Source organism: Mycobacterium sp. ST-F2, assembly GCF_001905655.1.
Classification (GTDB): Bacteria; Actinomycetota; Actinomycetes; order Mycobacteriales; family Mycobacteriaceae; genus Mycobacterium.
Window position 1 is genome coordinate 1 of the sequence record NZ_JMHT01000017.1, and the last position, 54,396, is coordinate 54,396.

Below are 54,396 nucleotides of genomic sequence, written 5' to 3' on the forward strand. Positions count from 1 at the left end.
CAGAGGCGCAGTGCCCAGGTGTGGCTCGACGCGCTGGCCCGGGCCCGCGAGGCCGACCCGCCGGCGTCCGAGCCGAACAACGGACTGCCGCCGCCGGCGCGGTGGTCGCGCCGCAAGCCCGAGGCCTTTGAGCGGCTGGAGGCCTGCCGTAGTGGGTTGTCCCTCCTGTCCGAGCGGGTTTCGGTACCCACCGAGAATCTGTTGACGCCGGAGACCGTTCGGCGACTGTGCTGGGACTGGCAGCCGGCTACTGACGTCGCCGCCGCGGTCGACGAGTTCCTGGCCGCGGCCGGGGCCCGGCCGTGGCAGCGCGAGCTGTGCGATCCGGTACTGGCTGCCGCTTTGGGTTGACCCTGAAGCCAGGGCCCAAAAGTGCGAGTGGATTGCGCCGCCAGCTCAGGATCAACGCGGGTCCAGCTCAGCTCAGCGTTGATCCTGTATCCACGGCCACTCAGGCTCAACTGATCACGGCGCCCCGATCGCCGGCACCGTGTCGTGCGGCACCGCATCCTGATAACCCCGACACGTCGTCTGGATTTTGAACGTATGCCACCCCGATTCACCCTGATTCGGTGGCATGCGCCCGCTGACCGTGTAGGTGTCGTCGACTTTGATCCCCGTCACCTCGCGCGGATCGGCGACGAACCCCGTCGCGTCGTCGTACCGCAGCCCCACTTTCTGAACGACGATCTGGCCCACCTGGGTGAGCTGAATTCGGGCCAACTGACCTGACTTGCCCTGCGCCAGGATGACCAGACCGCCGCCATTGGGTTGCCTCGTGCAGACCACTTTGCCAGTGTCGATGGTGTGCGATTCTCCGTCGAAGACGATCGAGGTGACGGTCGGCGTCCCGGATTCGCAGCCGGCGATGAGCATGGTGCCGAGCACCGCCGCCAACCCGGTGCGCCGCATGGTCAGCGGGCGCCGAACGGCCGCCAGAGCAGCGGCGTGACGAACTCCAGGAAGTGCTCGAGCACCGCGTCGGGCGCCTCGATCTGCGGCCAGTGCGCGATGTCGTCGGCGAGCATCACCACGTCCGGGTTCGAGATGACCTCGCGGTACCGGGCGGCCATGTGGGCGCCCGAGTTCGGATCGGACGGTCCGTCGATCAGCCGCATCGGGATCGTCGTCTCCCGCATGGCACGCACCCAGCGGTTGCGATGGGTGTATCGGTCGTTGATGAAGCGGCCGACCTGGTGCATGACCTTCTTGCCGTCGTTGTAATCCAGGATTTCGTGGAACTTGTCCATCAGTTCCTTCGAGGGTTTGGTGTTGACGCCGAACATCTCGTTGATGGTCGGGTCGGCCAGCCGCCGCGACAACGGGGTGCCCTGCAGCGGGCTGATGATGTCGCCCAACGGAGTTCGCGACAACGCCTTCTGCAGCAGCCGCGGGGTGTACGACTCGACGAACAGCCCACCGTTGAGCCAGGTGATCGATTCGATGTTCAGCTTTCCATACGACTGATCGCCGAAGTGGTTGCGCGCCAGCAGTTCCTGGCACACCGAGTCGCCGATGTCATGGGCCAGGATGTGGACGGTCTGCACGCCCAGGTGCGCCAGCAGCGCCTCGTGCATGTCGGCGTGATCGGGCACCGAGTACTGGTACGCCGACGGTTTGGCGGAGAACCCCATGCCCATCATGTCCGGCGCGACGAGGGTGAACTTCTCGGCGAGCGTCGGCCAGATCAGCGACCAGTCCCAGGAATTGAACGGGTAGCCGTGGATGAGCAACAGCACCGGGCCGGTGCCGAGCTCCAGGCCGTCCTGGCGGTAGAAGATGTCGAATCCGAGATAGTCGAAATACTGGCCGGCGGACTTCCAGGCTTCGAGTTCGTCGTGCATGGGCGCGGCTATTGCTTGACGAACTTGCCGTCGGAGTACAGCACCCAGGAATCGGCGACAGCGACGGGCATGGATTGCCAGCCCCGGCTGATGGTCGACCCGTTCGTCGCGTCCACCACGAGCTTCTCGTCGGTGGTCTCGACGAACAGCTGCTTGTTGAACAGGCTGCGAACCCTGAAGTTCAGCGCAGCGGCCTTGTCCCGGGGCATGGCGTAAACCAAGTCACCGGTCAGTGAGTCCCGCACCTCGAAGGCATTGGCACTGTCACGGGACTCCGGCACCACCCCCACCAGCGGGGACCGCTCGTCGGCGAACTCGGTCGACGGCCCGATGACCAGGTTGCGCCGGTGCACGAAGTCATACGCCGCGGCCGGGTGGTAATACTCGGCACCCGCCTTGTTCTCCGGGTTGTAGATCAGCGCGACCAGCCCGACAGCCGAAAACACCGTCTGGCGCAGCGACCCGCAGTACTTGTCGTTGGTCTTCATGGCGAACGTATCGGCGTCGAAAATGTCGGCACCGGTGGCCAGATCGATGATCGCCTGGTGCGGGCAGCCGACGCCGCCCGCCCGCGTCGTCGACGGGATGTCCAGCACCGCGCCGCCGGTACCGAACGTCGCGTTGTCCAGGCGGCCCGGTCGGCTCCAGGCCTGCTTCGAGGCCGCGAAGTCGTAGCCGGTGGCCGTGTCGCCCGTGCCCCAGGCCACGACGTCACCCGTGGTACCGGCCAGCAACCCGATCGAAGGGGCCTGCTGCCCGTCGCCGTACCGGCCCACCTCAGCTTTCTTGCTGATCTTCTTGGTCTTCGGGTCGATCTGCGCCAGATAGACGACGGTGGCCTCAGGCTCCAGGTCGTGCGAGGGCACGCGGACCTCGAAGATGCCGGCGATGTACGGATTGTCGACCGGACCAGAGCTGGCATAGCGCTGGTAGGTGACGTCATCGCCGGGCAGCAGGTTCTTGGCGTCCAGGTCAATCTCACCGTAGGCGGGGTGGAACAGCGTCACTGTTCCCTCGTGTCCCCGGCCGTCGTAGTCGTTCTGGCCGAACCTCGACTCGATGAGGAAGTGTCCGTAGGACAGCCAACTGTCGGCCTTGAGCTGTAGTGATGTGGGCGCGGCAGGCGGCGCTGACGCGGTCGTCGTGGCCTTCTGAGCGGAGGACTTGACGGAGGTCACCTTCGGTGTCTGCGCGGGCTGCCCGCAGCCCGCCAGCAACAGCGCCACCGCAGCGCCGCCCGCCGCTGACCGTGCCAGCCGATTCAGATGATGTGAAGTCAGCACGTGCAGTTCCTCCCGCTCACAAGCCATCGATTCGGCGACAGTACTGCCGACCGTCGGAGGGTCGGCAATCGGCCTTGTGATCAGACATGGTGTGGCCGGCCCCCGAAACACTCCCAACGCTCAGCCCAAGCCCAAGCGCGCTGTGCAAGCCCCCGAGCAGTCATGTACGTCCTTCGGCCGCCAACTCGTCGGGATACACGATGTCGATCTCCGCGATTGACCGCGGAAAGTCCTTGCGGTTGTTGGTCAGAAAGCGATCAGCCCCCGCTGCGACTGCGGTTGCCAGGTGTGCCGCGTCCGCGGCGCGCAGACCATAGGACACCGCGAGCGCCAGGGACAGGCGGGCCGTGGGCGCGTCAAATGGCTGTAGCTCGAGTCGACTCAGCAGGCTCATGAGTGCTGCGCATTCATCAGATTCGGGGTCGTCGCGCATCGGCTTCGCGAGGACCTCAGTGAGCAGCAGAACGGAGCCGATACCTACCGCTTCGTCGGCATCGGCGTCCGCAAACAGGGCCGCAATCCGCTTACCAAGTGGATGATCCTTGGCTGCCGCGTAGATCAAGACATCGGCGTCGAAGGCGGTCTTTGGGCTCATCGACCGCTACGACCGCGGCGGACCTCTTTGACGAGTTCGTCCGCACGATCAGGATCCAGTACCGGCGTGCGGAGCGGCTCCGATCGGGCTGTCTGAAGCCGCTCGTCGATGCGATCGGCATCATTCCAGACCCCCGAAGCGCGGCGCGATCTGAGTACATCGGGACTCACCAGCACGGCGACGACGCGTCCGTGCCGGGTGATCGCGACCTCTTCTCCCCGCTCGACGCGATCGAGCTGGGCGGGAAGAGTCTCGCGCGCGGTGCTCGCACTGATCGTGGGCATGACAAATTGTACGTTCACGTACAACACCGGACAATGAGCTAGCGCTTGAGCCAATCGAACACAGGCCACGGCGCACCGTTTTGAGTCACTCGTTCGGTGCCGCGGCCGTACCACCGACCCAGTCGCCTGTATGCGTCCACTCAACTCCCCCGCTGTGCATCGCTCGGCCAGGCATGTCGGCCAGCTCAACTAGCATCCACAGCAACTAACCAGAAAAGGACGTCGGAATGCTTCGTCTCGTCGTAGTGATTGCGGTCGTGATCCTCGTCCTAGCGATTCTTGCCTTCATCGCAGGCGCCTCAGCACTGACTGCCACCGCTTCCGCGCTGGATCGAAAGAAACGCGGGCAAAGCTTCGACGTCAAGCAAAGTTTGAGTCATTTGCAGATCATGGCTGGCGCATGGATTCTCGCCTTCATCGCAGTGATCGGGGTTGGGATCGCCACGGACGGCGCTGGACTGCTGCCCACCCTTGGGGTATCGGCAATCGGACTCGCGATCACACACGGTGTGACGAGCCGTCGAGCCATGCCTAGCGGTCAAAGCCCCAAGGCCGCAGTGGCGACTAGGCAATCCCGCCAGGCACTTGAACGCGCCGAACTGACCAAGAAACTCGGCGCCAGCGGTGTCGCCTTGCTCGACGGAGCCGAGGCGGCCATCGATCGGATCAAGCATTCCGAAGCCGCTTCGGAGGGCTGGCTCGGCGACCCGGAGGATCTCGACTTCACGGAAGACCTGGCCATGATCCGCGAAAACTCCAGAACCACAATGGAACTCAATCGTTTGATCGAGGAATCCAGTAATCTCCCCGATCCCACGCCGTCCGATATCGCCATGATCGACGATGCGCGGACCAAGGTCAAACAATTGCAATCTCGCTCGCGGTCGCGAGTCAAAGCCCTTCGAGAATGCGCCGACAAGGCCGAGCAGATTGACCAGTCACTGCAGGACGAGCGCGAACAAGCACGTATCGCCGAGCAACGCGACGATGTCCGGAGTCGACTGGCGGCCCAGTTGTACGGCGTGGAAGCGGCACAAGTGCAGGAGCCATCGCCATCACTGGACAAGACCAGCGCACTCGCTGCCGCGTACATAGAGATCAGAGGATCACTCGGCCAAGAGCCCGCCGAGCCGCTCCACGAAGCAGACTCTCCGTCGAAAGCTTTGGACTCCACGGCCAAACGTAAGTCCAAGTCAGACGACGACTTTCTCGACCGCGCGTGGAAGTGGCTGACCGAGTAGCTGGCTACTCCGTCAGGTCCGAGGACGCTTCGTCGGGCGAGTCCGAGGCCCCGCCTTCGGAACCACTCAACTCCCCGCGAGCCGAAGGCATCCACTTGGTCGGCTTGATACCGCGAAGTTTCCGCGACGCCACGTACGCTCCGAACCCTGCCGCTGCAGCAACGACCGCGGGCGCAGCCGCTACAGCGACCGTGCCCGCGACCATCCCGCCGCCGACCAGTCCCCCAATCGCCGCCAGGCCGCTGGAAATACCCACTGCACTTGTGCCGACTACGCCTGCAGCTGACACGGCAGCCAGTCCGCCTGCGCCGGCCGCCACAGCACCCGCCACCGACGCGATGCGTCCGTCGCGCCGCGCATCGTTCTCTTCCGCCGGCAGGCTCTCGTCCTTGCGCAGCCCGACCTGCACGGCACCAATCGAAACCGCTGCCGGGCCCAACGCCAAGGCGAGCGGACCCATCGCCGCCCCGCCGCCGATAAGGCCACCGGCGGATGCAAGGCCAGACATGATCCCGGCACCGCTGACACCAGCGACCGAGCCAACAGCCCCGACTACACCTGCCGTGGCACCCAGCGACGTCGCAGCAGCTGCGCCTGTCGTCGTCAATGAGGACACCACGCGAACCTGTTGACTCGCAGTGCGACCAGTGCAGCACCAGGTGGAAAAGTGCTCGCAGTTGTTGGTGACCACGTTGTAGTCCCGGCTGCCGAGCTTCGACTCTGCGCGCTCGATCACCACGTCAGGCGTACCGCTGTCGCTGTACTCACGAAGGTGAACAATCGAATCGAGGGCGAACTCATCCATCGTCGTCCGCGACACCGAGGCGTCGGATTTTTTGCCGGGCTCTCCCGTGAAATGAATGACCGTCCCGTCACCGCAATCGATGCCGTGATGTGTGTAGCCCAAAGGCCTTGTCACCCAAATGTGGTCGCCTCGAGCCATTCGATCCTCACTGATGTCAACGGACGTAGTGCCGGGATCATCGCACAGGCAACAGACATCCCCGGCAGTCTCGCGCCACGTGCCCACGCTCCGCGGTTGTCGGTGGCCTCGTATATACAGTCCTGTTCAGGTTTGTACGGGGAGTTGAGGAGTGCCGTGATCACCGGTGAATTGAAGAGCAAGGTCGACCGCGTGTGGGATGCGTTCTGGTCGGGAGGCATCTCCAACCCGATCGAGGTGATCGAACAGATCACCTACCTGCTGTTCATCCGCCGCCTCGACGACCTGGAAACCCTGGCCGAGAATCGCGCGAGGCGAACTGGATCGTCCGAGGGGCTGCGGTTCGGGCCGGATCATCAGGATCTGCGCTGGTCGCGGTTCAAGAACGACGAGCCCGGCGTCATGTACGGGCTGATCGCCGACGGCGTGTTCCCCATGCTGCGCGGACTCGGCGGCGACGGATCCACGTATTCCGAGCACATGCGCGACGCCCGCTTCACCATCCCGACCCCGGCGCTGCTGTCGAAGGTTGTCGACATGCTCGATGACATCCCGATGGCTGACCGGGACACCAACGGCGACCTGTACGAGTATCTGCTGTCCAAGATCGCGTCAGCCGGGGTAAACGGGCAGTTCCGCACGCCGCGCCACATCATCGAGTTGATGGTGAAGATGACCGCGCCCGGGCCGACTGACGAGATCTGCGACCCTGCGTGCGGTACCGCCGGCTTCCTCGTGTCTGCGTCGGAGTTTGTGCGTGACACGCACGAGTCGGTACTGACCGACGCCGCGCAACGGAAGCACTTCCACAACAGCATGTTTCACGGCTACGACTTCGACTCGACAATGCTTCGCATCGGGTCGATGAACATGCTGATGCACGGCATCGAAGCCCCCGACATCCGCTACCGAGATTCGCTGTCAGAAGGAGCATCCGAGGATGCCGAGAAATACACACTGATCCTTGCCAATCCCCCGTTCGCTGGTTCGCTCGACTACGAGGCGACATCTAAGGATCTGCAGCGGGTGGTCAAGACCAAGAAGACCGAATTGCTGTTCTTCGCACTATTTTTGAAACTGCTGAAGCCCGGTGGCCGAGCTGCGGTGATCGTGCCCGACGGGGTGCTGTTCGGATCGTCCAAGGCGCATAAGGAACTTCGCCGAATGCTAGTCGAGGATCAGAAGCTCGACGGCATTGTGAAGCTGCCATCCGGCGTGTTCAAGCCGTACGCCGGCGTGTCGACAGCGATCCTGCTGTTCACCAAAACCAACTCCGGTGGCACCGACCATGTGTGGTTCTACGACGTGACGACTGACGGGTTTTCGTTGGATGACAAGCGAAATCCGGTGGAGTCTAATGACCTTCCCGATGCACTATCGCGGTGGGCGTTGCGCGACACCTCAGAGATGGACCGTGGCCGGACTGAGCAGTCGTTCTGCGTTCCGGTGGCCGATATCGTTGCGCAGGGCTATGACCTGTCGCTGAACCGGTACAAGGAGATCCTGCACGACGAGGTCGAGCACCGGCCGCCGCTGGAGATCATCCTGGAGATCGAGAAGTTGGACGGCGAGATCGCAAGTGGGCTGGCCGAGTTGAAGGCGATGCTGTCGTGAAGATGGTGCCGTTGCGTGAACTCATCAGCCCAGCCGGGTTCAAGGCCGGAAGCGACACCGCGTACCCCGTGTACTCGGTGACGAAGCATGCCGGATTTGTTCCCAGCACGGAGTACTTCAAGAAGCAGATTTTCAGCAGGGACCTCGACGGATACAAGCGGGTCCGGCCGGGCGACTTCGCGTACGCCACCATTCACTTGGACGAGGGATCCATCGGGATCGCCCCAACGAATGGCCTCATCAGTCCGATGTACACCGTATTTCGACCAGCTACAGATCTGGTTGATCCGCTGTACCTACTGCGCTTCATGAAGAGCCCCGCGGCGCTTGCACAGTACCCTCGATTCGGCAAAGGATCGGTACATCGCCGAAAGTCGATTTCGCTCGAAGCTCTTTGTGAGCTCAAGATTCCACTGCCCCCACTCAACGAGCAGCACCGCATCGCGGAGATACTTGATCGAGCGGACAATCTTCGCAACAGGCGGCGGCAACAGCTAGCTCAGCTGAGCGAATTGACCGACTCCATATTCGTTGCCAGTCTGGAAGACTCACGTCAGGTAACGTTACGGCCACTGGCTCAAGTCCTAGAAACTATCATCGACTACCGTGGAAAATCGCCCCAGAAAGCGGGCGCGGGAGTCCCCCTCGTAACAGCCGGAGTAGTCAAGGACCAACGAATACTTCCTCCACGCGAGTTCGTACTAGAAGGAGACTACGACGCTTGGATGCGGCGTGGGTTGCCGAAAATTGGAGATGTGCTCTTCACAAGTGAGGCCCCCCTCGGTGAGGTAGCACAAGTCGTAGATAGTCGGATTGCACTTGCGCAACGGGTAATCCTGTTAAGAGGGAAGTCCGACATCGTCGATAATCTGTTCCTCATGCATGCGCTCTCAAGTCGAGGCGTTCGCACACAGCTCCTGCAGAGATCCACCGGATCGACAGTGAGAGGCATCCGACAATCTGAGCTACTTCGGGTTGAAATCCCCTTGCTACCAATGGAATTACAGCGCGCATATGTGGCCAAGGCCGCGGCGCTCCGCTCTGTACGTTCGCGCGTTGAGCACGAGCTGATTCAGCACAACCAGCTATTCGCCTCCCTCCAATCCCGCGCCTTCCGAGGTGAACTATGACAGCGCCATCACAGATCGGCCGCTGGCCAGCATTTGTCCGACCGATGCTGGATGTCCTGAAAGATGGCCAAACCTGACGCACAGCAGAACTTTTCGATGCCGTCGCCGACCGAATGCAGCTCACCGCCGACCAGCGCGCTGAGACGCTCAGCTCGGGACAACTACGCGCTCGAAACCGAATGGGCTGGGCACTGTCGGCACTTACTCGGGCACAAGCTGTCACCAAGGCCCGAAGCGGTTATTCGACGATCACTGAAGCAGGCCAACAATTGCTCACAGATCACCCCGTCAACATCACCGAGGAAACGTTGGAGGCCATCCCCGCCTACCGGGACTACCAACCGAAGCCACGCCGCAGCACCGCCACTACTGAGGTCGTGGACGAAGTCCCGCCACATTGGTTCGTCGGTGCCTTCTACACCGACGGCGATGATGCGGGCGATCAGTCGGAGTCCTTCATTGCACAGGGCATTTGGCGCAACGGCTACGCGAACAAATATGTCGATGAGGTCAACGCGATGCAGCCTGGCGAGCGCATCGCGATCAAAGCTGCCTACGTCCGCAGTCGCGCGGACGACCTCCCGTTCGACAACCACGGCAATCCCGTCTCGGTACTCGGCATCAAGGCCACGGGCACGATCACCCGCAATCACGGCGACGGGCAGACAGTCGACGTCAGTTGGGATCCACCGCAGGCCATCCGTGAGTGGTATTTCTACACCAGCCGCGCCACAGTCTGGAGGGTCGTAGCTGGAGACTGGCGTGCCGATGATCTCATCGCCTTCACCTTCGACGGCGAGGATCAAGACATCGATCAGTTCCGCAATGCCCCGTTCTGGCGCGAACGTTTCGGCGACGAGATTCCCGAAACACCTGATTCCCTCATCGACGAAGAGTCGGACGATGAAGAGCCGGCAACCGATGTCGAGACCTACACCGTCCAGGACATCATCGCCGATGGCTGCTTCATCCCCGCCGACACCTTGACCGGGTACTTGGCTGCACTGAAGTCCAAGAAGAATCTGATTTTGCAAGGCCCACCCGGCACCGGCAAGACCTGGCTGGCCAAGCGCCTCGGCTACGCGCTCATCGGCGAGAAGAGCCGAGAATACCTGCACGCCATCCAATTTCACCCATCCACATCGTACGAGGACTTTGTTCGCGGCTGGCGACCCAGCGCGGACGGCAAGCTGGTGCTGGCCGACGGGGCCTTCCTGCAGATTGTCGAGCAAGCCCTCGCCGACCCCGGACACAACTACGTTGTGGTCATCGAGGAGATCAACCGCGGCAACCTCGCTCAGATTTTCGGCGAACTGCTCACGCTGCTCGAGGGCGAAAAGCGCGTGCCGTCCGAAGCCATCAACCTGACCTATCGGAAGGACGGCGAGGAACCGCTCTACCTGCCGCCGAACCTGTTCATCATCGGCACCATGAACCTGACCGATCGGTCGCTCGCAATCGTCGACTTCGCGCTGCGCCGCCGATTCGCTTTTGCCGACCTACAGCCGATGTTCAATACCGCATGGCGGCAATGGGTTTGCAGCCACAACGGAATACCCGAGGCGGAACTCACGACCGTCGCGGTGCGCATCGACGAGGTCAACCAAGTCATCGCCGCCGACCGATCCCTGGGTGAGCAGTATCAAATCGGCCACAGCTTCTTCACTCCGCCGACATCGCGCAACGTCCCTGACACACAGGACTGGCTCCGTCAGGTTGTGCAGCGCGAGATCCGCCCGCTCCTGGCCGAATACTGGTTCGACGAGCCTGACCGGGTCGATCGGGAGACCGACCGCCTGCTTGGTAATTGACCATGACTGGCGTCATCGTCAGCGGCAAGACCGAGATACCAGTCCGCAACCTGTGGCTGCTGATGCTGTATGCGTCCGAGCTGTACGCCGACAACCTCGACATTCGCGGCGCCGGCGCCGAGGCCCGACCAGACGAACTCCCCGACATGGTTGCCGAGATCCTCGCTCGTGCCATCGAACGCCGTCTGCAACGCAGCCTCAGCCGGGCCTACGTGACACGCAGCCGGCCGCTCACCCGGGTACGCGGCAGGATCGACGTCATCAAAACCGAAACAGCGCAGCTGCTTTCGCGGGGCCAGGTGGCGTGCCGCTATGACGAACTCGTCGTCGACAACCCCACCAACCGGCTGATCTGCGCCGGCCTGATTGTCGCCGGGACCATCGCACAGGACGGCGACCGCGCTCATCGTTGCCGTCAACTCGCCGGCATGCTCAGGCTGCAAGGAGTCACTCCAACGCTGGTCAGCCGCGCGAATGCCGACGCAATCACTTTGGGTCGTAATCAGATTGCCGACCTCGATGCGGTGAACGCGGCCCGACTTCTACTCCGGATGAACATCCCGAACGAGGAAGCCGGTACCGCGCACCGGATGTCACCCCGACGAGACGTTGCTGACATCCGCCGCCTGTACGAGGCCGCCGTGCGCGGCTTCTATCGGGCGACGCTGCGACCGCCCTGGCGGGTTCATGCTGGCGAAACCAAGCACAACTGGCCGCTGCAGGAACAGTCCCCCGGCGCGCTGGCGATCCTGCCCGTGATGCGCACCGACACCATCCTGGAACGGCCGGGCCGACGCATCATCGTCGAAACCAAATTCGCCGACGCCCTCAAGCCGAATCAGTTTGGTACACCCAAGCTTTCCCGCAATCACCTGTTCCAGCTCTACGCGTACGTGCAGTCCCAGCATGATCGGGACGAGTTGAGTGCGACGACCGAAGGCGTTCTGTTGTATCCCGTCGTCGGCGGAGAGCTCGACGAGTTCGTGGTGATCAACGGGCACCGGTACCGATTCCTCACGGTGGACCTTACTGCGGCGGCTACGGAGATCCGGCAGAGACTCATGGCCGTTGTTGTCGGTTAGCAGCGGTACGTTCGCCGTGTGCCCACGGATGCGCTACTACGTTGGAGGTCCGAACGCTGTGCAGCGTTGGACAGCCTCGAAGCAGTGCATGCGCGCGTCACCGAGAAAAAGCCTGGTCGCCAGTACGCAACTGAGCACCTCAACCTCGCGCTGTTCCTGCGTCTTGCCGCTGAGTTCCAGGGGTTCTGCCGGGACCTGCACACCGACGTGGCGCTCGCTATCGTCGCCGACCTCGACGACTTCTCAGGTGCTGAGGTCCACCGCAAACTTCTCCTATCGTCGCTACGGCGCGGCCGAAAACTTGACGTCGGCAACGCAAGCCCAGGCAATATCGGCAACGACTTCATGTATCTCGGCATGACATTGTGGGCGGATATCAAGAACCGGTACCCGACCAAAGGGCCAAGGTGGAACGCAGTCTTGGAGGATCTGAACAACGTTCGCAACGCCGTCGCCCACAGTGATGAGACGAAGCTGGCCATCGTTCGCACGCAACAGCCATTGACTCTGCGGACATTCCGAACGTGGCGCCGCGCGCTGAACGATGCGGCGACTGGCTTCGACACCGTGGTGCGCTCATACTTGGAAGACGTAACCGGAAAGTGACTGCAGGAGGTGGGAACCATGGCGGGGCGTAAGAAGGGCGAGTTCGCCATCGGCGACTCCGTCCACGTCGAGTTCGGGGGTCGGGACCTCATCGGCACTGTTACCGAAGTCAGCGGCTACCGTGTCTACGTCTCCGTGGAAATCGAAGGCTCCAACGAACCCTTCACCACCGTGTATCCAGCAGAGGAACTCGTACCTGCATAGTTCCCGTGTCGATGGTCAGCTCGCGCGCACCGCTCCGACAACCTCCCTCGCCATCGACAACGGATGGGCCGGAAACTGGCCATCGAAATCGGGCAGCTCGCTCATGTTCATCACGAAGCCCGTCTTCAGACCGGTGTAGGGGTCGCGGGCCCAGCCGCCCATCGGGTCATCTGCGGTGGGCTCATGAAGCCAATCATTTTGCCGCGCAATCTCATATACCGCGGCGTCGCGCATGCCGGTGGTACGACCTTCGATGAAGAAACCCTGAACCTGTTGTACATGCTCTGCGTGTAGGTGCAACGTCAGGTTGTACTGCACACCGCCAGATTCCTGCTTGATCTTCATGAGGCTGTATACGAACGGCACCCCACTTGACGTCCGCTCGACGTCGACCTCGATCAGCCCGGCCTGTCCGGCAACGACGGCGTCAGCTTCGAGAAGGCCGTCGATCATCTGCTCTTTGTCCAGCGGCATCGCGTACTCGGCCGGGTAGGGCCGCGTCGTCACGGTTCCCGTTGCGTCGTCACTGAACAGGTAGCCGAACGCCTGAGTTCCGGGCGGATCGTCGGGCAGCAGCCCGCTCTGTTGCCAGTACTCCGCAAGTGCCAGCGTCGGTCCGCCACCCCACAGGTTGACGCGCATCATCGACTCCTCCCCAATTCGTCGCTCAAGTCATACACGCCGACTCCGACATTCAGACGGTCGACGCGTCATCGAGCCCGACTTGTCGGTGGCGCGTGCGAAGCTATGCGGCTTTCGACCGAACCGACGCAGGAGAATCCACAATGTCCGCACCGCAGCAACAGAACTTCCGAGTGGATCTCGGCGGCGTCATCTCGCTGCTCAGCAAGAACCTCTATTCCAGCCCGGGCGTGTACGTCCGGGAATTGATTCAGAACGCCTTCGACGCCACCCTCGCCCGCGACGCGCTCAGCGACACACCGACCCCGCGGACCATCACCATCTCGCCATTCGGCGTCACCTCTCCGGACTCCCCGGCCAACGAATTCGCGATCACCGACGCCGGCATCGGCGTCACCGCAGATCAAGTCGAGCAGTTCCTGGCCACCGTCGGCGCGAGTTCCAAGCGTGACGAGTTGGCCCGCAGCAGGCGCACCTACATCGGGCAGTTCGGCATCGGCCTGCTGAGCTGTTTTCTGATCGCCGACGAGATCACCGTGATCTCGCGCAGCGCCGACGGCTCCGCGCCGATTGAGTGGGTCGGCAACAGCGATGGGACCTACACCGTCCGGACCATCGCCGACGACGTCGCCGTCGGCACCACCGTCCGGCTTCGGCCCCGTCCAGACATGATCGGATGGGCCCGTGCGGAGCAGGTGACTCCCCTGGTCCAGCGCTACGCCGAGTTTCTGCCGATCGACATCACTGTGCTGAGAAGTCAAGGAAACAGGGAAGTTTCACGCCGGTACCCCTGGGCTGACGACTTCGGATCCCACCGCTCCAGCGTGCAGCAGGGTGTTCCACCCGTGTACGGCGGGGTCGGAGTGGGGCGCCAGTTCGACGTCGTTGCGATCAACGACGCCGGCCTCGGTTTGGATGCCGTCGCCTACATCGGTACGGCGGTGGGCAAATCGAAGTCCAGCGCCCGAAACCGGGTGTACGTCAACGACATGCTGATTGACGACGTGGACGCGACGCTGCTTCCGTCATGGGCGTTCTTTGCCTGGGCGGTAGCCAACTCGACCGCACTGGAGCCGACAGCCAGCCGTGAGGCCATCGTCGACAACGCGGCGCTGGTCGCGACCCGACGCAAGCTCGGGCAGGCAGCGCTGAAGTGGTTGCGCACCTTGGCAGATACCGACCCGCAGCGGTTCTCCGAGTTCGTCGCCGACAACGAACTGGAGCTGCGCTCGGCAGCCACACGTGACGCAGACGGCGAGAATCTGGAGCTTGCCGAAGTCGTCCTACCGATGCTGACGGTCCAAACGACAGCAGGGCAGATGCGCCTGGTCGACGTGGTCGCCCACAGCCCGAACGTTCTCTATGCCGTGTCCGTCAAGGAATTTCACACCATCGCCAGCTTCAACCCGGATGGACGACTCGTCGTCAACGCCGGCCACACACTGGACCAGGAGGTGCTGCTGATGCTGCCGCAGGTCCTTTCCGGAGTGACGGTCACCCGCGCCTACCCCGCTTCCGAAGTGGCCGCACTCGCCGTACCGCCCACGGATTCGATCGGCGACTTTCTGACTTTCGAACGGCGGGCGACCCAGGCGCTCAAAGCATCTGGTGCTCGCGTTGTGGTGCGCCAGTTTCCCTCCGCCGACCTGCCCGCGGTGTTCATCGGACACGGACAGATCGACGTGGCATCGCCCGGGTACGGCAACCTCGTGCATCTGGTGGTGAATTGGGGCAATCGGGTCATCCGTGCACTGACCCGCACGAACGATGATCTGGTATTCGACCGCCTCATCCAGTTGCTCTACGTGCAGGCGCGGATGGCCGCCCAATGCGACGGCCCCGAGGACCGAGCGCTGCTATCGGAGGCCCTCGACGACGTCGTTCTGCTCGCCGCAGGCGTGGACGGAACGGAGGTCGGGAGATGAGCGTGCAACCGACCGCTGAGGAATGCGAATTCCTCGGCGATGAGGCGGCCGGGGCAGGACAGTTGGAGAAGGCTCTGGATCACTACAGTCAGGCGCGCCGATTGCGTTGCGATGCACTGACGATGGCGTTGGCGGGCAACGATCTCGACTCGCAGTCGATGTCTACTTACGGCACCGATAGCACCCGGTTGAATCAGAAGATCCGCACGATCGTGGACGAGTTGAATCCACCAAAGACGCTGAGCGAGCGGATCGCGGACCTGCGGGTCGAGATGGACGAGCATCTGATATCGGGTCGGCTCAATCTCGCCTCCCACCTCAGCACCCAACTCGGCGCGGCGTATGAGGAGCTCGGCGACCTGGACGAAGCTGAGTCCGCCTATCGATCCGCCGTGGTGCTCGCCCGGCAGGTCGACGCCCACGATCCCGAGCTGTTGCTGCACACCTTTTGGGCGTTGATCGACTTCCTGCCGCCGTCCGAGGAATCGGTGGCGCTGGCCAAGGAAATGGCGTCCAATCTGATCGAACGCCGTGAGATGTACCACCCGATGCGGGCAGCTGATGCGGCGTACCGGCTCGCGCTGGCAGAGCTGGACTTCGCCGAAATCGCACCGCAACATTTGGATTCCGCGATCGACGGCAGCACGCGGGAGGCAATCGAGATGCTCGACGGTGTCTGCTTCCACGACAAGAGCCAGGAGCTCCAGCGGTGGGCGGCCGCAGTGCTGCGGGCCGTCGGCCGCGACACCGACGCCGACCATTGGCGGGCCGCGGCCGACCGATACGAAGACTGGGAATGGTTCACGGACCAGCAGATTCCCGGGCACGTGCACCTGTGGGACATTCGGTACTGACCCTACGGCCTCGCTAGACTGGCCCTGAAGTCAGCGAAGGGGGTCGCATGGCGGACTTGGGGGGCGCACGGCTGCGCATCGAGACCGAGCCGGTCAAAGCAGCTGCGAACGAGTTTCGGACCATCGCCGATGAGTTGCGTGAAGAACTGCGCCAGCTCGTCGCGTCGGTCGATGACGTAGTCGAAGGTTCGTGGCGCGGTGAGGCCGCTCGGATGTTCGGCCGCGATTGGGATGAGTTTCGCGCCGCCGCGACGAAGATCGTCGACGACGCCGACGAAATCGCGATCCGGGTCGTCCAAAGCGTGGAGGCCTACGCAGCACAGGATGAGCGCGGTGGATCGATCGTTCGCAGCGGGTGGGATGAGCGGTAGGTCGCAATGACTGGGTACACCGTCGACGTCGACGCGCTCAATGAACTGCGGTCGAGAATGCAGGCCTACCTGGCGCACTGCGAGAGTTCGCTGAGCCGGGTGGAAGCGCTCATCGGTCAGGTGTCGCAGTCATGGGACGGCGCAGCCGCCGAGGCATATGAGGCTCGCCACCGGGACTGGGTGCAGTCAGCGCACGACATGCGCACCGAGCTCGAGGACTTCACCGCTTGGTCCGCCCAGGCCGAAGACGCCTACCGGACAGTCATGGCGATGAATCTGCGCATGGCCGGCCAGTAGCGAGCATCCATGGGTACTTGGGTTGTCGATTCAGACTGGTATTTCCTGACCGCGGCGATACTCGGCCGTGCGGGATCGAAGGTGGCTGGTGCTGCCGGCGTGGTCTCAGGCGCGTCGCATGGCTCCGGCCACATGGCCGGCAACGACCCGGTCGGGACGAAATGGGGATCACGGTATGACAGCGCCGCGCGCGACGCTCTCGGTGGCGCCGATTCGCTGGCACAAGCCTGGTCCTCGCTGGCTGGACGCGTCTACCAAGCCGGAGTCAACCATGCGTGGGCTGAGTTCCACGCCGGCCGTCGCAAGATTCCCGTCCCGGCGAATCTGCCACCCCGACCGGCGATCTCTGAACCGTCGTCGACGATCTCCAGTTCCGTGGGCGCCAATGGCGTCGGCCTGACCGACATCATCCCCGGCTTGGTCGAGGCGGTCGGCAAGGAGACTCCGAACGCAGACACGAAGGGCCTCGACGCCGCTTCGGACATGTGGCAACGGTTCGCAACGACGGTCGCTGAAGCTGTCAGTGACGTGGTGAATCAGGTCAGACGACCGGACCACGACATGCCCGACGCCACCGCGTTCTACGAGACAATCGCCAATCTGAGCGCTCCCGCGGATGCCGTCGCCGCCGACGGCCGCACACTGAGTGCCCTAACGCACAGCTTCTCTGCAGCCACCAGCGCGATGCGCGCGAACATCGCCAGTGAGGTCAACAGCACCGCGATGTGGATGGGCGGGGCCGCGTCAGTCGTGGTGCTGTCGTCGGAAGTCACTGGCGGCGCGACATTCCGGGCCGTGCCCGCGGCCATGCGCTGGAGGCTCAACCAGGCCGGCACCAACATCCGGAGCTACATCGCCGAGGTAGAAACCGCTGCGACAGCCATTGACTCACTCACAGTTGCACTCGACCCGGCCAAAAAAGGTCTGCTTGACAACCAAAAGTTCGTTGACGTCGAGATCTACGATCCCGACGGCACCAAGACCCATCACCATCGCATTCCCCTGTCCAAGTGGCTGGCCTGGCAGAACTATCTGCACCGCGGCGGCCAGGAGTGGGACTGGAATCGCTGGAGCTCCAACTACGACCAGCTTCAAGAAAACTCTGCAAACGGCTGGTGGTTCGACAAGTACGCGGCCGAAGTGATGGGCTACAGCAAGGACGACGGATGGCATTCGCAATACTCAGACCAGACGATCGTCCCCGGTCGTCGCTGGGACTGGGTGAGTCCCGATCTCAACGAGTTCATCGAGAACAAGAGTGGACGCCTCGACATGGACCAGCTGGCCAAAGACGAACGCGTTCTAGCCCTCGGTCATCAGCTCACCTACAACCTCAACGCAAACTATCCGTACAGCCCAGCGGAGATCGCTGCGCTCCAGAGTCTGCAAGACAGATATCCAGACCAGTTCACGGTGAATCGACTGTGACCAACAGGGAGAATCAGGATGGGTAAGTCGTTCGACTACGTCCCCGTGCAACTCACCAAGGCGTTCCGCGAAGCGCAAACCAACGAACAGTTCTTGGGTTGGCTGAAGATGCAGGAAGCCTCGATGGAAATCGAATTTCCCTATGAAGACCTACCGGACGTGCGCGACATCATGTTCACCAAAGACAGTCTTGCGGTAGTCGAACAGAAGCTGATGGAGCTGTACCCCGACGATCCCAGCGCCTATGCAAATGAGGAAGCTGTTCACCGAACGATGCGCTACGCGTACTACGTTGGCGAAACAGTCCGACGTGCCATTGAAGCAACCTGGGTAGCACTGCCGCCGCCCAGCCAGAAAGGCCAACCGGGAGCGTTGCTCCCGGCCATCGACGTGCTCTTCGACGAGATGTTGGTTCAACCCTTGCTGTTGATCCGATTCGCACTCACCCGCCGAACAGGCCTGGAGATCACGCGCGTGTACAACAACATTCTGCGTCTCTATGACGAATGGGCTGAAAAGGGTCGTCCACCACGGGAGTTTGGCGGCACCTTGCGCGAGGAATGAGTGGCTGACGTTGAAGAATGGTCATGGGTGAGTCCTTCGACTACGTCCCGACACAACTCACTCGAGCGTTCCGCGATGCACAGTCCAACGAACAGTTCCTGGGCTGGCTGAAGATGCAGGAAGCGGTCATGGAGATCGAATTCCCGTACTACGACCTCCCCGAGATACGCGAGCAGATGTACACCGAAGCGAGCTTGGCGATAGTCGAACAGAAGCTCCTCGACCTGTACGACAACCATCGAAGCGCCTTCTCGCTCGAGAACGTCCACACGACCATGAGGTACGTCTACTACGTTGGCGAAACATTTCGCCGTGCCTGTGAAGGGACATGGGTGGCCCTCCCCGTGGCCGACGCATACCTACCTGCGATTGACTTTCCGATGCGCGAAACCATGACCAAGCCAACAGACCTCGTAGAGGGAGCAGTCAACCGACGCGACGGGAAACACCTGACGAAGGTCTTCGGACACGCCGTGCGCAGCTATCGCGAGTGGACTGAAGCAGGCAAGCCCGAACGGACCTTCCGCGGCACCCTGCGCGAAGCCGACGAATAGGCGGGCCGTCCTAGTTTTTGAACCGAGCAACCAATCAGTCACAACTTGTCGGCTCGACATGCAACACTGCTCGGTTCGCCCGCCAGCAAAGGAATTCGCATCGTGACAACACCTCGACCATTGACCGGCAGAAATTGACGATCATGTTGCTCACTACCAGTACAGTGACCCTGTGAGTCCGACTATGTTCGTGAATGAACATTCCGGCTGAGCGCGGATGAGCAATTTCGCATTCATCGGTGCCGCTGAATGGCCCGACATCCAATCCGACTGTGCCCGCGCCGAGAGCTACCTGGCCTCCGATCCGCGCTCGGCCTGCATCTACGGCCGGCGCGCCATCGAACAACTCGTCGGCCTGCTTTACGACGTGATGGATCTGCCGCTGCCCTACAAGGACGACCTGGCCGCCCGGATCAACGAACGTCCGTTCAGTACCCAAGTGCCGCCGGCAATCGTTCACAAGCTCAACCTGATTCGCAAAGCCGGCAACGCGGCGGTGCACGAACGGCGCGCCATCGCGCCGAACATCGCGCTCGCGGTCCTGCGGGAACTTCACCACGTCACGGTGTGGGCCGTCTACCACCACTCGGCCTATCCCAAGGCCGCGCCACTCAAGCTGCCGTTCGATCCCAAGCTGGCGGCGAAGGCCGCGCCCCTGAGCCGTGACGAGGTCGCCCAGCTGGCCACGAAGTTCAAGGCACAGGACGAAGCACACGCCAAAGCCCTGGCAGAAAAAGACGAGCTCGCCGCGTCGAAAGACGCCGAGATCGCCGCGCTGCGTGAGCAAATCAAAGCCGCCCAGGCCGCGAAGCAGCAGCCCGACGATCGCGACTACAACGAAGCGCAGACCCGCACCGAGTACATCGACCTCGATCTCGCCGAGGCCGGTTGGACCCTCGACCAACCACGGGACCGCGAGTTCGAAGTCACGGGAATGCCCAGCGGCGGGATGGGTTACGTCGACTATGTGCTGTGGGGTGCTGACGGCCTGCCGCTCGCCGTCGTCGAAGCGAAACGAACCAGCAAGAGCCCGCACGTCGGCCAGGAACAGGCCAAGCAGTACGCCGACTGCCTAGAGCAGATGACCGGCCGGCGTCCGATCATCCTCTATACGAACGGCTATGAGCACTGGATGTGGGATGACGCCGGCGGCTACCCGCCCCGTCAGGTCCAGGGCTTCTTCACGGCCGACGAACTGGCCCTGATGATTTCGCGGCGCGCGTCCCGTAAGCCGCTGCTTGGCGCCGAGATCGACTCCGCGATCGTCGAGCGCCACTACCAGATTCACGCGATCCGCCGCGTCGGTGAGGAGTTCACCGCGCACAAGCGCGAAGCACTGCTGGTGATGGCGACGGGGTCGGGCAAGACTCGCACCGTCATCGCACTCGTCAAGCAGCTCATGGAGGCCGGCTGGGTCAAGCGGGTGCTGTTCCTGGCCGACCGGACGGCGCTGGTCAACCAGGCCGTCGGCGCATTCAAGGAACACCTGCCGAACGCCACCACCGTGAACCTGGTGACCGAGAAGATCACCGACGGCCGGGTGTACGTCAGCACCTACCCCACGATGCTGAACCTGATCAATTCCGTCGACGACGGCTTACGCCCTTTTGGCCCTGGCTATTTCGACCTGGTCGTCATCGACGAGGCGCACCGGTCGGTGTACCAGAAGTATCGTGCCATCTTCGAGTGGTTCGACTCCCTGTTGGTCGGCCTCACCGCGACACCCAAGGACGAGGTGGACCACAACACCTACCGGCTATTCAACCTCGAAGACGGTATGCCCACCGATGCCTACAGCTTGGATGACGCCGTCAAAGAAGGTTTTCTTGTTCCCGCCGTGGGGATTTCGGTGGGAACCAAATTCCTGCGCCAAGGCATTCGGTACGACGAACTGACCGAAGCGCAGAAGGACGAATGGGACTCCCTGGACTGGGGTGACGATGACACTCCCGACGCGATGTCGGCAGAGGAGCTGGGACGCTTCTGGTTCAACGCCGACACCGTCGACAAGATCCTGGCTCAGCTGATGTCGCAGGGGCACAAGGTCGCCGGCGGCGACCGCCTCGGTAAGACGATCATCTTCGCCAAGAACCAGGCCCACGCGCAGTTCATCGCCGAACGCTTCGACATCCAGTATCCCGAGTACGCCGGGACGTTTGCACGCGTCATCACTCACAGCACCGAACGCGCGCAGAGCCTCATCGATGACTTCTCCGTCACCGATAAAGGCCCGCACATCGCCATCTCGGTCGACATGCTCGACACCGGCATCGACGTGCCGGACGTGGTGAATCTGGTTTTCTTCAAAGAGATCCGATCCAAAAGCAAGTTCTGGCAGATGATCGGCCGCGGAACTCGCTTGCGTCCCAACCTGTACGGACCTGGACAGCACAAGGAGAACTTCTACGTCTTCGACTGCTGCGGCAACCTGGAGTTCTTCAGCCAGGATCTGCCCGGCACGGAGGGTTCGCTACAGAAATCGTTGAATCAGCGACTCTTCGAAACTCGGGTCGGACTGGTCACAGCACTGGATTCGGCTGTCCCTGGGACGAATCCGCCCGAGGGTCACGGCACCGAAACCGAACGCGGGCTTCGCGTCGACACCGCATGGAGCCTGCACAAAATCGTCGTCGGCATGAACCTCGACAACGTGCTGGTCCGGCCCCACCGCCGGCTCGTCGAACAGTACGCGCAATGGCCGGCGTGGTCGTCGTTGACGCACGAGGCTGCGAGCGACGTCGCCACCCAACTCGCCGGCCTACCTTCCTCGGAGCTGGACAACGACGAGCAGGCCAAACGGTTCGACCTACTGATCCTGCGCCGCCAGCTGGCGCAACTCGACGGTGATGCTGTTGCCGCTGAACGGATCCGGACGAAAGTTCAGGACATCGCCGAGGCGCTGCTGACCAAGACCTCGATCCCATCGGTGGCCGCGCAACAGGCACTCCTCGATGAGATCTGCGCTGACGAGTGGTGGGTCGACGTCACCCTGCCCATGCTCGAACTCGTCCGACTGCGGGTGCGCGCGCTGATTCGATTCCTCGACCCCACCCAGAAGACCGTTGTATACACCGACTTTCAGGACGAACTCGGTGAGGCAACCTTGGTCGACCTACCCAATGTCACTCCAGGTACCAACTGGGACCGGTTCAAAGCGAAAGCGCGGGCGTATCTCAGGTCCCATCTGGACAACATCACGCTGCAACGCCTGCACCGTAACAAGCCGCTCACGCCCGACGATCTGATCGCATTGGAGCGCATGCTGATTGACAGTGGTGTCGGCGATCCGGCCGACATCGACCTGGCGAAAGCGGACGGGCTCGGACTGTTCGTCCGATCACTCGTCGGTCTGGATCGGGCGGCGGCGACCGAGGCTTTCGGTGCCTACCTCGACGGATCTCGTTTCACTGCGGACCAAATTCGGTTCATCAACCTGATCGTCACCGAACTGACGGCAACGGGCGTCGTTGCCGTCGCGCGCCTCTACGACTCCCCCTACACCGACAAAGCGCCGACCGGCCCCGAAGAGGTATTCCCCGAGGCCGACGTCGACAACATCGTGTCGATCCTCAACACCGTCCGGGCCAATGCGGCACCCGACAGCGAGAAAGCAGCCGAGTCACGCACCGGCGCCTAATGACCGCCCATGCTGCCGAGATTCATCATCAGGTTGCTGCCGAACGTTCCGAGGTTGTTGCTCAGATTCGTCCCGAAGGTCCCCGCGTTGTGCTGGAAGTTCGAGCCAACCGTCCCCAGGTTCTGCTGGAAATTAGGACCAACCGTCCCCGCGTTCTGCTGGAGATTGGTGCCGAAAGTTCCAACGTTGTGCTGGAAATTCGCGCCGACGGTACCCATGTTGTGCTGGAGATTGCTGCCGAACTTGCCGAGGTTGTTCATCAGGTTCGTGCCGAAATTACCGGGCCCACTGGGAGCAGTGATGTTCGAATGGTGGCGAGGTGCTGCCGACGCCATACCGGCGGCCGACACCGACATACCTGCGATAGCGGTTGCCGCGCAACCGGCCACACACACCGTCCGAATTACCCGCGACCGAATTGAAATATGTTGCTGAGTCACGATTCCGTCTCCTCACGTAGCAAATGCTTCGGATGATTTGGGACTCAAGTGACGGGTACCACGGTGAATAGCTGGTCAAACACGAAAAGCCACTCCAACCAATTTACGGCCGAGTTATTTATCTGAATCTGTAGTTCCGCGAGACTGCGACGCAGCTCGGTTCGGGTGCACAACGTCATGCTCACCTCCCGCGAGCGGCCTCAAAATGCCCGCGACACACCGCAATTGGCCGTACAAACACGGCCGCTCGCGGGAATTGGGCTACTGCTGGGAGGAGATCTCGACCGAGCTGCCGATGGCGGCGACCCAGCCGGTGACCTGGCGGGCGATGTCCTGATCGGTCAGGCCGATCGACATCAGAACCTCGCTGCGGGTTGCGTGCTCCTGGAATTCCTGCGGCACACCGACGTCGCGGCACGGCACGTCGATCTCGGCACGACGCAGCGAGGCCGAGACCGCGGAGCCGATGCCGCCGGCAACACCGTTGTCCTCAAGCGTGACAACGAGTTTGTGCGCGCGGGCCAGATCGGCGATGGCCGTCGGAACGGGCAGCACCCAGCGGGGGTCGACGACGGTGACGCCGATGCCCTGCTTGCGCAACCGGTCGGCGACCAGCAGCGCCATCCGTGCGAACGCGCCGACCGCGACCAGCAGCACGTCGTCGGACAGGCCGTCCGCCGGCTCGGTCAGGATGTCGACGCCATGCTGGCGACGCACGGCCGGAATATCGTCTCCGACAGCACCTTTCGGAAACCGCACTGCGGTGGGCCCGTCCGAAACTGCAAGCGCCTCAGCGAGTTCCTCACGCAGCCGGGCGGCGTCGCGCGGCGCGGCGACCTGGATGCCGGGCACGATACCGAGCATCGACATGTCCCACACCCCGTTGTGGCTGGCGCCGTCGTTGCCGGTGACCCCAGCACGGTCGAGCACCATGGTGACGGGCAGCTTGTGCAGCGCCACGTCCATCATGATCTGGTCGAACGCCCGGTTCAGGAACGTCGAGTAGATGGCGACGACGGGGTGCATCCCGCCCATGGCGAGACCCGCGGCCGACGTCATCGCGTGCTGCTCGGCGATACCGACATCGAAGAACCGGTCGGGGAACCGCTGCCGGAACGCCGACAGGCCCGTCGGCCCCGGCATGGCCGCTGTGATCGCTACGATGTCGCGCCGCTTCGTGGCCTGCTTGATCAGCTCCTCGGAGAACACCGAAGTCCAGCCGAGCACCGACTCGGCGGTGGACCGCCCGGTGTGGGGGTCGATGATGCCGGTCGAGTGCATCTGCTCGGCTTCGTCGTTCTCCGCGTGCGAGTAACCCATGCCCTTGCGGGTGACGACGTGCACGATCACCGGCGCGTTGAAACCACGGGCGTGCCGCAGCGCCGCCTCGACGGCGTGCTCGTCGTGCCCGTCGATGGGCCCGACGTACTTGAGCCCCAGATCGGTGAACAGCGCCTGCGGTGCCAGCGCATCCTTGATGCCGGCCTTGATGCTGTGCACGCACTGGTAACAGAACTCACCGACGACCGGCACGCCGCGCAGCGCGTGCTTGCCGCGCTCGAGGGCCTTCTCGTAGCCGGGCTGCAGCCGCAGTGCCGCGAAGTGGTCGGCCAGACCACCGATGGTCGGCGCGTAGCTGCGGCCGTTGTCGTTGACGACGATGACGATCGGCCGGTTGGCGGCGGCGATGTTGTTGAGCGCCTCCCAGCACATGCCGCCGGTGAGCGCGCCGTCACCGACGACGGCGACGACGTGCCGGTTGCGATAGCCGGAGAGTTCGAAGGCCTTGGCGAGCCCATCGGCGTAGGACAGCGCGGTGCTGGCGTGGCTGGACTCGACCCAGTCGTGTTCACTCTCGGCGCGGCAGGGGTAACCGGACAGGCCGCCCTTCATGCGCAGCGTCTCGAAGTCGGGGCACCGGCCGGTCAGCATCTTGTGGACGTACGCCTGGTGACCGGTGTCGAAGATGATCGGGTCGTGCGGCGAGTCGAACACGCGGTGCAGGGCCAGCGTCAGCTCGACGACACCCAGGTTGGGGCCGAGATGCCCGCCGGTGGCGGCCACCTTGTGCACCAGGAATTCCCGGATCTCGGCGGCAAGTTCGGTCAGCTGAGGCTGCGACAGGTGCGCCAGATCAGCTGGGCCGCGGACCTGTTCAAGCATTCCGACAGTCTACGCACGAGTACCGGGTACAGCCGGTCAAGGCTGATAGATGTCCGGCACACCGTCACCGTCGTCGTCGGCGGTCTCCTGCTCGTGGATGCGGCGGTACGCGGCGTTGCGGGACAGCAGCACCACCGCGGCCAGCATCCCCGCAATCACCGAGCCGGCGAGCACGCCGATCTTGGCATCAGCGCTGGCGGACGTGCCCGCACCGAACGCCAGCTCACCGATCAGCAGTGACACCGTGAAGCCGATCCCGGCCAGCATCGCCACCCCGGCGACGTCGAGCCAGCCCAGTCCCTCGTCGAGCTCGGCGCCGGTGAATCGCGCCAGCAGGAATGTGGTGCTGAACACGCCGATGGCCTTGCCGAACACCAGTCCTAGAAGGACGCCGGCGGTCACCGGGTGGGTGATCGCGTCGACCAGGCCGGGCCAGCCGCCGACACTCACCCCTGCGGCGAAGAACGCGAACACCGGCACGGCCACCCCGGCCGACAGCGGGCGCAGCGCGTGCTCGAACATCTCTGCCGACGCGTGCCTGCCCAGGACCGGCACCCCAAATCCGAGCAGCACCCCGGCGACCGTGGCGTGGATACCGCTCGCGTGCACCAGGGCCCAGGTCGCCGCCGCGAGCGGCAGCAGCAGCCACCAGTGCCGGACCCCGCGCTGCACGGCCGCGACGAACAGCCCTCCTGGAATCACCGCCAGCGCGAGTGCCGTGGGATTGAGGTGATCGGTGTAGAAACACGCGATGACGATGATGGCCAGCAGGTCGTCGACCACCGCGAGCGTCAGCAGGAAGGTGCGCAGCGCGGTGGGCAGGTGCGTGGAGATCACTGCCAGGACGGCGAGAGCGAAGGCGATGTCCGTCGCGATCGGCACCGCCCAGCCGTCCAGATTCTCCGGGTGCCCCAGCCCCAGATTCAGGCCCACGAAGATGGCGGCGGGCGCCAGCATGCCGCCGACTGCGGCGGCGATGGGCAGCGCGGCACGCGCCGGGTCGCGCAGGTCGCCGGCGACGAACTCGCGTTTGAGTTCGACGCCGACGACGAAGAAGAAGATCGCCAGGAGCCCGTCGGCCGCCCAGGCCGAGAGGCTGAGGTGCAGATGCCACGCCTCGGGGCCGACCGCGAACTCCGACAGCGCGTGATAACTGTGCGCGGCAGGCGAATTGGCCCACACGAGAGCGACGCCGGCCGACAGCAACAGCAGGATGCCGCCGACGGTCTCCTTGCGGAGAATCTCGGTGAACCGCTGGGCTTCGGGCCAACTACCCCGAGTCAGCAGGCGTCTGCGCGTGTTGCGGTTGTTCATCGGGACTCTCCTGGGCAGCGTTGAACGGCGCCGACCAGGCTTCCCGGCACACCTGGCTGCAAACTTACCGGTCGGGCGTCACGGCGCACGACGGCGCGTGCAATTCACCGGTCACTCGCGTTCCGCGACAGGAATCTGCGGAACAGTGGCCAGGCGATGGCAGCGTTGTACGCGCCTCCGGCGACGACATACGGCCACCAGGTGCCGTGCGCGCTGGCCACCCAGAATGCCTTGGCCGGCCAGAACGGTGGCAACACGCCGAAGAGCAGGCCCCAGTTCGAATCGATGAACCATGGCAGGCAGGGCAGTCCCGCGATCAGCATGCCCAGACCCCGCACGGCGGCCAGCCCCTGAATCTTGTTGCCGGCCATGGCCAGAATCAGTAACAACGTGACCACCGCCGACATACCGGACAGCAGCCCGATCGGAATGAGCGCGGGAAGCAGGCCGGGCTCCAGGATGCCGCTCAGTGAGAGCGTCGTCACGACATAGGCGGTGGTCACCACCATCACGGTCGCCGCGCGGTACCCGAAGAACGTCGACAGCGGCACCGGCGTCACCCGCAACACGGTCAAGGTGCCCGCATCCACTTCATCGAGCACCAGGAAGGCGGCCAGAGCGCCAGCGATGATGATGCTGGTGAGCAGCAGGAACGCGGTGAGGATCAACGGGTAGTACGGGGCCAGGTCGAAACCGTTGCGCCCGGCCACCATTGCCGTCACCCGTGGCGTCAGCACCGCGACACCGGTGGTCCAGATCACCGGGGCGACGACGATCATGACCAACAGCGGATCTCGGTAGGTACCGCGAAGGTCGTTACGCCCGAACGCGATCAGCGCCCGGACCGTGGTGTTGTGGCGGGCCATCACATCCCACCGGATTTCGCGATGACGTAGCGGTCGAAGAGCACGCGCGCAGACCAGAACAGGGCACCGATGCAGAGCAACGGATAGGCGACGGCGTAGCCGAGCTGCCAGGGCGCCAGGTCGGCCTGTCCGAAGGCCACCCCGAACAGCAGCAGTGGGCCTTGCGTGGGGATCAGATACAGCACGGGGTTCGGCCAGAGGCCGGAGTAGTGCAGGATCGGCAGATTCATCACCGCGAGCGGGATGGTCGCGGCGAGGAACCAGTCACTGACCGAGGCGAACGGCAGCGAGGTGGTGAACCCGACGAGCAGCATGAGCAGCGTGCCGAACACGACGCCGACCAGCAGTGCCGCCGACAGCCGGCCGGGCCCGTGCACGACGACCGTCACCGTGATCGCCACGAACAGCGACACCGCCAGCAGGACAGCGAGTTTCGCCGACAGGTATTCGCGGAAGCGCAGCGGCGTGGAGATCACCGCCCCGAGGGTGCGTTCCTGCTTCTCGAAGAAAACCGTCCCGGCGACGAAGAAGAACCCGATGATCGAGGTATCCCCCAACAACACGTAAGGCTCGGCGACCGGACGTAACCCCGTGGGCATCGGCAACAGCACCGCCAGCCAGATCAGCCCGGAGAACACCGCGGCGTACAGGAAGCGCTGGCGGATCTGCAGCAACAGCTCCAATCGCACCGCGCTGCGAAATCGGTTCACAGCAACCGCCTTCCGGTGACTTCGACGAAGACGTCATCGAGGCTCGCCTCGCGGCTGTGGATGGTCTCGACATTCCGGTGCCGCAAGATCGAATGGAAATCCGGGTCGTCGGCGAGGCCGTCCAGGCCGAAGTCCGCGGAGTCCAGCAGTCCGTCGTCACCACGGAACTCGACGCGCACCGACCGTCGGCTCCGTGCGATCTTCAACTCCGCGGGCGTGTCCATCGCGACGATGCGCCCGTCGACCACGAACGCCACCCGGTCGCACAGCTCGTCGGCAGTCGCCATGTTGTGGGTGGTGAGAAACACCGTACGGCCCTGCGCTTTCAGATCCAAGACGATGTCGCGCACCTTCCGGGCGTTGACGGGATCGAGCCCCGAGGTCGGTTCGTCGAGGAACAACAGCTCCGGGTTGTTGACCAGTGCCCGCGCGAAAGTGAGTCGCATCTGCATGCCCTTGGAGTAGCGGCCGACCCTGGTTCCGGCATCGTCGGCGAGTCCGACGGCGTCGAGCAGTTCCATGGGATCGGCAGTCGAGCCGGCGTACAACGACGCAAAGAACTGCAGGTTCTCCAGCCCGGTCAGCTTCTGGTAGTGGTTCGGCAACTCGAACGAAACCCCGATGCGCTCGTAGTAGTCGGAGCCCCAATCCAGTGGGTCGCTGCCCCAGACCGTCGCCTCGCCGCCGTGACCACGCAGGAGGCCGATCAGCAGCTTCTGAGTCGTGGATTTACCGGCCCCGCTGGGACCGAGAAACCCGAAGATCTCCCCTTCGCCGACGCTGAAGTCCATGCCGCGCACGGCGGGTTCCGCGGCCTTCGGGTAGGTGTAGGTGAGCTCCCGGACGCGAATGACCTCCGCTGCTTTTGTCTGCGCCATGTGGTGCCCCGCCCCCGCTCGAACCGAATGCCCGCCCAATGCATGTCGTCACTCTATACTGAAGTTTCAGAGATTACTGAAATATTTTGCAGTGGAGAGGAACCCGTGGCCAGAAGAACCGATCTTCAGGACGTCGCCGAACAGCTCGCCCTCGTGCTGACCGATCTCGGACTGCAGCGGATGACGGCGCGGGTACTGGCGACGTTGCTCTTCACCGAAAGCTCTGCCATGACCATGGCCGAACTCGGCGAGCATCTTCAGGCCAGTTCCGGGGCGATCTCGGGAGCACTCAAGATGCTGACGTCGGTGGGGCTGGCCGAGCGCGCGCCGGTCCCCGGCAGCCGCCGCGATCACTACCGCCTGCGCGACGATGCCTGGGCCGTGCTGTTCACCGGTCAGAACGTCACGATCTCGGCGATGCAGGCGGCGGCCGAGACGGGTATCGCCGCCGCGCCCGCCGACAGCCTGGCGCGGCAACGACTCACCCAGATGCGGGACTTCTACGCGTTCCTGCTCGCCGAAATCCCCGCGCTGCTCGAGCGGTGGCGCCGGCAGTCCGACTGAGGGACACCCGCCGGCCGGGCTACCGGGTCAGCAGCGCCACACACTCGACGTGGTGCGTCAGCGGGAACGAATCGAAGACGCGCAGGTTCGCCACCTCGTATCCGTGCCCGCGGTACAGGCCGATGTCGCGGGCGAAAGAGGCTGCCTCACAACCGATGTGGATCACCCGTGGCACCCCGGCGGCGGCCAGCTGGTCGATGACCTCGTGCCCGGCGCCGGTGCGCGGCGGGTCGAGTACGGCGACGTCGGCCGCGACCCGCTGGGTGCCGAGCGCCCGCCGCACCGAATCCGTCAGCACCTCGACGCAGCCGAGATCTCCGAGCGCCGCCCGGGCCGCGCGCGCCGATCCGCGGGAGGTGTCCACCGTCAGCACCTTGCCGGACTCCCCTACCGAGCCGGCCAACGCGGCCGCGAAAACGCCTGCGCCACCGTATAAATCCCACGCCGTCTGCCCCGCGGACAGCTCGGCCCACTCGGCGACCAGCGCGCTGTAGGTGCCGGCGGCGTCGCGATGGGACTGCCAGAACGCCGTCACCGGAACGCGCCATTCCCGATCGCCGACGCGCTGCACGGCTTCGTACTCGCCCGAGACCACTTCGGTCATGCCGGACTTGCTCTTCTTGCCCCCGCCGCGCGGACCGGACCGCACGACGTGCCGGTTCCCGGCGTCGTCGAGCACGACGTGCAGATGCGCACCGGGCGGTTGCAGCGGCAGGTCGTCGAGCATCCCGGCCGGCACCTGAGCGCACGACAGGTCGGTCACCAGTTCGTCGCTGTGATACCGGTGGAATCCGGCTCGGCCGTCCGCGCCGACCTCGAGCCGCACGCGGGTGCGCCACCCCGTCGCGCCGACGGTGCCGACCTCGGCGGCGACGAGATCACCGGCCTCGTGGCCGCCGAGCCGGGCCAGCTGGTTCGCCACGACCTCGCCCTTGAGCCGCCGGGCCGCGGCCGGATCGACGAAAGACAGGTCGCAACAACCGGATCCCTGCGTCGCGGCGATGGAGCACAACGGCTCCACCCGGTCGGGAGAGGGCTCGAGCACCTCGACAGCGTCGGCGTGCCAGTAGGAGCCACGCTCGGACGTCACCTCGGCCCGCACCACCTCGCCCGGTAACGCGTGCCGAACGAAGATCACGCGGCCCTCGTGGCGCGCCACGCAGCTGCCCCCGTTGGCCGGCGGGCCGACCGTCAGAGTGACCTCTGGGGCGAGCGAAGCGACGGGAGATGAGTGGGTCACTCGATGATGCCCCGTCGGGTGTCGCCGGGCGCGCTACCCGGTGCCATGGTCACCTTCACGCGCTCCGACGAAGTCAGCTGCCACGGAACGGAAGTCACCATCACATTCGGGATGAACAGCAGCCGGCCCTTGAGTCGCAGTGCGCTCTGGTTGTGCAGGATGTGCTCCCACCAGTGGCCCACCACGTACTCCGGGATGAACACCGTCACGACGGTGCGCTTCGATTCGGCCGTGATGCGCTTGACGTAATCGAGGATGGGCCTGGTGATTTCGCGGTACGGCGAGGCGATGACCTTCAGCGGGACCGACACGTCGCTGTCTTCCCACTTGTGCACCAGCTCGCGTGTCTCGGCGTCGTCGACGCTGACGGTGATGGCCTCCAGCACGTCCGGGCGGGTGGCCCTGGCATAGGCCAGCGCCCGCAGCGTCGGCAGGTGCAGGTTGGAGACCAGCACCACGGCGTGATTGCGGCTGGGCAGCACGACGTCCTGGTCGGGCTCTTCCCGCAGTTCCCGCGAGACGCTGTCGTAGTGCTTGTGGATCGCCTTCATCAAGATGAACAGCAGGCTCATCGCCAGGATCGCGATCCAGGCGCCGGCCAGGAACTTCGTCACGATGACCACCAGCAGCACGGCGCCCGTGCAGATGAACCCGATGGTGTTGACGATCCGCGCGCGCTGCATGCGGCGCCGCTCCGAACCCTCGGTCTCGGTGCGCAGCAACCGATTCCAGTGCCGCACCATGCCGATCTGACTGAGCGTGAACGACACGAACACGCCGACGATGTACAGCTGGATCAGCGCGGTGACCTCGGCGTTGAACGCCACCACGAAGGCGATGGCGGCGAACGCGAGGAACAGGATGCCGTTGGAGAACGCCAGCCGGTCACCGCGGGTGTGCAGCTGCCGCGGCAGGTAGCGGTCCTGCGCCAGGATCGAACCCAGCACCGGGAAGCCGTTGAAGGCCGTGTTGGCGGCCAGCACCAGGATCAGCGCCGTCACGCCCGCGATCAGGTACAGCCCCAGCGGGAAGCCGTGGAACACCGCCTCCGCGAGCTGGGTGACGACCGTCTTCTGGTGATAGTCGGCGGGCGCGCCCACCAGCTGGTCCACGCTGTCGGCCATCTTCAGGCCGATCTGCCCGGCCAGCACGATGATGCCCATGAACAACGACACGGCGATGGCGCCGAGCAGCAGCAGCGTGGTTGCGGCGTTGCGCGACTTGGGTTTCTGGAAGGCGGGGACGCCGTTGCTGATCGCTTCGACACCGGTCAGGGCGGCGCAGCCCGACGAGAACGCGCGGGCCACCAGGAACACCATGGCGAAGCCCAGCACGTCGCCGTGCTCGGACTTGATGCTGAAACCGGCCGATTCGGCGCGCAGCGGGTGGCCGAGCACGAAGATCTGGATGAACCCCCAGGCCAACATGATGTACATGCCGATCATGAAGGCGTAGGTGGGGATCGCGAACGCGGTGCCCGACTCGCGGATGCCGCGCAGGTTCAGCGACGCCAGCACCACGATGGCCACCACTGACAGCAGCACCTTGTGTTCGGCGATGAACGGCACGGCCGAGCCGATGTTGGACATCGCCGACGCCGTCGACACCGCGACCGTCAGCACGTAGTCGACCAATAGCGCGCTGGCCACCGTCAGCCCCGCCGTGTGCCCGAGGTTGGTCGTGACCACCTCGTAGTCACCGCCGCCGGACGGATAGGCGTGCACGTTCTGCCGGTAACTGGCGATCACGATGAGCATGACTGCGGCCACAGCGAGCCCAACCCACGGCGCCATCGAATAGGCCGACAAGCCGGCGACCGACAGCACCAGGAAGATTTCCTCCGGCGCGTACGCCACGGAGGACAGCGCATCCGACGCGAACACCGGAAGAGCGATACGTTTGGGCAGCAACGTGTGGGCGAGCTTGTCGCTACGGAAGGGTCGGCCGATGACCAACCGGCGCGTCGCGGTCGAAAGCTTGGACACGAGAGCCAAGGGTAAGCCCCCGAGGCTCGGGTTGTAGCGTTCGGACTGAGCTGAGGCATGAAATTCGCTTCGGGGCCGGTTCCAGGCCCAGAAAGGATCGGCTGGTGCGAGTAGTCGTGATGGGCTGCGGCCGAGTTGGCGCATCGCTGGCAGACGGATTGGCCCGCATCGGCCATGAGGTCGCGGTCATCGACCGGGACAGGACGGCGTTCCACCGGCTGTCGCCCGAATTTCCCGGAGAACGCGTGCTGGGCATGGGTTTTGACCGGGATGTGCTGGAGCGGGCCGGAATCGAAGAAGCCGGCGCGTTCGCCGCCGTGTCCTCCGGTGACAACTCGAACATCATCTCGGCGCGCGTGGCGCGCGAGACCTTCGGCGTGCAGCGCGTCGTGGCACGTATCTACGACGCCAAGCGCGCCGCGGTGTACGAGCGGCTGGGCATTCCCACCATCGCGACGGTGCCGTGGACCACCGACCGCTTGCTGAACCTGCTGACGCGCGAGACCGAGACCACCAAGTGGCGCGATCCGTCGGGCAACGTCGGCGTCACCGAGCTGGCGCTGCACGAGGACTGGGTCGGCTACCGCATCACCGCACTCGAAGGTGCGACGGGCGGCCGGGTCGCGTTCCTCATCCGGTTCGGCAACGGCGTGCTGCCGGACGCCAAGACCGTCATCCAGGCCGGCGACCAGGTGTACATGGCGGCCGTGTCCGGTCGCGTGGCCGAAGCCATCGCCATCGCCTCACTGCCGCCCGGCGACGACGTCGAAAGCCACTAGGGAGCGCACATGAAGGTCGCAATCGCAGGTGCCGGCGCCGTCGGCCGATCCATCGCACGCGAATTGGTCGATCACCACGAGGTGACGCTGCTGGAGCGCAATCCGGACCACATCGACGTCGACGCCGTCCCGGCCGCGCAATGGCGTCTGGGTGACGCCTGCGAGCTGTCGCTGCTCGAGTCGGTCAAGCTGCACGAGTTCGACGTCGTCATCGCCGCCACCGGCGACGACAAGGCCAACGTCGTCGTCAGCCTGCTGGCCAAGACCGAATTCGCGGTCCCCCGCGTGGTGGCCCGGGTCAACGACCCGCGCAACGAGTGGCTGTTCGACGACAGCTGGGGCGTCGACGTCGCGGTGTCCACGCCGCGCATGCTGGCGTCACTGGTCGAGGAAGCCGTCTCGGTGGGCGACCTGGTGCGCCTGATGAGCTTCCGCAAGGGTCAGGCCAACCTGGTCGAGATCACGCTGCCCGACGACACGCCGTGGGGCGGCAAGGCCGTCAAGCGCCTGCAGCTGCCGCGCGACGCCACGCTGGTGACCATCCTGCGCGGCCCGCGCGTGATCGTGCCCGAGTCCGACGAGCCGCTCGAGGGCGGCGACGAGCTGCTGTTCGTCGCGGTCGCCGAGGTCGAGCAGGAGCTGCGCAACCAGGTGCTGAATCCGAGCTAGTCCTCGGTGAGGTGATGTTCGGCATCCCGGACGGCCTTCTGGGCCGTCCGGATGGCCAGGTAGGACGCCAGGGCCGCGACCGCGGTGAGCGGCCAGCCCATGGCGATGCGGGCCACGCCGAGCAGGCCTGTCTGGTCCTGCCCGTAGAGGTGGTTCTGGACCACGAACCGGGCTCCGAACACCAGGACCCACACTCCGGTGGCGATGTCGAACGCCAGCACCGCGCGACGGACGTCACGCCAGGTGCGGTCGCGCCCGGTGACCCAGCTCCAGCCGTACCCGACCAGTGGGCGCCGGATCAGGATCGAGATGGCGAACACCCCGGCATAGATCAACGACGACCAGATGCCAAGGAGGAAATAGCCTTTCGAGGCGCCGACCATCCAGGCGATCAGCGCGCTGATCCCGACCCCGAAGAAGCCGGACACCGCCGGCTGCACCGATTCGCGCCGGAACAACCGCCAGAGCAGGACCAGACCGGCGACACCGAGCGCCGCACAGATCGCGGCGGTCAGCCCGAACAAACTGGAGACCGGGACGAAGACGAGGACCGGCAACGACGAGTAGATCAGGCCGCTGAGGCCACCCATCTGCTCCAGCAGCGCGTGCGCCGTCAGCTTGGCGTCGGCGTCGTCTTGCTGGGCCTCGATCTCGGCTTCAGCCTGCTCGCTGTCCGCGGTCCCCTTGTCGGGGAAAGTCACTTCTGAATCTCGTAATGCGGGTTGTAGATCGCCTTGGCCCCGCTGTCCAAGTTGCCCAGCCGCCCGTGCACCCGCAGGGTCCGCCCGGATTCGATGCCTGGGATGCGCCGCTGACCCAACCAGACCAGCGTGACCGTGTCAGTGCCATCGAACAGCTCGGCTCGCACGCCACCCGAACAGCCCTTGCCGTTGGTCTCGACACACCGCAGTGTGCCGACCATCGTCACTTCCTGTCCGCGCGTGCAGTCCACCGCTCGCATGGCGCCGGTGTTCAGGGCCTCGTCGTTCAGCTCCTGGACATCGCTCTGTTCGAGGTCCTCGGTAAGCCGCCGGGTGAGTCGGCGCAAATAGCCTTCCGCCGTAGCCATGGTCTCTCCTGAGACTTGCTGCGAATCCACCGTGGACCCGCTATCTAACCAACGTCACGCTAGACCTCTTGGTTCCGATTCGCCATTTCGGCGCGGGATATATCTTCGTTATCCCGCTCACTGGACGGCCCACCCGGCGGGACCCCCTTGCGCGCTCCGAATCAGCCGCCGGGCACCATCGAGGGATGACGGCCAACTTGCAAGGGATGACCGCGGTACTCCTGCCCGGCACGGGATCTGACGACGATTACATCCGCCGGGCGTTCGGTGGCGCCCTGCTCGAAGCCGGTGCCGTCGTGGTCGCGCCACGACCTCTGCCAGGCAGTCTGATCAGCGGTTATCTCGAGGCACTCGACGCCGCCGCGCAGCACGGTCCGATCATGGTCGGTGGGGTGTCCCTGGGCGCGGCGGTCGCGACCAACTGGGCGCTCAAGCACCCCGACCAGTGCGTTGCCGTCCTGGCCGCCCTCCCGGCGTGGACCGGCGAATCCGACGGCGCGCCGGCCGCACAGGCCGCCCGCCACTCCGCGCAGCAGTTGCGCGAGATCGGGCTGGACGCGGCCGTCGCCGGCATGCGCGCCGGCAGCCCGGCCTGGCTCGCGGACGAACTGACCCGATCCTGGACGGCGCAGTGGCCGGGCCTGCCGGACGCCATGGAAGAAGCAGCGGGTTATGGCGGGCCGACGCGCGAACAGCTCGCCGATCTGCAGGTGCCGATGGGTGTCGCCGGGGCGGTTGACGACGCCGTGCACCCCGTCGCGGTCGCCGCGGAATGGGCCGTGGCAGCCCCCAGGGCTGCGCTGCGGACCGTCACCCTCGATGCCATGGGCGAACAGCCGACAGTGCTGGGCGACGCCTGCGTCGCCGCGTTGCGGGAGGCCGTCAGCCTCCTGTGATGGTGCCCATCTGCTGGGTCCGCAGCTGCTGCATGGCCGAGCCCTGCTCGCTGCGGCGGGCGTCGGGCTCGACGCTTGGCTGATTGTCGGCACCGCCGACGCCGGGCTGCTGTTGCCCGAACTGCTGCTGCAGCTGCTCGAGCGCCTGCTGCGCCTGCGCCATCTGCTGCTGCGCCATCTGGGCGGCCGCGGCGCGCAGCTGCTCCAGCAGCGGCTCGGACAGCTGCACCGGCAACGGGCTGCGGACCGGCAGCGGGGTGTCACCGCGACGAACCACGGTGTCCGCCAACGAGGTTCGGGCCTCGTCCGCAATCGCGTCGATGGTGTCCTCGGTGCCGACGACGACGCAGCGGATCATCCACCGGTAGCCGTCGGCCCCGATGAAGCGCATCACGACCTGCCCCTGACCGGGCTGCGGCACCGGCAGGCCCACGACCTCGCGGCCCCAGGGTCCGTCTTCGATCCGCGCCTGCGCGTTGTCATTGCGCAGCGACTCCGCCAGCTCGGCGGCGATCTCACGCCACAGGCCACCGGTCTTGGGCGCCGCGTAGGCCGCGATGGAGAACCGGCCGTTGGGCGTCATGATCCAGACGGCGTTCGGCACGCCCTGCTCGTTGACCTCGACGTTGAGCTGCGAACCGTCGGGCACCGGGACGAGCACCCCACCCAGGTCCAGGCGGGCCGCCTCAGCGTCGGCCGGGTCGTCGAAGTCCTCGACGTCGAAGGGGCCGTCTTCTTCGGGGTTGAACTCGAATGCCATCACAAACTCGCATGTCCGCCGGAGGAACCGTGGCCGCCCGCGCCACGTGAGGTGTCAGCCAGCCCGGCCTCGTCGAACGACGTGACCTCGACCAACTCGGGCAGCTCGACCCGCTGCACCAGCAACTGCGCGATCCGGTCACCGCGATGCACGGTGATGGGCTCGCTGGGGTCGAGGTTGATGAGCGCCACCTTGATCTCGCCGCGGTAGCCGGCGTCGACGGTGCCGGGTGCGTTGACGATCGAAAGGCCAACGCGGATGGCCAATCCCGAGCGCGGGTGGATCAGACCGACCATGCCGTACGGAATGGCGACGGCGATTCCCGTCGGTACCAACTCGCGCTGGCCGGGGGCCAGTTCGAAGTCGATTGTGCTGAACAGATCGACGCCGGCATCGCCGTCGTGAGCCCGGGCCGGCATCGGAAGATCCCGGTCCAACCGAACTACCGCCAGAGTGGTGGACACGACCGCACAGACTACCCTTGGCCGCGTGTCAGACACGCGAGCAGTCACCCAAACCGTGCGCTACCGAGAGCGGTTGACGGTGCCTTTGTGGTGGTGGTTACCAGGTTTCGGGCTGGCGGCCCTGATCGCGCTGGAAGTGGTGCAAGGTGTGTCGGGGGTACCGACGTGGGCGCCGTTCGCCGTTCTGCTGCCCGTCGCCGCGGCGACGCTGGTGTGGATGGGGCGCATCGAGCTGCGCGTGGTGAGCAGTGGAACCGGGCCGCATGCCGAGACCGAGCTGTGGGTCGGGCCCGCGCACATCCCGACGAGCGTCATCTCCCGGTCGGCCGAGGTACCGCGCTCGGCGAAGTCGGCGGCACTGGGCCGCCAGCTGGACCCGGCGGCGTACGTCGTGCACCGCGCCTGGGTCGGGCCGCTGATTCTCGTGGTCCTCGACGATCCCGATGACCCGACGCCGTACTGGTTGGTGAGCACCCGTCATCCCGACCGCGTCCTGGCGGCACTGCAGGGCACCTAGCGGTCACGAGACGGCGAATGGCCGGTCCACGCACGCAACTGGTTGCGAGTGCGGACCGGCCATTCGCCGTCTGTGTGAATCCCTAGGCGGCGCAGTCGGTGCAGATCATCACGCCGTTCTTCTCGCTGGCGAGACGACTGCGGTGTTGCACCAGGAAGCAGCTCGAGCAGGTGAACTCATCGGCCTGCTTGGGCACCACTCGGACCGAGAGTTCCTCGCCCGACAGGTCAGCGCCCGGCAACTCGAAGTTCTCGGCCGAATCGGTCTCGTCGACGTCGACGACGGCGGACTGCGCTTCGTTGCGCCGCGCTTTCAGCTCCTCCAGAGAGTCCTCGGAAACCTCGTCAGTCTCAGAACGCCGCGGGGCGTCGTAATCGGTAGCCATGGTCATCCCCTCCGTTACCTTGCAGCAGAGCTTTGTACCAGCGTCGAACGCTTCTACCAAATGATTCGTGCCCAGAAAGCGCGCCGATTATATGTGATTTGCATCACACACGCCAGAGGTGGTTCGTAATCGCGCAGGATGCGGGGCATCTACAGTGCACGTGTGGTCGCACAAATCACCGAGGGCACGGCCTTCGACAAGCACGGTCGGCCGTTCCGGCGGCGCAACTTCGTGCCCGCCGCCGTCCTGTTCGCGGTACTGGCCGTGGCGACGCTGATCGCCTGGCTGGTCGTCGCCAACCAACCTGCCGAGATCCACCAGGCGATCACCTGCAATCCCCCGCCGGCACCGAGCGAGCCGAATCAGCCGAAGCTCGGCGAGGAGGTGTCGCAGTCCTCGATGGTCAACGTGGTGCCGGCCAAGCTCGCCGACACCAAGATCAAGGTGCTCAACGCCAGCGGCCAGGGCGGCCAGGCCAGCGAGGTCGCCGGCGAGCTGCGCGACCTCGGATTCGGCCAGCCGGCGGCCAGCAATGACCCGGTGTACGCCGGCACCCGCATGGAGTGCCAGGGCCAGATCCGGTTCGGGCCGGCCGGCAAGTCCGCTGCTGCCGCGCTGTGGCTCGTCGCACCGTGCACCCAGCTGTTCCAGGACCAGCGGCCCGACGACAGCGTCGACCTGGCGATCGGCACCGAGTTCAACGAGCTCGCCCACAGCGACGACATCGAGGCCATGCTGGCCAGCCTGAAGCCGGACGCGACCCAACCGGCCGACACGTCGCTGCTGCCGAAGATCCACAGCGGGACCTGCTAGCTACCGGTAGCCGATCCGCTCCAACTGCGCCGTCAGCGCCGCGAACACGCCCGGCGCTGCGGCGATGACGAGGTCGTCGGCGTCACCCGAGGGCAGCCGGACCAGCGCGCCCGCCTCCTGCGCGATCAGGGCTGCGGCGGCCCAATCCCACACGTGCACACCGGATTCGAAGTACGCGTCGAGCTGCCCGGCGGCGACCATGCACAGATCCAGGGCGCACGACCCGACCCGCCGGATGTCACGCACCTCGGCCAGCAGCTCGGCCACCGCACCGGCCTGACGGCGCCGTCGTTCCCTCGCGTAGGCGAACCCGGTTGCCACCAGCGCCATCGGGAGTTCGTCGATGACGTTGCAGCGCAAGGCGGTCGCCACGCCGTCGCGGGTCACCACGGCCCCGCCGCCGCGGGCGGCGGAGTACACCTCGCCGGTCGCGGCATTGGCCACGGCGCCGGCCACCGACACGCCGTCGACCTGGACGCCGACGGACACCGCGTAGGCACCCAGCCCGTACATGAAGTTCACCGTGCCGTCGATGGGGTCGAGGACCCACACCGGCACGCCGGCGGGAGCCCGCGTAGCGCCGCCCTCCTCCTCGCCCAGGATCGCGTCATCAGGCCGCAGCTGCGCCAGCCTCTCCCGCAGCAACCGCTCGGTCTCGGTGTCCACCACGGTCACCGGATCGGTGGGACTGCTCTTGGTGCGCACTGCCGCGCCGCCCTGCTGAGCGCCGGCGAAAACCTCGCCGCGCCGCCGACGGACGAACCCGGCGGCCTCTGTCGCCAGCTGCTCGGCAAGCGCTCGCAGCGCAGCAGGTGCGGCGCCACTTTCGGGTTCGCGTGCTGTCATGACACCTATCGCAGCACACGCGGTTAGGGTGTGGATCACGCCCTCTTCCCCACCCCCTTCAAGGAGTGCAGATGACCGAGACGCCCACCGCCGCCGCTGACGGCTCACAGCATCGAGCGCTGGGGATCGACGTCGGCGGCAGCGGCGTCAAAGGCGGCATCGTCGACCTCGACACCGGCCAGCTGATCGGTGAGCGCTTCCGGCTTCCCACCCCGCAACCGGCCACCCCCGAGGCCGTATCGGAAACCGTCGCCGCCGTCGTCCGCGAGTTCGGCTGGACGGGACCGCTCGGCGTGACCTATCCGGGTGTGGTGACCGAGGGCATCGTGCGCACCGCAGCCAACGTCGACAGCAGCTGGATCGGGACCAACGTGCGGGAGATGTTCGCCTCGCGGCTGGACGGCCAGGAGGTGACGGTGCTCAACGACGCGGATGCCGCCGGACTGGCCGAGGAGAAGTTCGGCGCGGGCCGCGACGTCAGCGGCCTGGTCGTGTTGCTGACGTTCGGCACCGGCATCGGTTCGGCGGTGATCTACGACGGTGTCCTGTTGCCCAACACCGAATTCGGGCACATCGAGGTCGGCGGCAAGGAAGCCGAGCACCGCGCGGCGTCGTCGGTCAAGGAACGCAAGGACTGGTCGTACGAGCGGTGGACCGAGGAGGTCACCAAGGTGCTGGTGGCCGTCGAGAACGCCATCTGGCCGGACCTGTTCATCGTCGGCGGCGGCATCAGCAAGAAGGCCGACAAGTGGGTGCCGCTGCTGAAGAACCGCACGCCCGTGGTGGCCGCGACGCTGCAGAACTCGGCCGGCATCGTCGGCGCGGCGATGGCCGCGGACGGCGCTCTGCACCGCCATTAGCGGCCCGCGAACGCTCCGAGCCTGCCGCTGATACGGCTTCTGGGCACTATGTCGTTACAATGGTCAACGGCGGCCGCCTGAACGGATAGCGGTGAAACATCCGATCGAAGATCGACGCCAATATTCGACAGCCGACGCTTTTCGGTGGCGCGTGCCCACGCCACCGATGTACGTATGACCGAAAGGGTGGCCGTGGTAGCGACCAAAGCCAGCGAGACAGCCGACGAGCCGGTGAAGCGCACCACCAAAGCCCCCGCCAAGAAGGCCGCCGCCAAGGCTGCGCCGGCCAAGCGCGCCGCCAAGGCGCCCGCGAAGAAGGCCGCCGCGAAGGCTCCCGCCAAGCGCGCGGCAAAGGCTCCCGCAACCAAGCCCGAAGACGGCGGCGTCGCCGAAGACGTCACCGACGTCGACGACCTCGCTGTCGAACCCGACGAGATCGACGTCGACGACGCCGATCTGGAACTCGACGACGACCTCGAGGCCGACGACGACGTCAGCGATGACGACGACGATGACGACGAGGCCGAAGAGGGCGACGCCGAAGGCGAAGCCAATGTCGAAGGCACCAAGGCCGCTCCGAAGGCCGCCGAAGGCGAAGACTCCGACGACGCCGCGGAGCCGTCCGAGAAGGACAAGGCATCCGGCGACTTCGTCTGGGACGAAGAGGAATCCGAGGCGCTGCGGCAGGCCCGTAAGGATGCAGAGCTCACCGCCTCCGCCGACTCCGTCCGCGCGTACCTCAAGCAGATCGGCAAGGTCGCGCTGCTCAACGCCGAGGAGGAGGTCGAGCTCGCCAAGCGCATCGAAGCCGGCCTGTACGCCACCCAGCTGATGTCGGAGCTGATGGAGAAGGGCGAGAAGCTGCCCGCCGCGCAGCGTCGCGACATGCAGTGGATCTGCCGCGACGGCGACCGCGCCAAGAACCACCTGCTGGAGGCGAACCTGCGTCTGGTGGTGTCGCTCGCCAAGCGCTATACCGGCCGCGGCATGGCGTTCCTGGACCTCATCCAGGAGGGCAACCTCGGTCTGATCCGCGCGGTCGAGAAGTTCGACTACACCAAGGGCTACAAGTTCTCGACGTACGCCACCTGGTGGATCCGTCAGGCCATCACCCGCGCCATGGCCGACCAGGCCCGCACCATCCGTATCCCGGTGCACATGGTCGAGGTCATCAACAAGCTCGGCCGCATCCAGCGCGAGCTGCTGCAGGACCTGGGTCGCGAACCCACGCCCGAAGAGCTGGCCAAGGAAATGGACATCACGCCGGAGAAGGTGCTGGAAATCCAGCAGTACGCGCGTGAGCCCATCTCGCTGGACCAGACCATCGGCGACGAGGGCGACAGCCAGCTCGGTGACTTCATCGAGGACAGCGAGGCCGTGGTGGCCGTCGACGCCGTGTCGTTCACGCTGCTGCAGGATCAGCTGCAGTCGGTGCTGGAGACCCTGTCCGAGCGCGAGGCCGGCGTCGTCCGGCTGCGCTTCGGCCTCACCGACGGCCAGCCGCGCACGCTGGACGAGATCGGCCAGGTCTACGGCGTGACCCGCGAGCGCATCCGCCAGATCGAGTCCAAGACCATGAGCAAGCTGCGCCACCCGTCGCGCTCGCAGGTCCTGCGCGACTACCTGGACTAGGCAACACGCCCGTTTTCGGTGTTTACCAGCGGAAACGTGCTGTTCTCGGCTTAGCACACAGCTGCCAGTTAAGGTATTGGGCATGCCAAGTAGCTGCCCCGTACCTGCCCACAACCGCCCGGCGGTGCCCCATGGCCGCTAAGCGCACTCCCGCACCGCCACTCGACTTGCAGCCGCTGGTGGCCAGCTGGGAGCTGGCGCTGCGCAGCGACCGCAAGAGCCGCGAGACCATCAAGAGCTACCTGGCCGGTGTCAACCAGTTCCTCGCCTGGTGCGCCGCCGAGGGCCAGGTGGCCGAGCTGACTAAGCCCCTGGTGCGCGCCTTCGTGGCGCACCTGCTTGAGCAGGGTGCTGAACCGGCCACGGCACGCGCCCGCCAGCTCTCCCTGCGCCGCTTCTCCGCGTGGCTTGAGGAGGAGGGCGAGATCGACACCGACCCGCTGCTGGGCTTGAAGGCGCCGAAGCTTGACACCAAGGTGACGCAGAGCCTGGACGACGAGCAGGTGCGCGCGCTCCTCAAGGCGTGCGCGGGTAAGGAGCTGCGCGACCGGCGCGACGAGGCGCTGGTCCGGCTGATGGTCGAGACGGGCATGCGGGCCGGTGAGGTGGTGGCGCTGCGCCTCGATGACATCGACTTGGTGCGCGGGGTGGCGATGGTGGTGCGCGGCAAAGGCGGCAAGGGCCGCCTGGTGCCCTTCGGCGCACAGACTGCCCGCGCCATCGACCGCTACATGCGACTGCGCCGTACCCACCTGCGGGCCGACACCGCCGACTTGTGGCTGGGCGAGCGGCAGAAGGGGTTCAGCTACTACGGGCTGCACGCCGCGCTGCGCGACCGCGCCGCCAAGGCGGGCCTGGTGGGCTTCCACCCTCACCTACTACGCCACACCGCCGCCAGCCGCTGGCTGGCCGCCGGTGGCAGCGAGGGCGGGCTGATGGCCGTGGCGGGGTGGAGTACGCGCGACATGATCGACCGCTACACCCGCAGCACCGCTGCAGAGCGCGCGGCTGCGGAGGCCCGCAGCCTGGGCCTGGGCGACCTGTAGGCGCTCAACACGCGGTGTACTCACTGCCAGTTCTAGCAGGGTGCAGCGCGCAAACCCGCAGCTAAACCACGCCCAGCGCGCTTGGCATCGCCTGTGGCGCAACGCTTCTCACGCAGCACCGCCAGCGCCGTGTACTAGCCTGTGCCTGCCAGCACAACTACATACCGCCAACCGCCAAGACCGCGTCATGCGCAACGCCAGCCCACAAGGGGCCGTCAACGACACGGGGCCAGCAGGAAGACCTGCCTGGCCCTTTGTCTTTGGCCAACCCCTAGGAGGGCCAAGTGTCAACCGGCACACCAGAAATGACGCCGCCAGGCGACCCGTTGGAGGCAAAGACCGGGCTACCCGCCGAACAGCGGCGCGCCCGCGCACAGATCGCCGCACACTCGCGCTGGTCTCGCACCACCAACCGGACGGCAGCCACCGCAGCAGCACGAGGCGCGCAGCTGCGCAAGCTCGAAGACCAGGTGGACCCCAAGCGGGAACTGTCGCCTGAGTTGCGCGGCAAGCTGGTGGAGAACGCCCGCCGGGCGCAGATGATCAGCATGGCCTACGTGATGCACCCGACCGATGCGGAGACCATCGACCTCACGCGGTGGGGTGCCAGCGGTGGGCTGCTGGTGCCCGGCGGCTACGGCAGCAGCGGCGAGTCGGCCAGCACGAACATCTTCGGCGGGCCTGAGATCCAGCGCGTCATCAGCCCCAGCGTGCCGCAGGGCACCGCGCTGCTGGCCGACTGGTCCACCATCCGGCTGTACGTGCGGGAGCAGATCAACGTGCTGCTCGACATCAGCGGCGAGCTGTTCAAGTCCAACCAGTTCATCGCCCGTGGTGAGGGCCGGTTCGGCATCGGGGTGCTGCGGCCCAGCGCCATCGCGGATATCGACCTCACGCCGTAATGCCCGGCACCGACGACGGCGTGACTGCCGTGAAGGACGGCGGGCAGTGGCGGTGGTGCTGGCGTGCACCGTGGGCCAGCACCACCACCAGCCCCGACACGTACGCCACCAAGCGGGCCGCGCTAGCTGCTGGCCGCGCGTGGCTGGCTGAGCAGGGCCAGTGAACGTGTGGGACGAGGACGACGGCGGCGAGTGGCTCGAAGTGGGCGAGTGCGCCAAGCGCATGGGCTGCACACCCGAGCGGGTGCTGGACCTGGTGCGCCGCCGTGCCCTGCGCACCCGCCACGCCTACGGCGTCACCCTGGTGCAGCCCGCCATCCTGGGCGGTGCCGTGGGGTAGAGCTTGCCGCCGCACGCCTCCTCGTCAGTCGTTGCGCGGCGGCAACGGGTGCGGTGCGGGAGCACACCGCCATGTGCCCGCACCGCACCCACCTTGGACAGCTGTGCTGCGCGGCCAGCCTGGCGCGTGACCAGACGATGGCCCCTAGCGCGCCGAGCCCCACCGGGCCGCGCAGCACAGCCCAAGCAACCACACCAGCCCACCCCCAAACGAGCCGCAGCGTTGACCACAGCGACCGCCCGAGCCGCCACCACAGCGCCGCCAGAGGGGTAAGGGGGGTTCAAAGTTCCCAGCCTCGCCAGCACCCGATCTGCCCGGATCGGGTTTTCTACCCCCGGCGCAAAGTGAACGCACGAATGGGCGCTGCGGCACGGCGCCAGGGTCGCGCTGGCGGGCCTAGATCGGCCCTGATCTGCGGGAATCGTCCCCGCAACGGCATCACTCGCGGCGGGTAGGCGTTCACCGCCAAAGTGAACACCGGGCGCCTGGCCGCGCCGGGGTGTGTACCAGGAAAGGGTGCCCTATGCCGAGGCTCTACGACGACGCGGCGCGGGCGAAGCGTGATGCCCAGCTGCTGCAGCTGTACCTGGCGGGCCACAGCTACCGCGCCATCGCGGCGCAGCCCGGCCTGGGCCTCTCCCTGCGCGGTGTCGTCAAGGCGGTGCGGCGCCAGCTGGCCGGGCTCGACCCGGCCACCGCATCGGCTGCCTTCGGCGCGGCCTACCGGCGGGCGTGCGCGGGTGACCCGCTGGGCGCAAAGGCGCAGCGCCGCCTGCTAAGCGCGCTGGGCAGCTGCGGCGTGGCGCCACCCATCCCAGCCGCTGACGGGGCATCATGATTGCTGGCGGTGTAGCGCCAGGCTGAACCGCGCGCCCACAACGGGCGGTACCCCCGCGATGAGAGTTAGCCAGATGCCGAAACGCAGCCCCTGGGCGAGCTACCACAAGCGCCAGCGGCAGATCGACTCCAAGGTGTTCGACATCGTGCTGTCCGCAAGCCACCCGTGCACCTGCGGCCACGTGCAGGGCTTCCACTGGAACACCGACGACGGCGAGAACCTGGGCAAGTGCGCCGACGCCGAGTGCCCGTGCGAGGCGTTCGATGAGGACACGTTCGCGGCGGCGCAGCTGGCCGCCGGGGTATTGCCCACCGTTGCCGCTGAGCAGGACGAGGCCGCCGACGACGACGCGCTGGCGCGGGCCATGCGCGAGCATGAGCAGCGCGAAGTCAGGGCCGACCAGACGTGGGACGACACGTGGGACCACGCGGTGCACGCCAAGCGGCCCAACCCCATCGGCAAGCCCCGGCGGGAGACGCTGGACGACCCCGACGCCATGGAGGCGCTGCGCCAGCTGGGCGGCAGCCCCGAGGATCTGACCGGCTGAGAGCACGCGGCGGGCTTTCTAGAATCGTTTTCTCCGGATATCATCGCCGGATGACGATTGATCGAGTGTCTGACGCCGAGCCATCGTGTAGCGCCTCGGGCTTTGACGCGGCAGCTGCCTTATTTCACAGCCTTTCGGACCGCGCCCGGCTGGCCATCGTGCGCCGCCTGGCACGTGGAGAAGCTCGCGTGGCGGACCTGAACGTCGAACTGGGCCTCGCCCAGTCGACGGTCTCCGCGCACGTAGCGTGCCTACGCGACTGCGGACTGGTGACGGGCCGCCCAGAGGGCAGGCAGGTGTTCTACTCCCTAACCCGACCGGAATTGCTCGACCTCCTGGCCTCGGCCGAAACTCTGCTCGCCGCAACCGGCAACGCCGTGGCGTTGTGCCCCAACTACGGAACAGGAACCACCGCCAAATGACCACTGAGGCCCTTCCCGCAGCTGAGGTTGAGCGGCTTACCCGCCGGGGCCTGCGGCTTGCGCAGTTCACCGTGGGCTACAACGTCATCGAGGGCGCCGTAGCCATCACTGCCGGACTACTTGCGGGGCTGGTATCGGTGGTGGGCTTCGGCATCGACTCAGGCATCGAGTCAATCGCCGCCGTGCTGGTGGGCATCCGGCTGGCCGCCCGGCTGCGCCACGGGCATGCCGACGAGCGCAAGGAGCGCCTGGCGCTCAAGCTGGTGGCCTCCACCTTCTTCCTGCTGGCCGCATACGTGACCATCGAGGGCATCCGCAGCCTGGTCAACGGCGAGCAACCCGAGCGGTCATTGGTCAGCATTGGCCTGCTGGTCGCGTCGATCATCGTCATGCCCATCTTGGCGGCGGCCAAGAAAAAGGTGGGCGACCAGCTGCAGGACAACCTAATCCTCGCGGATGCTGCCGAGACGAGAATATGTGTGCTGCTTAGCATTTCGACACTTCTAGGCGTTGGCCTGTTCGAACTTACCGGCGCCGCCTGGCTCGACCCGGTGGCCGGGTTTGTCATAGCCGCCTTCGCGATTCACGAGGGCCGCGAGGCCTGGGCTGGCGAGCTGGTGTGCGATGACGACTGAGGTTGACGAGGCGCTGGGGCTAGTCCAGGGTATTAGCGTGCACACCGCTCCCCCGCCACCCCTGTTTTCCCAGCCCAAGCACACGGCCCAGTGGGCGCTAGTGCGCGATTACCTGGACTAGTCCCCCGGCTCAACGAGAACTGCCCCGAAACCCGGTTTCGGGGCAGTTCTGGTTTGCGCTCAATGGCTCAGCATGGGACGCAGCGTTCCCCGTTCCAGATCCAGCCCGCGCCGCAGCCGTGGTCGCCGGTTTCGCCGCGACAGTTCATCGGTTGCGCGGCGACCGTCGGCTGTGGACTGAACGTCGTTGTATCAGTTGAGCTTTGCGCCGCCTGCGCGATGGATGCTGGGCCGACGGGCGCGACCAGCAGCGCCGCAGCGGCGAGAGCCAGAACAGTTTTGGTGTGCATGAATGCCTCCGGCGTCGGGTCACGAGTTGGATTCGAACCGTCAAATTTTACGCCTGCGTCAGATTTATCACCAGATGCCGGACTCCCCCCGCCACCCGAAAACCCGAGGCGGGAAAAGCTCTGTGTGTGAAAGGCTTTCGCGTATGCCAACCTCGGAACATCCACTGGGCCAAGCACTCCTCGACGTCTCGGCTGAATGTTTCGCCGCAATGGCCGACATCCTCACCGTGCTCGGTGACGACCTCGCCAACCGGCAGCCCGACCTGCCCGGCGCCAACAGCTGCTATGCGATCGTCAACCACTGCATCGGCGTCGTCGACTACTGGGCCGGATCTTTCATTGCCGGACAACGGATCCCACGCGACCGCGACAGCGAGTTCACCGCGACCGGCCGAGTCGACGAGCTGCTGGACCGGCTGACGGCCCTGCAGCAGCGCTTCCCGGGCTGGGTCGAGATTGCGGTCACCGAGGGCATCCGGGACCGCGATCTGGCCGACGGGGTGCGCGGCGGCACCACGCGCGCCGCGGTGCTGGCCACCGCCAGCCCGGAGTGGACGCTGCTGCACATCCTGCACGACATCGCGCAGCACGTCGGGCACCTGGAAATCACCAGAGACCTGCTGCTCGCCGGCCAAGCGCAGAGCTGACACCAATCGGCCCCCTCCTCCGAGGAGAAGGGGGCCGATCCGTTTCGCGGAACCGTCAGTCGGTGCTGCCTGCGCCGACGTTGGCGTTGGCCTTGGCAGCTTCAGCCTTGGCAGCAGCCTCGGCCTTCTTCGCCTCAGCCGCAGCCTTCTTGGCCTCAGCCTTGGCCTTGGCCTTGGCAGCAGCCTTCTTCTCCTCGGCCCGAGCCTTCGCAGCAGCTTTCTTGGCGGCAGCGGCAGCCTTCTTCTCATCGGCCTTGGTGGTGTCAGCGCCAGCGGTGGAGTCATCGGCCTTGACCTTGTTGTCCGAAGCCGGAGCATCGCCAGCCTTGGCCGGCGAGTCGCCCGCCGCAGCCGCGGCCGCAGCCTTGGCAGCGACCGGAGCCGGAGCCGAGAACCCGGCCGGAGACACTGCCGCACCCGAGTGCGGAGCAGGGGTCTCGGTGCCGGCCGCAGGAGCCGGCGGGTTCAGCTTCTTCTGCAGGTTCTCGACAGCAGTGGTGACGCCGCCGATGACCTGAGCGTTGATGGCGCGCGCGAACTTGGCCGTCGAGAACAGCGCATCGGCCGCGCCGTGGTTGATCGCGGTCAGGATCTTGCCCACGTCACCGGTCTTGAACGCCGAGGCGACGTCCTGCACCACGCCTCCGAGCTGACGAGACAGCGTGCGGACCTGGGTCAGCACCTGCTCGATCGGGCCCTTCTGCATACCGGCGATCTCGACACCGTTCCAGTTCACCAGGTTCCAGCCGTCCTCGGGGTTGCCCTCGACGACGACGTAGTTGGTGTTGGACAACGGGTGCTGGGTGAACAGCATGATCTTCTGCTCGGGACTCAGATTCTTCGCGTTCATCATCGTCCAGATCATGATGGTGCCGCCGTGCGAGAACACCGCAGCGTTGCGATCGCCGTTGTCGTAGATCGTCTGCAGGGCGCCGTTGACCCGGTCCTCGAACTGGTGGCCGTTCAGCCCCGTGGTGCTACCGGGTGCGCTGGGGATGAACGCGTCCAGGTTCGGCGTGATCGGGTTGAAGCTGACGGTCGGAGGCGGCGTCACCATCAGACCCGCCCAGGCCAGCGGTGCCGTCAGGTAGCCGAAGAGCGCTGCCCGTTCGGGCGTGCCTTCGTACATGCCGGCTTCGATCTCCTGGATGCCCGGCAACACTGTGATCGGCAGGCCCAGATACTGCGACATGGGCACAGCGGTCTGCTGGGTCCGGATCATCGTCGAGGCGTAGATGGCGTCGTAGTTGTTGTCGCCGAGCTTCGCCGCGATGTCCTTGGCCTGCTGCTGACCGAGGTCGGTCAGCGTCGGGCCCGGTGTCGACGTGTCGCCGAGCCCCGACAGGTTGCCGTACGACTGACCGTGCCGAATGAACGTGATCGTCATGTTCTCGGCCGCCCATGCCGGCAGCGCCGACATGACCAGTAGGGCGCCGGCCGTCAGCGCGACACCCAGCCCCTTCAGTCCCCGCGCGCGACGACGATGTCCCGCGCCCTCTGAATTCGTGTGGTTAATGATGTCCTCACTGTTCGACGGGAAGATATTTACCCGCGCGACAGTGCCAGCTCTGTAACGGTGATACAGACCACAATCCCGGCCAGCGGACAGCTTTGTCACAGTTCGGCGGCGCGGGCGCCGACGCGGATCGGCCCCCTCCTCCGGAGAGAAGGGGGCCGATCCGTTACTACCCGAGACGAACTGTCAGTCGGTGCTTCCAGCGCCGGCGTTGGCGTTGGCCTTGGCAGCTTCAGCCTTGGCAGCAGCCTCGGCCTTCTTGGCCTCGGCCGCAGCCTTCTTGGCGTCGGCCCTGGCCTTGGCGGCAGCCTTCTTCTCCTCGGCCTTGGCCTTGGCAGCGGCCTTCTTGGCCTCAGCCGCAGCCTTCTTCTCGTCGGCCTTGGTCTTGGCAGCGTCAGCCTTGGCCTGGCCTTCGGCCTTGGCGGCGTCGGCGTCAGCCTTGGCCTCATCAGCCTTGGCCAGCCCATCGGCCTTGGCGGCATCAGCGTCAGCCTTGGCCTCGTCGGCCTTGTTGTCCGAGGCCGGAGCGCCAGCAGCCTTTGCCGGCGAGTCGCCGGCCGCAGCCGCATCAGCAGCCTTCGCCGCAACCGGAGCCGAGAAGGCAGCCGGCGAGACCGCCGCACCCGAGGCCGGGGCGGGGGTCGTGGCACCAGCCGGAGCCGGCGGGTTCAGGCGCTCCTTCAGGTTGTCGATGGCGCCGGTGACGCCATTGATGACCTGAGCGTTGATGGCACGGACGAACTTGGTCGTCGAGAACAGCGCATCCGCAGCGCCGCGGTTGATCGCGGTCAGGATCTGACCGACATCACCGGTACGGAACGCCGCCGCGACATCCTGCACCACCGAGCCGAGCTGACGGGTCAGCGTGCGGACCTGGGTCAGCACCTGCTCGATCGGGCCCTTCTGCATACCGGCGATCTCGACACCGTTCCAGTTCACCAGGTTCCAGCCGTCCTCGGGGTTGCCCTCGACGACGACGTAGTTGGTGTTGCTCAGCGGATGCTGGGCGAACAGCATGATCTTCTGCTCGGGCGTGATGTTCTTGGCGTTCATCAGCGTCCAGAACATGATGGTGCCACCGTGCGAGAACACCGCAGCGTTGCGGTCGCCGTTGTCATAGATCTGCTGCAGCGCACCGTCGACCCGAGCATCGAAGTCGTTGCCGTTGATGCTGATCGGTTGAGCCGCCCCACCCGGGATGGTCCGCGAGGGATCGGTGTAGTTCGGGTTGGCCGGATCGAGGTAGCCGAAGCTGACGGCGTGGGTCACGGGATCCACGTTGATCTTCAGACCCGACCACGCCAGCGGGTACGAGATGTAACCGAGACCGGCAGCGCCGCGCTCCTGGCCGTTCTCGAACATGCCCGCTTCGATCTCCTGCAGGCCCGGCAACACCTGGATGGGCAGACCCAGGTACTGCGACATCGGCGCAGCTGTCAGCTGCGTCCGAACCATCGTCGAGGCGTAGATGGCGTCGTAGTTGTTGTCACCGAGAACACCGACGATGTCCTTGGCCTGCTGCGTCCCGGCTTCGGTCAGCACCGGGCCCGGAACCTGCGTGTCGATCCGGTTCTCAGCGTTCGCGGTCGACTGCGCGTGCCGAATGAACGTGATGGTCATGTTCTCGGCCGCCCATGCCGGCAGCGCCGACATGACCAGAAGGGCACCGGCCGTCAGCGCGACACCGAGTCCCTTCAGTTTTCCTGCGCGACGGCGCTTGCCGGTCGCGGCTTCAGCATTTGTGTGGTTGATCATGTCCTCACCGTCTCGGGGGTATTTACGCGCGAGATCGTGCCAACTCAATGGCAGTGATTCAGGCCACATTCCCAGTGAGTGGACAGATTTCTAAGAGTGTCGTTCATTTGCCGTTAACCAAGGCCACCGGTATCAAAATTTGCTGGTAGGACGGCGAAAACACCCTCGGTATCGGGTCGGTAGGGCATGGTCCGGGCCACCGCCGCGACGGGGAGCGGCCCGTACAGATGCGGGAAGAGCATCGACTCCGGATCCGTCGGCACCCCTGGCTCCCAGCGAATCGGCGACCCCAGCAACGCCGGATCACACACCAGCAGCACCAGGTCGGACCGACCGCGGTAGAGCCGGTTGGCCGGGAGATGGACCTGCCCAGGAGCCGACAGATGCACGAACCCGACCTCGTCGAGCGACGGCGGCCGGAGCGCGCCGTCGAACTGAGCACGCGCCCAATCCGTTTCACTACACAGATGGACGAGGACCGTGGGCGTCGGGATCATCCGGTCAGCCTGCCGCGCCCGCAACTTCAGCGATAGGTGAGACACGACACACCCGTGAACGCCCGGGGAACAACGCTGGAATCCAAATCGTCTGAGAGAGTAGAGATGTGTAACCGGCAAAGCGCCCAGGCGGCGACGAGCAGAAGGAGGAGCCATGAACGCAACTCTGACCGGCCCGACACTGACACGGGCCGACCGCTGTGACCGGTGCGGCGCTGCCGCCCGCGTTCGCGCTACCCTGCCGTCCGGCATGGAGCTCCTGTTCTGCCAACACCACGCCAACGAGCATGAATCCAAGCTGGTTGAATTGGCCGCTGTGCTGGTGGTGAGCAGCGAGGACTGAGTGACCCGCCGGTCGCTTCAAATACGGTCCTGATGGGGTCTCTTCGGTAATGCTGGTCTGGTCATGAACGACCAGACGCCTCCGATCAAGCCGACACGGCATCACGTGTTGCGCATCATGCGACGCGCGTTGGCCAAAAGCTGGGACGATTCGATCTTTGCTGAATCGGCTCAGGCGGCGTTCTGGTCGGCGCTGTCCCTACCGCCCTTGCTGTTGGGCATGTTGGGCAGCTTGGCGTACGTGGCTCCGTTGTTCGGCCCCGAGACGCTGCCGATGATCCAGGAACAGTTGATCGGGACGGCGAAGAACTTCTTCTCGCCGAACGTGATCAACGAGATCATCCAGCCGACCGTCCGTGACATCGCGGTCGGTGCCCGCGGCGAGGTGGTGTCCCTCGGGTTCGTCATCTCGCTGTGGGCAGGCTCGTCGGCGATCTCGGCGTTCGTCGACGCGGTCGTCGAGGCCCATGACCAGACGCCTCTGCGCCATCCGGTGCGGCAGCGCTTCTACGCCCTGGGGCTGTATCTGGTGATGCTGCTGTTCATGATCGCGACCGCTCCGGTGGCCGCCATCGGACCGATGAAGATCGCCCAGCACATCCCCCAGACCTGGTCCAACGCGATGAAATACGGGTACTGGCCAGTGCTGTTGCTCGGCATCGTGCTGGCGGTGACGGTGCTGTACCGGGTATCGCTGCCCAAGCCGTTGCCGACCCATCGGCTGCTGCTCGGCGCCGTGCTGGCCACCGTGGTCTTCGTGGTGGCGACGGTGGGGTTGCGGTTCTATCTGACCTGGATCACCGAGACCGGCTATACCTACGGCGCGCTGGCGACGCCCATCGCCTTCCTGCTGTTCGCGTTCGCGCTCGGCTTCGCGATCATGCTGGGCGCCGAACTCAACGCCGCCATCGAGGAGGAATGGCCGGCGCCGGACACCCATGCCCGGCGCCTGCGCGAATGGCTCGAGGAGAAGGCCGACAACCTCACCAGCGACCAACCGACCGAGCGGGCCGAGCCGCCGGTCTGAGCGCCTTGAGTCGCTGGGGCTACTTCTTCATCTGTTCGTAGATGCGCTTGCAGTCGGGGCACACCGGCGAGCCGGGCTTGGGCGACTTGGTCACCGGGAACACCTCGCCGCACAGCGCGACGACATGAGTACCCATGACGGCACTCTCAGCGATCTTGTCTTTCTTGACGTAGTGGAAGTGCTTAGGTCGGTCGTCGTCCGTACCGTCGTCGACCTGTTCATCGGAATCGGTGCGTTCGAGGGTGTCGGTCTGCATGCACTCATTGTGCACTCCACCCGAACCGGTCGCGGCAGCACTGAGCCAGATGTGGGACAGTAGAAGAATGAAACAAGGCCAAGAGCTGAGTTTCGACGACGACGGTCGGCCGGTCCTCATCACTCGCGCAGCACCCGCCTACGAGGAGCAGCACCGCGCACGCGTCCGCCGCTACCTGACCATCATGTCTTTCCGGGTGCCGGCGCTGTTGCTGGCAGCACTGGCGTACAGCATCTGGCACAACGGCCTGATCTCGCTGGCCATCCTCATCGCGTCCATACCGCTGCCGTGGATCGCGGTGCTCATCGCCAACGACCGGCCACCGCGGACCGCGGAGGAACCGCGCCGCTACGACGCCGCCCGGCGGGCACCCATGGTGCCGGCCGCGGAGCACCCAGCCATCGAGGAACGGCACCCGGTCATCGACGGCGACGTCGAGCCCTGACGGTCTGACAGA

The 54,396-nt window shown here is 65.4% G+C and carries 61 protein-coding genes and 2 pseudogenes; 37 read left to right on the forward strand and 26 right to left on the reverse strand.

Annotated elements, in window-relative coordinates:
- Positions 1–351: pseudogene (locus EB75_RS07540) on the forward strand (ribonuclease D); the annotation flags it as partial.
- 114 nt (positions 352–465) lie between these two features.
- Here EB75_RS07540 and EB75_RS07545 read toward each other — a convergent pair.
- The 5 genes from EB75_RS07545 to EB75_RS07565 form a co-directional block, all read right to left on the reverse strand.
- The gene (locus EB75_RS07545) at positions 466–912 is read right to left on the reverse strand and encodes a lipoprotein LpqH (protein WP_073694824.1); all 447 of its coding nucleotides are present in this window, start codon (positions 910–912) and stop codon (positions 466–468) included.
- A gap of 2 nt (positions 913–914) precedes the next feature.
- Complete coding sequence (locus tag EB75_RS07550; protein ID WP_061001704.1) at positions 915–1,844, reverse strand: alpha/beta fold hydrolase; 930 nt, start codon at positions 1,842–1,844, stop codon at positions 915–917.
- Between the two features lie 8 nt (positions 1,845–1,852).
- A complete protein-coding gene (locus EB75_RS07555; RefSeq protein WP_061001703.1) occupies positions 1,853–3,127 on the reverse strand; it encodes a hypothetical protein in 1,275 nt (424 codons plus the stop codon).
- A gap of 160 nt (positions 3,128–3,287) precedes the next feature.
- Positions 3,288–3,722 (reverse strand): type II toxin-antitoxin system VapC family toxin, encoded by a 435-nt coding sequence (locus EB75_RS07560; RefSeq protein WP_073694825.1) that lies wholly within the window; start codon positions 3,720–3,722, stop codon positions 3,288–3,290.
- Positions 3,719–4,006: a type II toxin-antitoxin system Phd/YefM family antitoxin gene (locus EB75_RS07565; protein ID WP_110783764.1), complete on the reverse strand. Its 288-nt coding sequence runs from the start codon at positions 4,004–4,006 to the stop codon at positions 3,719–3,721. Before EB75_RS07565 ends, EB75_RS07560 begins: the two co-directional genes overlap by 4 nt.
- 227 nt (positions 4,007–4,233) lie before the next feature.
- On the opposite strand from EB75_RS07565, the gene EB75_RS07570 reads away from it, so the two are divergent.
- Complete coding sequence (locus EB75_RS07570) at positions 4,234–5,247, forward strand: hypothetical protein (protein ID WP_073694826.1); 1,014 nt, start codon at positions 4,234–4,236, stop codon at positions 5,245–5,247.
- Between the two features lie 4 nt (positions 5,248–5,251).
- Here EB75_RS07570 and EB75_RS07575 read toward each other — a convergent pair whose 3' ends face one another.
- Positions 5,252–6,190: a lecithin retinol acyltransferase family protein gene (locus EB75_RS07575; RefSeq protein ID WP_073694827.1), complete on the reverse strand. Its 939-nt coding sequence runs from the start codon at positions 6,188–6,190 to the stop codon at positions 5,252–5,254.
- Between the two features lie 156 nt (positions 6,191–6,346).
- On the opposite strand from EB75_RS07575, the gene EB75_RS07580 reads away from it, so the two are divergent.
- From EB75_RS07580 to EB75_RS07605, 7 genes and pseudogenes are all read left to right on the forward strand, one after another.
- A complete protein-coding gene (locus EB75_RS07580) occupies positions 6,347–7,804 on the forward strand; it encodes a type I restriction-modification system subunit M (protein WP_073694828.1) in 1,458 nt (485 codons plus the stop codon).
- Positions 7,805–7,806: 2 nt separating this feature from the next.
- Positions 7,807–8,934 (forward strand): restriction endonuclease subunit S, encoded by a 1,128-nt coding sequence (locus EB75_RS07585; RefSeq protein ID WP_286150121.1) that lies wholly within the window; start codon positions 7,807–7,809, stop codon positions 8,932–8,934.
- 92 nt (positions 8,935–9,026) lie between these two features.
- A pseudogene (locus tag EB75_RS29890) lies at positions 9,027–9,200 on the forward strand (winged helix-turn-helix domain-containing protein); the annotation flags it as partial.
- Positions 9,201–9,452: 252 nt separating this feature from the next.
- The gene (locus EB75_RS07590) at positions 9,453–10,745 is read left to right on the forward strand and encodes an AAA family ATPase (protein ID WP_286150122.1); all 1,293 of its coding nucleotides are present in this window, start codon (positions 9,453–9,455) and stop codon (positions 10,743–10,745) included.
- 2 nt (positions 10,746–10,747) lie between these two features.
- Entirely contained in the window at positions 10,748–11,827 is a 1,080-nt protein-coding gene (gene mcrC, locus EB75_RS07595; RefSeq protein WP_073694830.1) for a 5-methylcytosine-specific restriction endonuclease system specificity protein McrC, read from the forward strand.
- A 66-nt stretch (positions 11,828–11,893) separates the two neighbouring features.
- Positions 11,894–12,433 (forward strand): hypothetical protein, encoded by a 540-nt coding sequence (locus EB75_RS07600; protein ID WP_073694831.1) that lies wholly within the window; start codon positions 11,894–11,896, stop codon positions 12,431–12,433.
- Between the two features lie 18 nt (positions 12,434–12,451).
- Complete coding sequence (locus EB75_RS07605; RefSeq protein WP_073694832.1) at positions 12,452–12,637, forward strand: hypothetical protein; 186 nt, start codon at positions 12,452–12,454, stop codon at positions 12,635–12,637.
- Between the two features lie 15 nt (positions 12,638–12,652).
- Here EB75_RS07605 and EB75_RS07610 read toward each other — a convergent pair whose 3' ends face one another.
- Positions 12,653–13,279: a hypothetical protein gene (locus EB75_RS07610; protein WP_073694833.1), complete on the reverse strand. Its 627-nt coding sequence runs from the start codon at positions 13,277–13,279 to the stop codon at positions 12,653–12,655.
- A gap of 143 nt (positions 13,280–13,422) precedes the next feature.
- Between EB75_RS07610 and EB75_RS07615 the strand changes: the two genes are divergently transcribed.
- The 8 genes from EB75_RS07615 to EB75_RS07650 all read left to right on the forward strand — a co-directional run bounded on the left by EB75_RS07615 (position 13,423) and on the right by EB75_RS07650 (position 22,909).
- Positions 13,423–15,204: an ATP-binding protein gene (locus EB75_RS07615; RefSeq protein WP_073694834.1), complete on the forward strand. Its 1,782-nt coding sequence runs from the start codon at positions 13,423–13,425 to the stop codon at positions 15,202–15,204.
- Positions 15,201–16,058 (forward strand): hypothetical protein, encoded by an 858-nt coding sequence (locus EB75_RS07620; RefSeq protein WP_073694835.1) that lies wholly within the window; start codon positions 15,201–15,203, stop codon positions 16,056–16,058. The genes EB75_RS07615 and EB75_RS07620 overlap by 4 nt, the downstream gene beginning before the upstream one ends.
- 47 nt (positions 16,059–16,105) lie before the next feature.
- Positions 16,106–16,429 carry a WXG100 family type VII secretion target gene (locus EB75_RS07625; protein WP_083612067.1) on the forward strand — a complete coding sequence of 108 codons (324 nt, stop codon included), beginning with the start codon at positions 16,106–16,108 and terminating at the stop codon, positions 16,427–16,429.
- A gap of 6 nt (positions 16,430–16,435) precedes the next feature.
- On the forward strand, positions 16,436–16,726 hold the full coding sequence (locus tag EB75_RS07630) for a WXG100 family type VII secretion target (protein WP_073694836.1): 291 nt from the start codon (positions 16,436–16,438) through the stop codon (positions 16,724–16,726).
- 132 nt (positions 16,727–16,858) lie between these two features.
- Complete coding sequence (locus EB75_RS07635) at positions 16,859–18,154, forward strand: hypothetical protein (RefSeq protein ID WP_142239478.1); 1,296 nt, start codon at positions 16,859–16,861, stop codon at positions 18,152–18,154.
- An 18-nt stretch (positions 18,155–18,172) separates the two neighbouring features.
- On the forward strand, positions 18,173–18,718 hold the full coding sequence (locus tag EB75_RS07640; protein ID WP_061002862.1) for a hypothetical protein: 546 nt from the start codon (positions 18,173–18,175) through the stop codon (positions 18,716–18,718).
- Positions 18,719–18,741: 23 nt separating this feature from the next.
- Positions 18,742–19,272, forward strand: coding sequence for a hypothetical protein (locus EB75_RS07645; RefSeq protein WP_073694932.1), 531 nt, complete (start codon positions 18,742–18,744; stop codon positions 19,270–19,272).
- Between the two features lie 217 nt (positions 19,273–19,489).
- Positions 19,490–22,909 (forward strand): DEAD/DEAH box helicase family protein, encoded by a 3,420-nt coding sequence (locus tag EB75_RS07650; RefSeq protein ID WP_073694838.1) that lies wholly within the window; start codon positions 19,490–19,492, stop codon positions 22,907–22,909.
- Here EB75_RS07650 and EB75_RS07655 read toward each other — a convergent pair.
- From EB75_RS07655 to EB75_RS07680, 6 genes are all read right to left on the reverse strand, one after another.
- Positions 22,906–23,349: a hypothetical protein gene (locus EB75_RS07655; RefSeq protein ID WP_142239479.1), complete on the reverse strand. Its 444-nt coding sequence runs from the start codon at positions 23,347–23,349 to the stop codon at positions 22,906–22,908. The genes EB75_RS07650 and EB75_RS07655 overlap by 4 nt on opposite strands.
- Before the next feature lie 261 nt (positions 23,350–23,610).
- Complete coding sequence (gene dxs / locus EB75_RS07660; protein WP_073694840.1) at positions 23,611–25,512, reverse strand: 1-deoxy-D-xylulose-5-phosphate synthase; 1,902 nt, start codon at positions 25,510–25,512, stop codon at positions 23,611–23,613.
- A 36-nt stretch (positions 25,513–25,548) separates the two neighbouring features.
- Positions 25,549–26,826, reverse strand: a complete 1,278-nt coding sequence (gene nhaA / locus EB75_RS07665; protein ID WP_073694841.1) for a Na+/H+ antiporter NhaA — start codon at positions 26,824–26,826, stop codon at positions 25,549–25,551.
- Positions 26,827–26,930: 104 nt separating this feature from the next.
- A complete protein-coding gene (locus EB75_RS07670; protein WP_073694842.1) occupies positions 26,931–27,692 on the reverse strand; it encodes an Rv2686c family ABC transporter permease subunit in 762 nt (253 codons plus the stop codon).
- On the reverse strand, positions 27,692–28,402 hold the full coding sequence (locus EB75_RS07675) for a fluoroquinolone export ABC transporter permease subunit (protein WP_073694843.1): 711 nt from the start codon (positions 28,400–28,402) through the stop codon (positions 27,692–27,694). Before EB75_RS07675 ends, EB75_RS07670 begins: the two co-directional genes overlap by 1 nt.
- On the reverse strand, positions 28,399–29,280 hold the full coding sequence (locus tag EB75_RS07680) for an ABC transporter ATP-binding protein (RefSeq protein WP_073694844.1): 882 nt from the start codon (positions 29,278–29,280) through the stop codon (positions 28,399–28,401). Before EB75_RS07680 ends, EB75_RS07675 begins: the two co-directional genes overlap by 4 nt.
- 105 nt (positions 29,281–29,385) lie before the next feature.
- Here EB75_RS07680 and EB75_RS07685 point away from each other — a divergent pair, with 105 nt between their 5' ends.
- The gene (locus EB75_RS07685) at positions 29,386–29,844 is read left to right on the forward strand and encodes a GbsR/MarR family transcriptional regulator (protein WP_073694845.1); all 459 of its coding nucleotides are present in this window, start codon (positions 29,386–29,388) and stop codon (positions 29,842–29,844) included.
- Positions 29,845–29,863: 19 nt separating this feature from the next.
- Here the strand turns inward: EB75_RS07685 and EB75_RS07690 are convergent, their stop codons facing one another.
- Complete coding sequence (locus tag EB75_RS07690; RefSeq protein ID WP_073694846.1) at positions 29,864–31,084, reverse strand: class I SAM-dependent RNA methyltransferase; 1,221 nt, start codon at positions 31,082–31,084, stop codon at positions 29,864–29,866.
- The gene (locus EB75_RS07695) at positions 31,081–33,069 is read right to left on the reverse strand and encodes an APC family permease (protein ID WP_073694933.1); all 1,989 of its coding nucleotides are present in this window, start codon (positions 33,067–33,069) and stop codon (positions 31,081–31,083) included. The genes EB75_RS07690 and EB75_RS07695 overlap by 4 nt, the downstream gene beginning before the upstream one ends.
- 104 nt (positions 33,070–33,173) lie before the next feature.
- Here EB75_RS07695 and EB75_RS07700 point away from each other — a divergent pair, with 104 nt between their 5' ends.
- Both EB75_RS07700 and EB75_RS07705 read left to right on the forward strand, forming a co-directional pair.
- Positions 33,174–33,848, forward strand: a complete 675-nt coding sequence (locus EB75_RS07700) for a potassium channel family protein (protein ID WP_073694847.1) — start codon at positions 33,174–33,176, stop codon at positions 33,846–33,848.
- A 9-nt stretch (positions 33,849–33,857) separates the two neighbouring features.
- Positions 33,858–34,517: a potassium channel family protein gene (locus EB75_RS07705; RefSeq protein WP_043393866.1), complete on the forward strand. Its 660-nt coding sequence runs from the start codon at positions 33,858–33,860 to the stop codon at positions 34,515–34,517.
- On the opposite strand, the gene EB75_RS07710 is transcribed toward EB75_RS07705, so the two are convergent.
- The gene (locus tag EB75_RS07710) at positions 34,514–35,107 is read right to left on the reverse strand and encodes a DUF3159 domain-containing protein (RefSeq protein ID WP_083612080.1); all 594 of its coding nucleotides are present in this window, start codon (positions 35,105–35,107) and stop codon (positions 34,514–34,516) included. The two genes, EB75_RS07705 and EB75_RS07710, sit on opposite strands and share 4 nt — an antisense overlap.
- Before the next feature lie 107 nt (positions 35,108–35,214).
- Positions 35,215–35,586 (reverse strand): OB-fold nucleic acid binding domain-containing protein, encoded by a 372-nt coding sequence (locus EB75_RS07715; RefSeq protein WP_020101829.1) that lies wholly within the window; start codon positions 35,584–35,586, stop codon positions 35,215–35,217.
- Between the two features lie 185 nt (positions 35,587–35,771).
- Between EB75_RS07715 and EB75_RS07720 the strand changes: the two genes are divergently transcribed.
- Positions 35,772–36,482, forward strand: coding sequence for an alpha/beta fold hydrolase (locus EB75_RS07720; RefSeq protein WP_073694848.1), 711 nt, complete (start codon positions 35,772–35,774; stop codon positions 36,480–36,482).
- Here EB75_RS07720 and EB75_RS07725 read toward each other — a convergent pair.
- Complete coding sequence (locus EB75_RS07725; RefSeq protein WP_073694849.1) at positions 36,469–37,242, reverse strand: DUF3710 domain-containing protein; 774 nt, start codon at positions 37,240–37,242, stop codon at positions 36,469–36,471. The genes EB75_RS07720 and EB75_RS07725 overlap by 14 nt on opposite strands.
- Entirely contained in the window at positions 37,242–37,706 is a 465-nt protein-coding gene (dut, locus tag EB75_RS07730; protein WP_073694850.1) for a dUTP diphosphatase, read from the reverse strand. Before dut ends, EB75_RS07725 begins: the two co-directional genes overlap by 1 nt.
- A gap of 25 nt (positions 37,707–37,731) precedes the next feature.
- On the opposite strand from dut, the gene EB75_RS07735 reads away from it, so the two are divergent.
- Positions 37,732–38,223 carry a DUF3093 domain-containing protein gene (locus EB75_RS07735; RefSeq protein ID WP_073694935.1) on the forward strand — a complete coding sequence of 164 codons (492 nt, stop codon included), beginning with the start codon at positions 37,732–37,734 and terminating at the stop codon, positions 38,221–38,223.
- A gap of 82 nt (positions 38,224–38,305) precedes the next feature.
- Here the strand turns inward: EB75_RS07735 and EB75_RS07740 are convergent, their stop codons facing one another.
- A complete protein-coding gene (locus EB75_RS07740; RefSeq protein ID WP_029105318.1) occupies positions 38,306–38,608 on the reverse strand; it encodes a DUF4193 domain-containing protein in 303 nt (100 codons plus the stop codon).
- 162 nt (positions 38,609–38,770) lie between these two features.
- On the opposite strand from EB75_RS07740, the gene cei reads away from it, so the two are divergent.
- The gene (cei, locus tag EB75_RS07745; RefSeq protein ID WP_073694936.1) at positions 38,771–39,421 is read left to right on the forward strand and encodes an envelope integrity protein Cei; all 651 of its coding nucleotides are present in this window, start codon (positions 38,771–38,773) and stop codon (positions 39,419–39,421) included.
- Here the strand turns inward: cei and EB75_RS07750 are convergent, their stop codons facing one another.
- Positions 39,422–40,267 (reverse strand): inositol monophosphatase family protein, encoded by an 846-nt coding sequence (locus EB75_RS07750; RefSeq protein ID WP_073694851.1) that lies wholly within the window; start codon positions 40,265–40,267, stop codon positions 39,422–39,424. It lies immediately after the preceding gene.
- Between the two features lie 71 nt (positions 40,268–40,338).
- On the opposite strand from EB75_RS07750, the gene ppgK reads away from it, so the two are divergent.
- The 10 genes from ppgK (at position 40,339) to EB75_RS07790 (ending at position 47,489) form a co-directional block, all read left to right on the forward strand.
- Complete coding sequence (ppgK, locus tag EB75_RS07755; protein ID WP_073694937.1) at positions 40,339–41,127, forward strand: polyphosphate--glucose phosphotransferase; 789 nt, start codon at positions 40,339–40,341, stop codon at positions 41,125–41,127.
- A gap of 174 nt (positions 41,128–41,301) precedes the next feature.
- Positions 41,302–42,759: an RNA polymerase sigma factor gene (locus tag EB75_RS07760; protein ID WP_073694852.1), complete on the forward strand. Its 1,458-nt coding sequence runs from the start codon at positions 41,302–41,304 to the stop codon at positions 42,757–42,759.
- A 131-nt stretch (positions 42,760–42,890) separates the two neighbouring features.
- Complete coding sequence (locus EB75_RS07765) at positions 42,891–43,805, forward strand: tyrosine-type recombinase/integrase (protein WP_073694853.1); 915 nt, start codon at positions 42,891–42,893, stop codon at positions 43,803–43,805.
- Positions 43,806–44,089: 284 nt separating this feature from the next.
- A complete protein-coding gene (locus EB75_RS07770) occupies positions 44,090–44,707 on the forward strand; it encodes a phage major capsid family protein (protein ID WP_142239481.1) in 618 nt (205 codons plus the stop codon).
- Positions 44,708–44,727: 20 nt separating this feature from the next.
- Positions 44,728–44,871, forward strand: coding sequence for a hypothetical protein (locus EB75_RS29240; RefSeq protein WP_168176002.1), 144 nt, complete (start codon positions 44,728–44,730; stop codon positions 44,869–44,871).
- Positions 44,868–45,047 carry a hypothetical protein gene (locus EB75_RS28735; protein WP_084055141.1) on the forward strand — a complete coding sequence of 60 codons (180 nt, stop codon included), beginning with the start codon at positions 44,868–44,870 and terminating at the stop codon, positions 45,045–45,047. Before EB75_RS29240 ends, EB75_RS28735 begins: the two co-directional genes overlap by 4 nt.
- A 523-nt stretch (positions 45,048–45,570) precedes the next feature.
- Positions 45,571–45,885, forward strand: a complete 315-nt coding sequence (locus EB75_RS07775; protein WP_073694855.1) for a hypothetical protein — start codon at positions 45,571–45,573, stop codon at positions 45,883–45,885.
- 73 nt (positions 45,886–45,958) lie between these two features.
- Complete coding sequence (locus EB75_RS07780) at positions 45,959–46,432, forward strand: hypothetical protein (RefSeq protein WP_073694856.1); 474 nt, start codon at positions 45,959–45,961, stop codon at positions 46,430–46,432.
- A 50-nt stretch (positions 46,433–46,482) separates the two neighbouring features.
- Complete coding sequence (locus EB75_RS07785; protein WP_073694857.1) at positions 46,483–46,854, forward strand: ArsR/SmtB family transcription factor; 372 nt, start codon at positions 46,483–46,485, stop codon at positions 46,852–46,854.
- Positions 46,851–47,489 carry a cation diffusion facilitator family transporter gene (locus EB75_RS07790; RefSeq protein WP_073694858.1) on the forward strand — a complete coding sequence of 213 codons (639 nt, stop codon included), beginning with the start codon at positions 46,851–46,853 and terminating at the stop codon, positions 47,487–47,489. Before EB75_RS07785 ends, EB75_RS07790 begins: the two co-directional genes overlap by 4 nt.
- A 188-nt stretch (positions 47,490–47,677) precedes the next feature.
- Here EB75_RS07790 and EB75_RS07795 read toward each other — a convergent pair whose 3' ends face one another.
- The gene (locus EB75_RS07795; RefSeq protein WP_073694859.1) at positions 47,678–47,899 is read right to left on the reverse strand and encodes a hypothetical protein; all 222 of its coding nucleotides are present in this window, start codon (positions 47,897–47,899) and stop codon (positions 47,678–47,680) included.
- A gap of 143 nt (positions 47,900–48,042) precedes the next feature.
- On the opposite strand from EB75_RS07795, the gene EB75_RS07800 reads away from it, so the two are divergent.
- Positions 48,043–48,546, forward strand: coding sequence for a mycothiol transferase (locus tag EB75_RS07800; protein WP_073694860.1), 504 nt, complete (start codon positions 48,043–48,045; stop codon positions 48,544–48,546).
- A gap of 55 nt (positions 48,547–48,601) precedes the next feature.
- Here EB75_RS07800 and EB75_RS07805 read toward each other — a convergent pair whose 3' ends face one another.
- The 3 genes from EB75_RS07805 to EB75_RS07815 form a co-directional block, all read right to left on the reverse strand.
- The gene (locus EB75_RS07805; RefSeq protein WP_073694861.1) at positions 48,602–49,966 is read right to left on the reverse strand and encodes a histidine phosphatase family protein; all 1,365 of its coding nucleotides are present in this window, start codon (positions 49,964–49,966) and stop codon (positions 48,602–48,604) included.
- Positions 49,967–50,248: 282 nt separating this feature from the next.
- Positions 50,249–51,817: a histidine phosphatase family protein gene (locus EB75_RS07810; protein WP_073694862.1), complete on the reverse strand. Its 1,569-nt coding sequence runs from the start codon at positions 51,815–51,817 to the stop codon at positions 50,249–50,251.
- A 113-nt stretch (positions 51,818–51,930) separates the two neighbouring features.
- On the reverse strand, positions 51,931–52,314 hold the full coding sequence (locus tag EB75_RS07815; RefSeq protein WP_073694863.1) for a DUF952 domain-containing protein: 384 nt from the start codon (positions 52,312–52,314) through the stop codon (positions 51,931–51,933).
- A gap of 154 nt (positions 52,315–52,468) precedes the next feature.
- On the opposite strand from EB75_RS07815, the gene EB75_RS07820 reads away from it, so the two are divergent.
- Together EB75_RS07820 and EB75_RS07825 are read left to right on the forward strand one after the other, a co-directional pair.
- Entirely contained in the window at positions 52,469–52,657 is a 189-nt protein-coding gene (locus EB75_RS07820) for a DUF7455 domain-containing protein (protein WP_029118279.1), read from the forward strand.
- A gap of 63 nt (positions 52,658–52,720) precedes the next feature.
- Positions 52,721–53,683, forward strand: coding sequence for a YihY/virulence factor BrkB family protein (locus EB75_RS07825; protein WP_073694864.1), 963 nt, complete (start codon positions 52,721–52,723; stop codon positions 53,681–53,683).
- A 19-nt stretch (positions 53,684–53,702) separates the two neighbouring features.
- On the opposite strand, the gene EB75_RS07830 is transcribed toward EB75_RS07825, so the two are convergent.
- Positions 53,703–53,939: a DUF3039 domain-containing protein gene (locus EB75_RS07830; protein WP_029105322.1), complete on the reverse strand. Its 237-nt coding sequence runs from the start codon at positions 53,937–53,939 to the stop codon at positions 53,703–53,705.
- Between the two features lie 49 nt (positions 53,940–53,988).
- Here EB75_RS07830 and EB75_RS07835 point away from each other — a divergent pair, with 49 nt between their 5' ends.
- Positions 53,989–54,384, forward strand: coding sequence for a DUF3099 domain-containing protein (locus EB75_RS07835; protein ID WP_073694938.1), 396 nt, complete (start codon positions 53,989–53,991; stop codon positions 54,382–54,384).
- Positions 54,385–54,396 lie beyond the last annotated feature (12 nt).

What these genes read in the sequence shown, in the direction of transcription:
- EB75_RS07750 (WP_073694851.1), bottom strand. Translation starts at nt 40,267, where the DNA reads ATGACAGCACGCGAACCCGAAAGTGGCGCCGCACCTGCTGCGCTGCGA.
- EB75_RS07550 (WP_061001704.1), bottom strand. Translation starts at nt 1,844, where the DNA reads ATGCACGACGAACTCGAAGCCTGGAAGTCCGCCGGCCAGTATTTCGAC.
- EB75_RS07645 (WP_073694932.1), top strand. Translation starts at nt 18,742, where the DNA reads ATGGGTGAGTCCTTCGACTACGTCCCGACACAACTCACTCGAGCGTTC.
- dxs (WP_073694840.1), bottom strand. Translation starts at nt 25,512, where the DNA reads ATGCTTGAACAGGTCCGCGGCCCAGCTGATCTGGCGCACCTGTCGCAG.
- EB75_RS07630 (WP_073694836.1), top strand. Translation starts at nt 16,436, where the DNA reads ATGACTGGGTACACCGTCGACGTCGACGCGCTCAATGAACTGCGGTCG.
- EB75_RS07615 (WP_073694834.1), top strand. Translation starts at nt 13,423, where the DNA reads ATGTCCGCACCGCAGCAACAGAACTTCCGAGTGGATCTCGGCGGCGTC.
- EB75_RS07715 (WP_020101829.1), bottom strand. Translation starts at nt 35,586, where the DNA reads ATGGCTACGGCGGAAGGCTATTTGCGCCGACTCACCCGGCGGCTTACC.
- EB75_RS07740 (WP_029105318.1), bottom strand. Translation starts at nt 38,608, where the DNA reads ATGGCTACCGATTACGACGCCCCGCGGCGTTCTGAGACTGACGAGGTT.
- EB75_RS07575 (WP_073694827.1), bottom strand. Translation starts at nt 6,190, where the DNA reads ATGGCTCGAGGCGACCACATTTGGGTGACAAGGCCTTTGGGCTACACA.
- EB75_RS07670 (WP_073694842.1), bottom strand. Translation starts at nt 27,692, where the DNA reads ATGGCCCGCCACAACACCACGGTCCGGGCGCTGATCGCGTTCGGGCGT.
- EB75_RS07560 (WP_073694825.1), bottom strand. Translation starts at nt 3,722, where the DNA reads ATGAGCCCAAAGACCGCCTTCGACGCCGATGTCTTGATCTACGCGGCA.
- EB75_RS07620 (WP_073694835.1), top strand. Translation starts at nt 15,201, where the DNA reads ATGAGCGTGCAACCGACCGCTGAGGAATGCGAATTCCTCGGCGATGAG.
- EB75_RS07705 (WP_043393866.1), top strand. Translation starts at nt 33,858, where the DNA reads ATGAAGGTCGCAATCGCAGGTGCCGGCGCCGTCGGCCGATCCATCGCA.
- EB75_RS07590 (WP_286150122.1), top strand. Translation starts at nt 9,453, where the DNA reads ATGCAGCCTGGCGAGCGCATCGCGATCAAAGCTGCCTACGTCCGCAGT.
- EB75_RS07780 (WP_073694856.1), top strand. Translation starts at nt 45,959, where the DNA reads ATGCCGAAACGCAGCCCCTGGGCGAGCTACCACAAGCGCCAGCGGCAG.
- EB75_RS07765 (WP_073694853.1), top strand. Translation starts at nt 42,891, where the DNA reads ATGGCCGCTAAGCGCACTCCCGCACCGCCACTCGACTTGCAGCCGCTG.
- EB75_RS07680 (WP_073694844.1), bottom strand. Translation starts at nt 29,280, where the DNA reads ATGGCGCAGACAAAAGCAGCGGAGGTCATTCGCGTCCGGGAGCTCACC.
- nhaA (WP_073694841.1), bottom strand. Translation starts at nt 26,826, where the DNA reads ATGAACAACCGCAACACGCGCAGACGCCTGCTGACTCGGGGTAGTTGG.
- EB75_RS07635 (WP_142239478.1), top strand. Translation starts at nt 16,859, where the DNA reads ATGGCCGGCAACGACCCGGTCGGGACGAAATGGGGATCACGGTATGAC.
- EB75_RS07725 (WP_073694849.1), bottom strand. Translation starts at nt 37,242, where the DNA reads ATGGCATTCGAGTTCAACCCCGAAGAAGACGGCCCCTTCGACGTCGAG.
- EB75_RS07710 (WP_083612080.1), bottom strand. Translation starts at nt 35,107, where the DNA reads ATGGGTGGCCTCAGCGGCCTGATCTACTCGTCGTTGCCGGTCCTCGTC.
- EB75_RS07565 (WP_110783764.1), bottom strand. Translation starts at nt 4,006, where the DNA reads ATGCCCACGATCAGTGCGAGCACCGCGCGCGAGACTCTTCCCGCCCAG.
- EB75_RS07650 (WP_073694838.1), top strand. Translation starts at nt 19,490, where the DNA reads ATGAGCAATTTCGCATTCATCGGTGCCGCTGAATGGCCCGACATCCAA.
- EB75_RS07795 (WP_073694859.1), bottom strand. Translation starts at nt 47,899, where the DNA reads ATGCACACCAAAACTGTTCTGGCTCTCGCCGCTGCGGCGCTGCTGGTC.
- EB75_RS07585 (WP_286150121.1), top strand. Translation starts at nt 7,807, where the DNA reads ATGGTGCCGTTGCGTGAACTCATCAGCCCAGCCGGGTTCAAGGCCGGA.
- EB75_RS07785 (WP_073694857.1), top strand. Translation starts at nt 46,483, where the DNA reads ATGACGATTGATCGAGTGTCTGACGCCGAGCCATCGTGTAGCGCCTCG.
- EB75_RS07805 (WP_073694861.1), bottom strand. Translation starts at nt 49,966, where the DNA reads ATGTCGGCGCTGCCGGCATGGGCGGCCGAGAACATGACGATCACGTTC.
- EB75_RS07545 (WP_073694824.1), bottom strand. Translation starts at nt 912, where the DNA reads ATGCGGCGCACCGGGTTGGCGGCGGTGCTCGGCACCATGCTCATCGCC.
- EB75_RS07775 (WP_073694855.1), top strand. Translation starts at nt 45,571, where the DNA reads ATGCCGAGGCTCTACGACGACGCGGCGCGGGCGAAGCGTGATGCCCAG.
- EB75_RS07760 (WP_073694852.1), top strand. Translation starts at nt 41,302, where the DNA reads ATGACCGAAAGGGTGGCCGTGGTAGCGACCAAAGCCAGCGAGACAGCC.
- EB75_RS07815 (WP_073694863.1), bottom strand. Translation starts at nt 52,314, where the DNA reads ATGATCCCGACGCCCACGGTCCTCGTCCATCTGTGTAGTGAAACGGAT.
- mcrC (WP_073694830.1), top strand. Translation starts at nt 10,748, where the DNA reads ATGACTGGCGTCATCGTCAGCGGCAAGACCGAGATACCAGTCCGCAAC.
- EB75_RS07810 (WP_073694862.1), bottom strand. Translation starts at nt 51,817, where the DNA reads ATGATCAACCACACAAATGCTGAAGCCGCGACCGGCAAGCGCCGTCGC.
- EB75_RS07800 (WP_073694860.1), top strand. Translation starts at nt 48,043, where the DNA reads ATGCCAACCTCGGAACATCCACTGGGCCAAGCACTCCTCGACGTCTCG.
- EB75_RS07625 (WP_083612067.1), top strand. Translation starts at nt 16,106, where the DNA reads ATGGCGGACTTGGGGGGCGCACGGCTGCGCATCGAGACCGAGCCGGTC.
- EB75_RS07835 (WP_073694938.1), top strand. Translation starts at nt 53,989, where the DNA reads ATGTGGGACAGTAGAAGAATGAAACAAGGCCAAGAGCTGAGTTTCGAC.
- EB75_RS07830 (WP_029105322.1), bottom strand. Translation starts at nt 53,939, where the DNA reads ATGCAGACCGACACCCTCGAACGCACCGATTCCGATGAACAGGTCGAC.
- EB75_RS07610 (WP_073694833.1), bottom strand. Translation starts at nt 13,279, where the DNA reads ATGCGCGTCAACCTGTGGGGTGGCGGACCGACGCTGGCACTTGCGGAG.
- EB75_RS07720 (WP_073694848.1), top strand. Translation starts at nt 35,772, where the DNA reads ATGACGGCCAACTTGCAAGGGATGACCGCGGTACTCCTGCCCGGCACG.
- EB75_RS07570 (WP_073694826.1), top strand. Translation starts at nt 4,234, where the DNA reads ATGCTTCGTCTCGTCGTAGTGATTGCGGTCGTGATCCTCGTCCTAGCG.
- ppgK (WP_073694937.1), top strand. Translation starts at nt 40,339, where the DNA reads ATGACCGAGACGCCCACCGCCGCCGCTGACGGCTCACAGCATCGAGCG.
- EB75_RS07820 (WP_029118279.1), top strand. Translation starts at nt 52,469, where the DNA reads ATGAACGCAACTCTGACCGGCCCGACACTGACACGGGCCGACCGCTGT.
- EB75_RS07640 (WP_061002862.1), top strand. Translation starts at nt 18,173, where the DNA reads ATGGGTAAGTCGTTCGACTACGTCCCCGTGCAACTCACCAAGGCGTTC.
- EB75_RS07605 (WP_073694832.1), top strand. Translation starts at nt 12,452, where the DNA reads ATGGCGGGGCGTAAGAAGGGCGAGTTCGCCATCGGCGACTCCGTCCAC.
- EB75_RS07825 (WP_073694864.1), top strand. Translation starts at nt 52,721, where the DNA reads ATGAACGACCAGACGCCTCCGATCAAGCCGACACGGCATCACGTGTTG.
- EB75_RS07790 (WP_073694858.1), top strand. Translation starts at nt 46,851, where the DNA reads ATGACCACTGAGGCCCTTCCCGCAGCTGAGGTTGAGCGGCTTACCCGC.